Here is a 43,249-nt window from a genome sequence, read left to right on the forward strand (position 1 = left end):
ACCCCCTTGTAGTAATAATTTTCCTACAAAGGAGATTTTTTCTAAAATTATATGCTTAGATCTATTGACTAAGTTGTTTTTCAACACTCTGAAAAATAAGATGATCTCTGTAGAGGTCATCTTATTTTTATTCTATTTATACCTTAGTACTTAGTTTTTTTATTTTATTATTTCAATGAATCTGCTGTTTTTTCAAACATTACACTTTGATCAATTAAACCACAAGTTCCACATTGAACTAAATATTCTGGACCTTTATATGGAACAAAAAATGGATCTAGCCCACTTGAAACGTATTCTTCTGATTCAACATCTCCGCTTTGAGCATTTAATTTAACTGCTTTTGGGTTTTGTTCGATTAAATAAAATCTACTTTTGTTTGTTTTACAGCGTGGACATGCTAATTTATGCATATTTTCACCTCATTTTATTCATATAAGGTTACTATTCCATTAAATTATTATATTTATTCATATTAATTCGTATTTAATTTGCCTTCAAATACTATCTTTCTTCCAGTCGGTTCAATTTCTACCTTTCCATTTATCATTTGTTCTGAAAATATTGGTACTTCCATTCTTTTAACTGGTGTATAGCCTTCTCTTTCCATTCTCTCTAAGCAATCATTAATTGTTTCATTTTCAAAGACTTCAAATTTTTTCTTACTCATCTATTTCCCTACTTTCCACTAATGTAATTCTATCTAATCATAATTGAATTCAAATCAAACTATAGTAAAAAACCTTACTTTCATTTGAGAGTAAGGTCTGACTGACTAAAATTATTTAATCGCGAAGCCTCGATAGGAATCGAAGTGCTTCAATATAAACCCAAATGACTGTTACTAATAAACCAAAAGCACAATACCACTCGAACTCTTTTGGTGCACCTTGTCTAACACTTGTCGTAATTAGATCAAAATCCAAGAATAGATTTAATGAAGCAATAACAAGTATCGCTAAACTAACAAATATTCCAATTGGACCAGATTGATGGATATATGGAATTGGAACATGGAATAATTGAAGGACCATCGTTAGTAAATAAAAGATAAACACTCCGATTGTTAATCCAAAAACAATTGATCTAAAACGGTGCGTTACTTTAACTAGTCCAGTAGCATAACAAATTAATGTTCCTGCTATAATTGCAATTGTTAATAGAACCGCTTGTAGGACAATCATTCCATATGTTGCTTCGTAAACAGCTGAAATATTACCAATTAGAATCCCTTCAACTGCTGCATAAATAGGTGTAGTAATTGGCGCAATTCTAGGAGAAAAAGATGTTACTAACCCAATTATGAATGCAACGATTAAACATCCAATAAACACTTTAGAATTCAGGGTTCCAGTAGCCGTTAGATAAAATGAGTATCCTGCTGTTGCGATTAGTAAGATTAATGCGATAATTGTTTTACCAATTGTTCCACCGATCGTCATCGCTTTAGCAGCATGTCTTGATTTCGTTAATCGTTCAGAATTTAAGATAGGATTTGAACTCCTCATTTAAACTCCTCCTTTATTTTATACCTTTATTTTACCATTTTTAGTAAATTTCTTAAACTTTAAACAAGCTTTAGTAAAATATATGAAAAAAGATGTCCAAAAGGACACCTTATTTCTAAAAACTAAATTAAAATTTAATTTTATTTGCTAAAAATGATTGTAATTCACTTATTGCAACACGAGTTTGCTCCATAGTGTCACGGTCACGAACTGTTACTTTTCCGTCTTCAATTGATTCGAAGTCGTAAGTAATACAGAAAGGAGTACCGATTTCATCTTGACGTCTGTAACGTTTTCCAATTGAACCAGTTTCATCAAAATCAACATTGAAATCTTCTGCTAAAGAAGCAAATACTTCTTGTGCATTTTCTGATAATTTTTTAGATAATGGTAAAATCGCTGCCTTATATGGTGCTAATGCAGGATGTAGACGCATTACTGTACGAGATGTACCATCTTCTAATGCCTCTTCTTCATAAGCATCAATTAAAAATGCTAATGTCACACGATCTGCACCTAATGATGGCTCGATACAATATGGAACGTATTTTTCATTTGTAATTGGATCATGATATGTGAAATCTTCTGTTGAATATTCCATATGTTGTTTTAAATCATAATCTGTACGAGACGCAATGCCCCATAATTCGCCCCAACCAAATGGGAATTTATATTCAAAGTCAGTTGTCGCGTTACTATAGTGTGATAATTCATCCGCACTATGTTCACGTAAACGAAGATTTTCTTCATTCATACCTAAAGCTAATAGCCATTTATTAGCAGTTTCTTTCCAATAAGAATACCACTCTAATTCTTCACCTGGTTTACAGAAGAATTCCAGCTCCATTTGTTCAAATTCACGAGTACGGAACGTGAAATTTCCTGGTGTAATTTCGTTACGGAAGCTTTTACCTATTTGAGCAATACCAAATGGTACTTTCTTTCTCATTGTACGTTGAACATTTTTGAAGTTTACGAAAATACCTTGAGCTGTTTCTGGACGTAAGAAAATTTCATTCGTACTTGACTCAGTAACACCTTGGAATGTTTTAAACATTAGGTTAAATTGACGAATATCTGTAAAATCATGGCTACCACAATCAGGACAAGCAATTTTATGTTCCTCAATCAATTTAGCCATTTCTGAAAAGGGAAGACCATCAACGATTATTTCCATTCCTTTTTCTTCAAGTGCATTTTCGATTAATTTATCAGCACGATGACGAGCTTTACAATTTTTGCAATCGATCATTGGATCATTAAAGTTACCAATATGACCTGAAGCTTCCCAAGTACGTGGATTCATTAAGATTGCAGCATCTAATCCAACATTATATGGACTTTGTTGAACAAACTTTTTCCACCAAGCTTTTTTCACATTATTTTTTAATTCAACACCTAGTGGACCATAATCCCACGTATTTGCTAAACCACCGTAAATTTCAGATCCTGGAAATACAAATCCTCTGTGTTTAGCATGACTTACTATGACATCCATTGTTTTTTCTGACATTTCATCTACCTCCAATTTTCAATTGTTTTTTGAAAATGCAAGAATGAAATAAAAAAGCTCTCATCCTTAGGCATTTTCTGCCTAGGGACGAGAGCTGTATGTGCACCCGCGGTTCCACCCTAGTTGACAATTAAAAAAATTGTCCACTTTAAGAATTAACTCAGGAATGCCTTTCGCTAAAGGTTTTGATTGAGCTCACACTATCCTCAATTCGCTATACAAAATTATCTTTAGGTACTTCTTTCCGTCAACGTTATATGTAATAAATAATATGTTGTTATTTTAACAAAGTGACAATGATTAAGTCAAATATTATTATGAACAATTTTGATAAAAAAATACCGTGAATTTTTTGAATATTCCAGGGCATATTTCATGTAAAGATAAAACCTTTACAGTATGAGCATTAATTGGTATGATAGAAAAGTTGTTTTATTTATATACCAATACTATCAGAAGGGAGTGCTAGTTTTGAGTAGCAGCATTTTTTTAAAGAAAAAGAAACGTTCAGCAGTATTGCTTGATAAACATCATTCCATTCGTTTATTAAAGACAAACAAAAAGCGAATCGTGAACAAAAGAAACAATAAAATAAAAGGGTTCGAACAATTACTTGTTAGAGAATTAAACGAGGAAATGATTTCATCTTCAAACAGTACGGTAAATGAAATTTCTGAAAATGTAAATTCAGTAGTGATCGAAGGACTTCCAGTAACATTTCTTCTAAAGCTTGGAAAAGAGTTTTTCTCAGATTTAGAAGCAGTGAAGTACTATTATAATAGTAAACATGAAGATTTTTACAAGAATCGTAGTTTACTAGAGGAATCACTTCAATCTTCAATTAACAATGCGTCAAGTGAAGAACAATTAAAAATTTCGGAATTTATTTCTAATAAATAATCATTATTAATGAGGGAATCCTTAAGGGGTTCCCTCTTTTATATTATTGGGAAAATCTTAGTAAGGTACCGACCGATTCAACTGCAAATAAACCTTAAAGTACAGCAAATAAGAAACTTAATAGTACAAATGAACGTTGAAAACTTGCAAATGAATGGCGGACTGCCAATAAAATCAGTGTATCTGCAATTAAAATCACCGAAGCTACAATTAAAATCAGCAAATCTGCAAATAAAATTACCGATTCTGCAATTAAAATTCACCAAATCTGCCATTTATCTTTATATAAGTCTGGAAATAGACTTAAAATGATCATTGCCTCCTAGATATCTACTCTTTATATTAATTTTCACACTCATTCACATCAAAAAAGAGATGTTCATATGTCAGTTGACCCGACTCATGATACATCCCTTTTCCTTTATCTATTTTTGATTTGCAGATTCATTAAGCTAAATAGGCTTTTTTCACTTCTTCATTATTCATTAATGTCTTTCCTTCACCAACCATTTGGATCTCACCAGTTTGAATTACATACCCGCGGTGAGCAATTTGTAATGCTTGGTAAGCGTTTTGTTCGACTAATAAGATTGTCATTCCTTGTTTATTTAGTTGCTCAATGATTTCAAATATTTGTTCAACGATAATTGGAGCAAGGCCCATAGATGGTTCATCTAGCATTAGCAAGGATGGTCCCATCATCAGTCCTCTACCAATCGCTAGCATTTGTTGTTCTCCTCCACTCATCGTACCACCTTTTTGGCTTAAACGCTCTTTCAGTCTTGGAAAATAATCAAATACCATTTCCATGCGGGCAGCGATTAGTTTTTTATCTTTAACTGAGAAAGCACCCATCTCTAAATTTTCTTTTACACTTAATTTAGAAAAGATTCTTCTTCCTTCTGGTACATGGGCGATTCCTTTTAAGGCAATTTCATGAGATTGTAGCTTTATTATTTCTTCACCTTTATAAATCAGCGTTCCAGATTTTGGTTTAACTTGGCCACAAATCGTTTTTAGAGTAGTAGATTTTCCAGCACCGTTACTTCCAATTAACGTTACAATTTCACCTTCATTTACTTCAATGTTAATATTTTTCAGTGCTTGAATACCACCGTAAAAAGAGTTAATATCTTTTAATTGTAATAGCGTCATTTTTTCGTACTCCTTTCACTATGCAGTAGTCACTGCACTTTTTCCTAAATATGCTTCAATTACTTTTTGATTATTTCGAATTTCAAGTGGTTTTCCTTCTGCAATTTTTTCGCCATGATCAAGTACAAATAGATACTCGGATATTTCCATAACAAGCTTCATATCATGCTCGATTAAGACGATTGTTAAGTTAAGGTCATCTCTCATTTGATAGATTAAATCTGTCAATTCTTTCGTTTCTTTCGGATTCATCCCCGCAGCTGGTTCATCTAAAAGTAAGATTCTTGGTTGAGTTGCTAATGCACGAGCGATTTCAAGTCGTCTTTGTGCACCGTATGATAGACTCGATGCTTCCTCATTATAAAATTCAGCCAATCCGACGTATTCTAACCATTTATATGCTTCTTTCAATGCCGTTTTTTCTGCTTTTTTAAATTTAGGCAAATGGAATATTGTTGAAAAAACACCATACTTTAAATGCTGATGCATTCCTACCATGACATTTTCTAAAGCAGTCATACTATTAAATAGACGAATATTTTGGAATGTACGCGCGATCCCTTTTTTATTAACAGTATGTGGTTTTAAGCCTACTAAACTCTCATTCCCTAACAAAATTTCTCCACTACTAGGAGTGTACACACCTGTAATCATATTAAAGAATGTTGTTTTTCCAGCTCCATTTGGTCCAATTACCGCTGTAATTGAGCCTTCTTTAATATCAATATTTACATTATTAACAGCTGTTAAACCGCCAAAGCTTTTCGTTAAATTCGTTGTTTTTAACATTTGATAACCTCCTCTCTTAAAATGAAACTGTGCGTGTTTTTTCTTCGACTACAGTTTGATCTACGACGTCTTCTTTTGGAACAACCTTATTTTTGGCAGGCAATAATCCTTTTGGCCTAAAAATTGCTGCAAGTACTAAAATAAGTCCGAAAATCATACGTTGCATTTTAGAAGGCGATAGAGCTGGTGGTAAGTTAATAACTCCATCTAATGTTAATTGGTTTAAATAGTTTGTTACCTCTGTTAATACTTGTAGATTTAAGATTGTTACAAGTGCTGCTCCAAGGATAACACCTGGAACACTACCCATTCCGCCTAAAATAACCATTACTAAGATCGTAATCGATTCAAGTAATGTAAAGCTTGTTGGGTCAATAAACATTTGCTTTGCAGAGAAAACTACTCCCATCATTCCTGAGAAAGATGCACCGATTGCAAATGCAATTAATTTCGTACGTACTAAATGAATACCTGATGCTTGTGCAGCGATTTCATTCTCACGTACCGCCTTCCAAGAACGTCCAAGCTTAGAATCTTGTAATCTAGTAACAGCTAAAATGACGATTGATAAAACAACTAACACGACATAATAAAATTGCCCAGAATTATCAATCTCTAATCCAAAAATAGTAGGAGCTGGAATCGAAGAAATACCTTGTGCTCCTCCAGTAATATTTATTGGTTTATCTAAGTTATTAAATACAATTCGAATAATTTCTCCAAAGCCTAATGTTACAATTGCTAAATAATCACCTTTTACACGCAATACTGGAATACCTAATAATACACCTGCAATTGCAGCGATAATTCCACCGATTATAATAAATACCCAAAATGAGTTTCCTGAAAACGGAAGGAAATCAAAATGTAAGAAATTCGTAACTTGTTTAGTCGAAAAAATTGCATAAGTATATGAACCGATTGCAAAGAAGGCAACGAATCCTAAATCTAATAGGCCCGCTAAACCAACTACTACGTTTAATCCAAGTGCCATTGCAACATAGATTCCAACTAAAGTCGCTACACCCATATATGATTCAAATGCTGTACCTTGTGATGCAACATAAGGCATAATCACGGTTAAAACTAAGATTCCAATGCTCCATTTTAATTTGACTGGAAAATTAGTTTTATATAATAAGTAAAGTGAGAACAAGATTAATAGAAATGCGGTAACCGATTCTTGCAAAAAGTATAATCCTAATGATGTAACAACGATATAAGCTCCTAAGAACATACCTTGTAGTTTATTTGATTGTTTTAACCCATTTAATAAGCTCTTCATCTAATTCACCTACACTTTCTCAGCTACAGGTTTACCTAATAAACCTTCTGGCTTGAATATTAGAACTAGAATTAAAATTCCAAATGCAACAACATCTTTATATTCTGATGGGAAAATACCATGTGTTAAAGTTGATAAATTTGTTGCTGCAAACACTTCGATTACACCGATTAATAAACCGCCAAACATTGCTCCACGGATATTTCCGATTCCACCTAATACTGCTGCTGTAAATGCTTTTAGGCCTAAAATAAAACCGATATACGGATCAATAGTGCTGTACTGTAATGCAAATAGTACGCCAGTTGCACCACCTAATCCAGAACCTAAAAAGAATGTTAAAGAGATGACTTTGTTAACGTTTACAGACATTAATGATGCAGTTTCACGATCCTGTGCAACTGCACGCATTGCTGTACCCCATTTTGTTTTATTGATGAAGTAATCTAATGAAATCATCATTACAACTGCAACGACTAAAATAATGATTGATGCTGATTTAATTTGTGCATTTCCAAATGAAGAAAGAATTGAGCTAGTTTTAATTTGGTGTTGTCCAGAAAATAGTGATGGGCCAGTAATAATGTAATTTCCTTCTTTTAATTCAGCAATAAAACGTACGATATCTTGTAGTAAAAATGAAATACCGATTGCTGTAATTAATGTAATTAACTTTGGTGCTTTTCGTAATGGACGATATGCAACTCTTTCGATCCCCATTCCTAGGAAACCAGTTGCTAATGAAGCTACTATTAAAACAATTGCTAACACGATAATTGCAGGTAAACTACTTAATAAACCTAAACCAGTAAATGTAATTAATACTGCAGTACCAATAAACGCACCCACCATAAATATTTCACCATGTGCAAAATTGATTAGTTCCAATATCCCATAAACCATCGTGTAACCGAGTGCTACGATTGCATATACTGCTCCTAAAACAAGACCGTCTATTAGAACTTGAGGTAGTGTTTGGATTACTTCATTCATGTATAAGACCTCCTATAAATAATGTAGTTTACTTCCTATTAATTTCCAAAATTTTACAATTTTCTCATCTTATTGAGAGAAAAAGAGTATCACATTTTACAGGATACTCTTTTCTTTAAGACTGGTAGGGTTTGTTTCTAATTATGGTTTAGTAACTTCGCCTTCTTGAGTACCAGGGTATTTAGCTTCTTTAAACGTATAAATAAATACTTTCGCGTATTTGTTGTCCCCTTTATCGTCGAAGCCCACCTTCGTTACTACACCATCATAATCTTGGATTGCACGTACTGCTTTTTCAACTTGTTCACGAGTTGGCGTTTTTCCTTTATTATCATTGATTGCATTTTTTAATCCTTCTAATAAAACACCAGCAGAATCATATCCGTAAGATGAGAACGATTCAATGTTTTTATTAAATTTAGATTTATAAGCGTCAGCAAAAGCTTTACCTTTATCAGTTTTTAACGTATCACCAGCTACTGAAGTATAATAGAAGTTTTTAACAGCATCTCCAGCAATATCAACTAAACCTGAAGAGTCCATTCCATCTCCACCCATGAATGGGATGTTTAATCCTTTTTCACGAGCTTGTTTTAATAAAATTCCACCTTCAGCATAAAGTCCACCGAAGAATACTAAATCAGGCTTTTTCGCAATTGCATTGTTTAGTACTCCGTTAAAGTCTTTATCTCCAATTGAGATCCCTTCTTCACCTAAAATTTTAGCGCCTAATTTCTCAGCAGCACCTTTGAATTCATTTGCTAAACCAGTTCCGTAAGGTGTTTTATCTTGAATGATAAAAATCTTTTTAGCTTTTAAAGTATTAACAGCAAAATTTGCACCTGCAGGACCTTGGAAGTCATCACGAGCACAAATTCGGTTAACTACTCCTAATCCACGATCAGTTACTTCATTTGCAGTATTTGAAGGAGATACCATTACGATATGGTCTTTCTCATACTTTACTGAAGAAGGAATTGCTACACCAGAGTTTAAGTGTCCTACAACACCAAGGATTTTATTGTCTGCAGCTAACTGCTCAGCATTTGCTACACCTTTTTTTGGATCCCCTTGGTCATCATAAGGTACAATTTTTAAATCAAAGCCTAATTTTTTGAAAGCTGCTTTTTGATCCTCTAATGCAAGCTGTGCTCCAAGTTTAATGGATTCACCTAAAATTGCATTATTACCAGATAACGGTGTATTTGTAGCAATTTTAATGACCTGACTTCCATCCTTTGAACTACTATTACCACAGCCTGCTAAAATACCCGCAGTTAACGATACTGATGCTAAAATTGCAAATCCCTTCTTAAAAACCATATGTACGCCCCCTTGATAACCTATTTTTTTGAAAATTTAAAATTCTTAAGAAAATAGTAAGCTATATTTTTTCGTTAGACAAGTTCTTTTGGTTCAAAATATTTCGACAATTCTGTCGATTCTCTGTTATTATAGGCAATTATTACCAATAAAAAATCATTAAAAACCTTTTTTCCTTATTTCCGAAATATAAAATTAAAAGATTTTAATGTGTTTCCTTTGGTTAATTCCTCAAAAAACATTTTCCTAGTATCATTTTACGTTTTTCGACAAATTCGACAAAAAAACCTATTCCAAAAAGTTTGGAATAGGTCTTTTATTAATTATTTTCTTCTTTTTTATATCGAATGATCGTCTTAATTTCACCAGAATCATCTGTATCCATAACAAATGATCCATTACTATATTGATCACTATTTCTTAAATCAGTTGGGTCAACTGTCTCAAATTGACCAGATTTACTTAATAAAGCAAACATATCTTTTTCATTTATTGCGTATACCCCAATTAACATATGAGGGTTATTTTTTAAATCTCGAAGTACTTTAACACCTCGTGTACCTCTAGAACTTTGAGGGATCGTATCGAGTTTCATTTTTTTAATTGCCCCTCGATGTGTTGCACAGAATATTTCTTTCACTTTATTACTGATGGTGTCTGCAGAAACAACAAAATCATGATCCTTTAAGTTAATACCTTTAACTCCACCAGCTCTTAAACCTTGAATACTAATCTCTTCAACATTAAATAACAATGTGTATCCTGAATTTGTAGCCAACAAGACTTGATCAGTTTCTGAAATGACACCAGCAAATATTAAGGAATCATCTGACTTAATTGACATACCGACAAGTGGTTTAGAATATCGTTGTACTTTTAATTGCTGTATACTTGTACGCTTTACAACACCATTTTTAGTGACAAATAAAATATAATCTTTATTTTCTTCAAAATTATTTACGACCGTAGCAGAAAGAATTGCTTCATCTCGTTCAATAGGAATAATATTAGCAACATGTTGCCCCATATCTTTCCATCTGATATCCTGCATTTCATGAATTGGTAAATATAAATAGTTACCTTTTGACGTAAATAAAATTAGAGTATCCGTCGTTGTACTTTCTATTTGATAAATTAAACGGTCTCCTTCTTTCATACCGTAATCTTTACCATTCGATGCTGAATATGATCTTGGACTAGTTCGTTTAACGTATCCTTCACTTGTAACGGTGACAACGACGTCTTCTTGAGCAATTATATCTTCTCTAGAAATTTTAATTTCTTCAATTTCTTCTTGAATGGTTGAACGTCTGTCGTCTGCATATTTTAACTTAATTTTCTTTAAGTCTGTTTTGATCACTGACAATAATTTTGCTTCACTGTTTAAAATTGCTTCTAGCTGTTTAATCTTTTTATCTAACTCATCTGCTTCTTCTTGTAATGCAGTAATATCAGTATTTGTTAAACGATATAACTGTAACATAACAATCGCTTCAGCTTGTAGTTCAGTAAACTCAAATTGAGCGATTAACTTATCTTTTGCATCGCGTTTATCATTTGCAGAACGGATTGTTGTAATCACTTCATCTAAAATCGATAAAGCCTTCATTAAACCTTCTACAACATGTTGGCGAGCTTTCGCTTTTCTTAAATCAAAATTTGAACGATTTGTAATGACTTCTTTTTGATGTTCAATATAAGCATCAAGAATTGCCGGTAATGACATCTGTTTTGGTGTACGATTATAAATCGCAACCATATTGAAGTTATAAGGTATTTGAAGCTCAGTATTTTTATATAAATAATTTAAAATCGCTTCGTTATTTGCATCTTTTTTCAGTTCAATGACAATACGTAGTCCTGTACGATCTGTTTCATCGCGTACTTCCGTAATGCCATCTACTTTTCGATCAAGACGAACCTCGTCCATTTTCTTTACTAAATTCGCTTTATTCACTTCTGAAGGAATTTCTGTAATAATTAATGCCTGTTTTCCACCACGTAAATCCTCGGTATGAACTCGGCTTCGAATAATGATTTTTCCTTTTCCTGTTTCATAAGCTTTTTTAATACCATCTACACCTTGAATAATCCCTCCAGTAGCAAAATCAGGACCGTGGATTACGGTCATTAATTCATCTACTGAACAGTTTTTATTTTCAATGCGCATAATCGTCGCATCGATTACTTCTCCAAGGTGGTGCGAAGGTATTTCAGTTGCATATCCAGCAGAGATTCCAGTACTACCGTTGACTAATAAATTTGGAAACATTGATGGTAAAACAACTGGCTCCATACTCGTATCGTCAAAGTTGGGCACAAAATCAACTGTTTCTTTATCAATATCTCTCAATAGTTCACTTGCTATTGCTGATAACCTAGCTTCCGTATAACGCATAGCTGCTGGCGGGTCTCCATCAATACTACCGTTATTTCCATGCATTTGAACTAATACATTTCTTAATTTCCAATCTTGACTTAGTCGTACCATTGCATCATAAACAGAAGTATCACCATGAGGATGGTAATTACCGATTACATTTCCGACTGTTTTAGCAGATTTACGGTAAGGCTTGTCTTGCGTGTTTCCTTCAACGTGCATTGAATATAAAATACGGCGTTGAACTGGCTTTAATCCGTCACGAGCATCAGGTAATGCTCGTTCTTGAATAATATACTTACTATATCGACCAAAGCGGTCACCTATTATATCTTCTAAAGGGATATTATATAATTTTTCCGATGATTGCATCAGACTTTGCTCCCTTCTGAATCTACTTCAACTTGCTCATTGTTTAAAATTTTATCCTCTTCATCTAAATCAAATACTACATTCGATTCAATCCACTTACGTCTAGGTTCAACTTTATCACCCATTAATGTAGTTACACGACGATCTGCTCTTGCGGCATCATCAATTTTCACACGAATAAGCGTTCTCGTTTCTGGATCCATCGTTGTATCCCAAAGTTGGTCAGCATTCATCTCACCAAGTCCTTTATAACGCTGAATCATATACCCTTTACCAACTTTTTTGATTGCATCTTGTAGGTCTACCTCTGACCAAGCGTATTCGATTACTTCTTTTTTTCCAGTACCCTTACTTACTTTGAATAAAGGAGGTAAGGCAATATAAACTTTACCAGCTTCTACTAGTGGCTTCATATAGCGGTAAAAGAATGTTAATAAAAGTACTTGAATATGCGCTCCATCTGTATCAGCATCGGTCATAATAACGATTTTGTCATAGTTAACATCATCAATATCAAAATCACTACCTACTCCTGCACCAATCGCATGAATAATCGTATTAATCTCTTCATTTTTCATTATGTCAGCTAGTTTTGCCTTCTCGGTATTGATAACTTTACCACGTAAAGGCAAGATTGCTTGGAAACGTCGATCACGGCCTTGTTTCGCACTTCCACCAGCTGAATCACCCTCAACTAGGTATAATTCATTTTTCTGTGGGTTACGTGACTGTGCAGGTGTGAGCTTACCGCTTAATGAAGTTTCTGAACGCTTTCTCTTTTTACCACTTCTTGCTTCCTCACGTGCTTTTCTTGCAGCTTCTCTAGCTTGATAAGCTTTTATAGATTTCTTTACTAAAGAAGTTGCAATGTCTGGATTTTCTTCCAGAAAATAAGCTAATGAATCCGAAACTACTGAGTCAACAGCTGATCTTGCTTCACTAGTACCTAATTTACCTTTTGTTTGTCCTTCAAATTGAAGCAGTTCTTCAGGAATTCGTACAGAAACAATTGCAGCTAATCCCTCACGAATATCCGCTCCATCTAGATTTTTATCTTTTTCTTTTAAAAGACTCACTTTTCTTGCATATTCATTAAATGCTCTTGTTAAAGCAGTTTTTGCACCAACTTCGTGCGTACCACCATCTTTTGTTCGAACATTATTTACGAAAGAAAGCATCGTTTCCGAATATCCATCATTAAATTGGAACGAAAATTCAACCTCAATTTTATTTTGTAATCCGTCAAAGAATACAACAGGATGTAATGCTTCTTTTTCTTCGTTCAAATACGATACGAATGCTTCGATACCGTTTTCATAATAAAACTCTTCAAACGCATCATGTCGTTCATCTTTAATTGTAATTTTTAAACCTTTTAATAAAAATGCTGACTCTCTAAGTCTTTCACATAAAGTATCAAAGTTAAAATTTGTCGTGCTAAAAATAGTTGGATCTGGTTTAAAATGGATCGTCGTACCAGTTCGTCTTGTCTTACCAATGATTTCTAATGAAGTTACTGCTTTACCTCCATCTTCAAAACGTTGCTTGTAAATTGTTCCTTCACGGTGTATTTCAACTGTTAACCATTCTGATAAAGCATTTACTACTGATGCACCAACACCATGTAGACCACCACTTGTTTTGTAGCCGCCTTGTCCAAATTTACCACCTGCGTGTAATACAGTTAAAATAATTTCTGGAGTTGGTTTTCCCATTTTGTGCATTCCAGTAGGCATCCCACGACCATGGTCTTTTACGCTTAAGCTATTATCCTTATGAATAACCACATCTATTTGAGTCCCGTGACCAGCTAATGCTTCATCTACAGAGTTATCTACAATTTCATAAACTAAATGGTGCAGACCTCTACTATCTGTGCTGCCAATATACATTCCAGGTCGTTTACGTACAGCTTCTAAACCTTCTAGTACCTGTATCGCATCTTCGTTATATGTTGTTTCATTCTTTGCCAACACCATTTCTCCTTTCTAACTAAACACTTACATAGGAACATCTGTTCCATTATATCATATTATATAAAATGTTTCTTCTAATCGTTCATGTTAATGGTTTTTTTCCTAACTTACAAGTCGAACATGAAAAAAAAAATCGGACAAGTTCATAAAAAGCTGGATTTTTGTATCAAGAAAATGCAGGTTTAAAGTTGAAAATTGATAAATTAACTTACAAATTCAATTTTAAAGTTAGTGCAAACTGGCATTTTAATTGCTAATCTATTTTGATGTACATCAGTACAATTTCTCGATTACCCTAATGGTCTTATTCCCTACTCGATCTTCCGTTAAAAAAACTCACTGATTAACAGTGAGCCAGATTTAAAAAAATTTAAAAATTTAATTTACAGACTGATTGAAAGCGCTTGACTTTTGAAGCACGAAGGCAATTTTTGACGCAAGTTACCGCTAAGCGGTAATGAGCACCGTAGCCAGACAACGCAACGAAGAAAACGAGCGTCTGGATGGCCAGTCTGAAACAGTGAGCTTTTTTAACGGCCTATCTTGTCATTGCATGCTCAACTTTAATACAACGATCCATAATGACTGTTTTACCATTTTCCTTTAACAATTGATATGCTTCTTCGTTTTCAATTCCAAGCTGTGCAAAGAAAACATCGCAATCAATTTTAAGAAACTCTTGTGCTACAGGTAATAGGTGTTCAGGTCTTCTAAATACATTTACAATATCAACTTTTTCATTTATTTCGGTTAAACTCGCTACTGCTTTTTCTCCTAATACCGTATCAACTGTTGGGTTTACTGGAATAATTTTATATCCAGCATCTTGCATTGCCTTGCTTACCATATAAGACGTTTTAGACGGGTCTTTTGATAATCCAACAACTGCAATTACTTTACTTGATTTTAAAATCTTGCCAATTTCTTCTCTTGATGGGTATTTACTCATTGCTAATCACCCTTTCTTTCTGTATAAATAAGCGCTTCAAACAGTTAAAAACGCTCGCTTTCTTCGTTGCTTCGTCTTACTGCGGTGCTCATTACCTGTCTAGGTAACTCCGCTCCTCATCAGCCTTCGCGCCTCGAAAGACAAGCGTTTTCAATCAGTTTAAAAAATCAAATATATGTTACATACTAAACTTTTCGCTTATTTTTTATTCTTTTATCATATTTCCTAAGTCAATGGCCTGTCAAATCATTGACTAGAAGCTAATGTTAAAGTTGAATTAGTTAATTTACCATCACGGTAATAAGTAATCTTTAATTTATCTCCAACTTTTTTGTGTGAATATAGGTATTCCCTTACAGTAATTACGTCACTTACTGGTTTGTCGTCAAGTGCAACGATCACGTCTAATTGTTTCATTCCAACTTTAGCCGCAGGAGTATTTGGATCAACATGTGTAACAACTGCACCTTTTGTCACTGAACCAGGTAATTTTAATGTTTCTTCGATATTAAATTGCGGTATTTCATCAAGTGATTTTAAGCCTACACCCATTACAGGTCGAGTTACTTCACCAAATTTTTCGATCTGATCTAAAGCTGGTTTTGCAATATTCATTGGGATCGCAAATCCAATTCCTTCAACAGCTTGTTCAGCAATTTTACTTGAATTAATCCCGATTACTTCACCTTTTGCGTTGATTAAAGCACCACCACTATTACCTGGATTAATCGCTGCATCTGTTTGGATTACTTGAGTTTGGTAATCTGCAACGCCATCTCCATCGATATCTTGTGGTATTTCACGTGCTTTACTACTTACAATACCTTCAGTTACAGTACTTTCTAAAAATCCAAGTGGATTTCCAATTGCAATAGCAGTTTCACCTACATTAATTTTTTCAGAATCACCTAATTTAGCGATATTCGTAACATATTTTGCATCAATTGCGACAACAGCTAAATCTAATAATTCATCTGTTCCAACAAGTTTAGCATCAATTAATTGACCATCTGCCATTTTTACTTTTAATTGCTTTGCACCAGCAACAACATGGTTATTTGTCGCTACTAAAGCTTTATTTCCTACTCTTTTATAAACTACACCTGAACCAGATCCAGCTTCTTGCGTTTCCATTGAAAATGGATTGGATGATTGATAGTTATTAACTCCTACTACAAATTTGCGAGCATTTTGGATCGTAGTTGTTAAATCTTCGCGTGATACATTAATAACTTGTGTTGGTACAGTATTCGTATCATTTGATAAGTTTGCATTTTTATTTGTTAAGTTAAAAATATCCGGGGATACGATTGAGATCGTTACAGCTCCAATGATCGCTCCAATAAAGCCTGTAACAAGTGGATACCCTCCACGTCTACTTCTCTTTTGTCTTTTATGATTATTTTCATCGTATAAATCTGTTTCATCATAATATCCCATAATTCATTCCTCCAATATGTAGGTATCTTTGATTGATATTAATTTAACCCACTCATGTGTATTTGCTGTGAACTTTTTGATTTAATTCAAATATTTTTTCAAATTAAAAATAAATTCAACTCCATCTTCCTTATTATGAACTTTTATAGTTGAATGATGTAAGTCAAGGATTGTTTTTACGATTGCTAACCCTAATCCTGTTCCACCATTTTGTCTATTTCTAGATTCATCAATTCGATAGAAGCGATCCCAAATTTTATCAATTTTATCAGCAGGGATTGGATTACCTTCATTAAAAATAGAGATATTTACATAATCCCCTTCATCTAATAAATTCATTTTTATGACACTACCTGGGTTTCCATAATGGATAGCATTTGAAAGGATATTAATGATCACTTGTTCTATTTTTCTTTTTTCACCTAATACGAGCGTATCCTCATCTAGATTAAAATTGAAATGACAATGAATACTACTATTTTCAAACATGCGAATAATCACATTTTCTATGCAATCAACAATTAAGAAAGGTTCACTTCTAAGTGTGTATGTTCCTGATTGAAGTTTGGAAAGTTCAAGCATATCGACAACTAACCCGTTCATCCGATCAACTTCTTCAAGGATTACATCTGCATAATAACCATTTTTTTCAATATTTAATCCATCTTTTAAACCTTCTGCATAACTTTGCACGATACTTAGTGGCGTTTTTAACTCATGGGATACACCACTAATAAACTCTTTTCTTGTTTGTTCTAACTGCTTTTCTTTTTCAATATCCTTCATTAATTTAACATTTGCCTGCTGTAAATTTTCAATCGTACTAGCTAAATTCTCGGATAATGAATTAATTGATTTGGATAATTGTCCAATTTCATCATCGGATTGAATATCGATTTTCTCGTTAAAGTTTAACTTTGCTAATTGATCTGTTACCGAATTCATTTTCAATAATGGCTTCGTAATCAATTTCGAATAGTAAAAAGAAACAATCACAATCAACAATAAAGCAATAATAAAAGCGTAAATATAAAAATCTTTTAAAACGTACATTGCTTCATTTACTGGTTGTAGTGATGTAATCGCAAAAATAACTTCTTTTGAACCTTTATTAGTATTAATTGGGTAAATAAAAACTTTATTTTCTAATCCATTTGCTCGATCTAAGTAACGATAAATTAATGGAAAATCCTCCTCAGTATAGTTAGAAAAATCTTCATTAGTCTTTGTCCAATCAGTTATCGCACCCATTAAGGAGTTCATTTGAGCTGAATATGTATATTGATTTGCAATTGGTAAATGTAAATTAACAACTTTCCCTTTAATTTCAATATTCACCATTTCCTGAAGATTATCTTTAGTTGACAATTGAACCGTGTTAGACGGTTGATTTTCCTCTTGCCATACACCCATATTCGTTTTTATATAGAGTGGAATAAAATAATCATCTTGAACATAACCTCGGATTGTAATCCTTGAATTTTCTTTAATATTAAGACCTAAAATACTTTCTATTTGATCTGAATATAATAGATTATTTAAAGGTACATAAACCTTTTTCCCTTCATTTGTAAGAACGGTTAAATCAAAATTATTCTCAGCTTTAAGTACCCCTCTTTTATCTAAAACTGCCAAAGTTGTATTGTATTTGGAATATAGTTTGGTTAGTTCTTGTTGAAACTGATTGTTGTTAAATTTACCCGCTTTATACCCTTTAGCAAATTGTGTTAGTTCTTCTGTTACAATATTTACTTTCTTATTCGTATAAAAAGATTGCATAAAGATTGATTGACCAACAAATACAATTAATAAAAATATAACTAATAATAACGTTATGGATAAAAAAAGTTTACGGACTATACTATTTTTCATCTTCTACTCCTCAAACTTATAGCCTACTCTTATAACTGTTGCTATATGCTTTGCTTTGTCTCCCAATTTATGTCTAAGTTTTTTTATATGTGTATCAACTGTTCTACCATCTCCAAAATAATCAAAGCCCCAAATATTATTTAATAATTGATCTCTTGTTAATACGATGCCTTTATTATCAATTAAATAACATAATAATTCGAACTCTTTGTTCGTAAGTTGTAATAATTCATTATTTATTGAAGCTGTCCTTGACGAGGTATTGATTGTAATTCCACAAATCGTTTTCGATTCTTTATCGTCTTCTTTTAAATCAGCCGTTCTTCTAAGTACACTTTTTGCTTTTGCTACTAGAATTTTAGGACTAAATGGCTTTGTCACATATTCATCTGTTCCAATATCAAAACCAAGTAATTGATCTTCTTCTTCTGAACGAGCAGTAGTCATAATGATTGGTATACTCGATTGCTCTCTAATTAGCTTACAAACTTCCCATCCATCTAATTTCGGTAGCATTAAATCTAGAATAATTAAATCTACTTGATTTTCGTTAAATTTCTTTATGCCTTGTTCTCCGTCTTCTGCTTCGATTACTGTAAATTGATCGTTTTCAAAATACTCTTTTACGATTTCTCTTAATCTTTTTTCATCTTCAATAATTAAAACTGTCGGGTTCATATTTTTTCCTTTCATTAAAATTGATAGATATAAGAACTTTTACCTAAAATAAAATGTCCTTTGTTTCCTCATTTGAATTAATATTCTAAAGCAACTATCTATATATTCGCTTAAAATTGTGATAAAATTATATGATACTGCACTAATTTATTATTGTTTGAAAAGGAGCTAGAAAATGAGTTTGGTCATTATTGTACTAGCCTATTTAATCGGATCTGTACCATTCGGTTTAGTAGTTGGAAAAATATTTTACGGAGTAGATATCCGTCAACACGGTAGTGGAAATCTTGGTGCGACAAATACATTCCGCACATTAGGTAAAAAAGCAGGTATTATAGTAACACTTGGAGATATTTTAAAAGGAACACTAGCAGCTTCATTACCTGTATTATTCCATTATCATGGGATTCACCCTTTAATTATCGGTCTAGTTGCTGTTATTGGTCATATGTATCCAATATTTGCTGGTTTTAGAGGTGGTAAAGCGGTAGCAACCTCTGCAGGGATCTTATTATATGCATCGCCACTACTTTTTGTCTGCTTAATTATTATCTTCGCAATTAGTTTAAAAACAACAAAATACGTTTCACTTTCGTCAATGTTAACAGCTTTTTTAGGTACAATTTTAGCTTTTATAATGGAATACACTGGACTAATTAAAGACAATGGGTACATAATAACTTATATTTTGATCGTACTTACAATCTTTGTCGTATATAAACATCGTCCAAATATAAAAAGAATTAAAGACAAAACAGAACCAAAAGTAAAATTTTAAAAGTAAGATTAGCTAAAGATTAGAGATTGAAGATTAATGTCTTCCCTCTCTAATCTTTTATTTATTCATGCTTTTTTTGCTTCTTCGATCCCTTTAATCTTGCCCCATCGCCTTCTCATATGCTTCATACCAGTCAGGGAACATTTTCTTAAATTTAATCGGTCTAAATGTATCTTTATGAACAAGGACATGTGTTGAATTTCCTATGCAACAAATATCGCCTTCTTCATTCATTATTTCATATTCATAAATCACTTTTAGTGGTGTAAGTGTTTTTATTTTTGTTTTTACTTTAGCTGTTTGTCCATATCGTAGACTTTTCTTGTATGAAACATTCAAATCGATCACTGGAGAAATGACACCTTGTGATTCCATTTCTGCATAATTAAAGCCCAAATCTTTTATTAATTGAGTACGTCCAATTTCAAACCACACTAAATAATTTGCATGGTACACAACACCCATTGCATCTGTTTCTGCATATCTTACTTCAACTAATTTTTCTGAAATAAACATAAAGTCACCTCTTATTCTTCTACAGAATACTTTACCAAAAAATTAATAATTGTTCTATTTTTTAACTTATCCTAAATGTTATAATTTTCTTATAATAATCTAATGATTTTCTAACATTAGAAATTAGGAGGTCGATCTTCTTGAAGGTTCTAGTGGGCTCAATCTTAATCATCCTTCTTTTTTTATTCGGAGTATGGCTTCTTCTTTCTCCAACATTTGAAAAAATTGGTGAGAAATCAGCTAAAGTAAAAAATATTTTAAAGGATAAGGAGGACAAAAATAATGCTAATTCGTCCAAATGAAAAAAAGAATTCGTTTTTTAATCGTAAACTAATTGGCGGGATTATCGCGGGTATTGCACTAATCTTAATCGCAACAATTCCAGTATTATTTATTGAAAAAATAACACCTGGTTATGTAGGAGTTGTCTATTCACCAAATGGAGGTATACAGAAAAATACATTATCACAAGGTTGGAATTTTGTTGGATTATTCGATAAAGTTACCGAATATCCTGTCCGTCTTCGTACTGTAGAATATAAAGACGTTGCATTAGCTACTTCAGACGGTAAAAGAATTGAAATGGATATATCATATACATATAAAATTGATCCTTCTAAAGTAGTATCCATGTTTAACGAGTTTGGACCTGTGTCGATTGAAGAAATTGAGGAAACCTATTTAAAGAAACGTTTACAAGATGCAGCTCGAATTGCCGTATCAAAATACACAGTTTTACAATTATACGGTGAGAAATCAAGTAATGCCTCAGCTGACATTGAAACATTATATAAAGACGATGTAAAAGTACTTGGTTTCTTTGTTGAAAATTTAACACTAGGAACGCCAAAACCAGATGCAAAAACGCAGGATGCAATTGATGCACGTGTTCAAGCTGCCCAAGAAAATGACCGTAAAAAAATTGAACTAGAAACAGCTAAAATTGAAGCAGAAAAGAAAAAAGTAGAAGCCAAGGCTGATGCTGATTCACAACTAATCCGAGCACAAGGCCAAGCAAAAGCGAACCAAGTAATTCAACAAACGTTAACCAATAAATTAATTGAATACAAAAAAGCAGAGAAATGGGATGGAAAACTCCCAACAGTATCAGGCAGTAACTCAAACATCATTCAATTCCCGCTTGATCCAAATAGCGATAAAGAATCAAAAAAATAAATTGTTCTCCTAAAAAACCTAGCTTTTAGCTAGGTTTAATTGCGTATACGAAAATCCTTAAAACATGATTTTCAGACTGATTGCAAGCGCTTGTCTTCAGAGGCGCGAAGCCTGATGAGGAGCGGAGTTACCTTCGACGGTATTGAGCACCGCTCAGCAGGCGAAGCACCGAAGAATGCGAGCGTTTGGCGAGCAGTCAAAACCTAGCTTTTGGCTAGGTTTTTTATGTTCAAAATCAATTTCAATTTGCTTTTCCACCTATTCTCTTCTAATCCAAACTCTTTGGCATATATTTAATAGAGACGAATATCTACGTTTAATGGAAGGAGATAAACTTGATGCAAATTCATGTTGTAAAAAGTGGAGAAACAGTAATGAGTATTGCAGATTTTTATGGAGTTGAACGCCAAGCACTCATTAATTCAAATGCTCTTGTAGCTCCTTATAAAATAATAAAAGGTCAATCGCTTGTTGTACCAACTACAGGAAACGAATATTTTGTTCAACCCGGTGATAACTTATATGATTTAGCTTTAACGTATGGTGTAACATCAAGTCAAATCGCAACTTTAAGTGGAATTAGTCCATATTCTTCATTAAATGTCGGCCAAAAGCTACATCTTCCACCACGGAAAAAAAGAAATATCGAATCAATTGGCTATTTACAACCTACTTCAAACCCAATTAGGCCAGCACTTGAAGAATCGGCTCGAACAGAAAGTAAGTTTTTAACTTATTTAGCTCATTTTAGCTTTGATGCAAAAAGAGACGGTACACTATCAGAACCGCCGCTTGGAAACATTCCTCAAATCGCAAAGGATAATCGCTGTATTTATATGATGGTTGTCTCTAATCTAGAAAATGGACAGTTTTCAACATCTCTAGCAACCGATATATTACAAAGTCCAGCAGTTCAAGATAAACTGATAAATACCATTATTAGTACTGCTAATAAATACGGATTTAGAGAAGTAAATATAGACTTTGAAGACGTTGCTTCAACTGCTCGTGTAGCTTATATTAATTTTTTAAATAAAGTAAAATCAAGGCTGCCTCAAGGATTCATTTTGAGTGCTACTTTAATCCCAAAAACAAGTTCACACCAAAAAGGTAGATTTTACGAAGCTCATGACTATGCTAACATAGGTAAAGTTGTCGACTTCGTTGTAATCATGACATATGATTGGGGCTGGCAAGGCGGTCCTCCTATGGCCGTATCACCGATTGATCAAGTTCGTAAAGTAATCAACTATGCAAAGACCGTCATTCCTGTACCAAAAATTGTAATGGGTCAAAATTTATATGGATTTGACTGGAAAGTTCCATTTAAACAAGGTACGATGGCTAAAGCATTAAGTGCAGAAGCTGCTACAAATTTAGCAATTCAAATGACAAACGAAATCCTTTTTGATAACAAAGCAAAAGCACCTCATTTCCGATATACAGAATCAAATGGTCAAAAACATGAAGTTTGGTTCGAAGATGCAAGATCAATTCAAGCCAAGTTTAACTTAATAAAAGAAGAGAATATACGAGGGATATCGTATTGGAAATTAGGATTACCTTTTATTCAAAATTGGGAACTTCTTGAAGCTAATTTTAATGTAGTTAAAAGAGCATAAAGAAAAGCTAGGTATTTATGAGGCTAACTCAAAATACCTAGCTTATTTTTTAATTAGTCATTCGTATTATTAAATGCTTGTTCGTCTTTTAGTTCACTTTCTAATGCTGCTATAGCTTCCTCGCGACGTTGATTTTTAGCTAATGCATTTTGACGATCTTGTTCATTTCCGAATTTCATTGAAGCTTCTGCTTCGTTAATATTTTCCCTCGTATTGTTTATATTATCTTGAATTTTTCTTGCATTATCACTACGATCATCTGGCTTCGGTGTATTTGTATATTCCATCAAAATCACTCCATTTTAAAATTTGTTTTTTTGTTGTGGATTTTACCCGTTATCTACAATTGGTTGTTTGCCAGTAGGATCTTTATACTGCATTTGTTTACCTTTATTCCCACCAGCTGCTTTGTTTTGAGTACCTATATGATTTGGTACAAAATCTTTAGGATGTTTTTTTGGATTTCCCATTTTATCGCCCCCTAGCGATAGTATGAGTATTGTTGCTGTAAATATGTAAAAGGAAATTAAAAAATGACCAATTTTGACAACAAAAAAAGAAGGAAATAATTCCTTCTCTCAGCGTGTAGACAAAGTTCTAAAAACTTGATTTTCAGACTGATTGCAAGCGTTTGTCTTTCGAGGCGCGAAGCCTGGTGAGGAGCGGAGTTACCCTAGTCGGTAATGAGCACCGCAGACAGGCGAAGCAACGAAGAAAGCGAGCGTTTGGCGGGCAGTCTGAAAGAAGGAAATAACTCCTTCTCTTGTATAAACAAATTCAATTTTCGAAACTGACTAATTTACTCCGCTTTAGCTTTTCTTTCTAAACGTTCTTCTAGTCGATCATATATTTTATTCAAAGCTTCTTCATCATTTAATAGAGAATTTTTATTTTCAAGAATTAATTCTTGAAACGATTTATGTCTTTTCTTTCTCAAAACAATCACCTCTTCTTTTTATGATAGTATTGCCAAAAAAAAGAGTTTTCTTACATTTTAGTAAATTTTTTCTTATTTTAAAAATGCATTTAATTGTTTTTCAGTTAATGGTCCAATTTGCTTAAAAACTACTTCTCCATTCGGATTAATAAAGTATGTAGTTGGTATTGAAATCACACCATATTTACGAAAATTATCACCGTTTTCATCAATTAAAATTCGATAATTCATACTATTTTTATTAACAAAGTTCTTGATAAAATTTAAATCCTTTTTCTCGCCAATATAATCCGCAACACCGATCATTTCAATATCCTTATGCTCTTGATGGAATTTCTCTAATGCTGGTATCTCGTCTTGACATGGAGGACACCAAGTAGCCCAAAAGTTTAAGATTACTTTTTTACCTTTAAACGAAGACAAATTAACCTTCTTTTCATCTAAAGTCATCAATTGTATATCAGGTGCCTGCTGTCCAACTTGAACACCTAATTTTTGAATTGAAGCAATATAAGCATCATTATTGTTACTGACTTTTTTCTCTTCTTCTTTTTTCTCATATAATTGAAAAATTGAATATCCTAGCGCTACTAATAGAATCAGCAAAGGAATTACTTTTTTCATACAAATCACCCTTTTAATGAACTATCTCTATTTAACCATAATAAATACAAAAGTGGAACAAGCTCGCATTGTTCTTAAACAATATCTTTTTGGAATATCTTTTACATACTATTTTCCATTCAAATTATCTTAATGTAGATCCACTTTTTTAATATTTTTTACAAGAATGCCTCATTAATTCGTAAATTTTTTATCCATTTAGTACATTTGGGTGTATGGCTGATCGTTTCTGTCCGATTAATTACTGTAATTCGGGTATTAATTGTGATTCCTGGTTTTTATTTGCGATTCCTGATTTTTAATTGCGATTCAACAGTTTTAATCGCAATGTCACCTACCCAAAATCAAAAAAAAACACGGTCCAATAAAGACCGTGCTTTCCATATAAATTAATGAGTTACTTTAGAGTTATTTAATTTGTCACGTAATACCATTTGTAAGATACCACCATGACGGTAGTAGTCGATTTCAACTTCACTGTCGAAACGAGCAACTACTTCAAATTCAGCAGTTGTGCCGTCTTCTTTTGTTGCAGTAACTTTTACAAGATCACGTGGTTTAACATTCTCATCTACATTAACAGCAAATATTTCTTTACCTGTTAATCCAAATGTTTCAGCATTTTCGCCATCTTTAAATTGAAGTGGTAAAACACCCATTAATACTAGGTTACTTCTGTGAATACGCTCGAAGCTTTCAGCAAGAACTGTTTTGATCCCTAAAAGATTTGTTCCTTTAGCAGCCCAGTCACGAGAACTTCCCATACCGTAGTCATTTCCAGCTAAGATCATTAATCCAGTACCATCTTCTTTATAACGCATTGCTGCATCATAAATTGACATTACTTCGCCAGTTGGCCAGTAAGTAGTATATCCACCTTCTGTACCTGGAGCGATTTGGTTACGGATACGGATATTAGCAAATGTACCACGCATCATTACATCGTGGTTACCACGACGAGAGCCGTATGAGTTAAAGTCTACAGGTTTAACACCTTTACTTTGTAAGTAAAGTCCTGCAGGAGTTGTTTTACCAATTGAACCAGCTGGTGAGATGTGGTCAGTTGTTACTGAATCACCGAATTTACCAACGATTTTTAAACCAGCTAATGGTTTAACTATGCCTGGCTCTTTTGATAATCCTTCAAAGAATGGAGGATTTGCGATATAAGTTGATTCGCTATCCCATTTGTATAAAGAATCATCAGTTGTTTGAATTTCGTTCCAACGTTTGTTATCTTCAAATACTCTTTCGTATTCTTTTTTGAATAATTCAGGAGTAACTGTAGATGCAACTACTTCTTGAACTTCTGCAGATGTTGGCCAAATATCTTTTAAGAAAACATCGTTTCCATCTTTATCTTGACCGATTGGTTCAACAGAGAAGTCGATATTTACATTACCTGCTAACGCGTAAGCAACTACTAATGGTGGTGATGCTAAGTAGTTACCTTTAACTTGAGGATGAATACGTCCTTCAAAGTTACGGTTACCAGAAAGTACAGATGTTACTAACATATCATTATCAGCAATAGCTGCTTCCATTTCAGGAGCTAATGGACCTGAGTTACCGATACATGTAGTACATCCATAACCAACGATGTTAAATCCTAATTGATTTAAGAAAGGAATTAAGCCAGCTTCTTGTAAATATCCACTAACTACTTTAGATCCCGGAGCTAATGAAGTTTTTACATAAGCAGGTACTGTTAAACCTTTTTCAACAGCTTTTTTAGCTACTAAACCAGCACCTAACATAACGTATGGGTTTGAAGTATTTGTACAACTTGTGATTGCTGCGATTGCTACTGCACCAGTTTTAAAAATTGTTTCAGTACCGTTTTCAAATTTAACGTTTACCTCTTTATTTAATGCTTCATCAGTTAAACCGAATCCTGCATTACCCATTGGAGCAGAAACTGCTGCTTGGAATGCTTTTTTCATTTCAGATAATGGAATTAAATCTTGTGGACGTTTTGGACCAGAAAGATTTGATTCAATTTCTGAAAGATTGATTTCTACTAAATCAGTAAATGTAGGATCTTCTAAGTCAGTTGTATAGAATAAATCATTAGCTCTGCAGTATGCTTCAACTAATTGAATTTGCTCTTCAGAACGACCTGTTAAACGTAAGTAGTTAAGTGCCTCAGCATCAACTGGGAAGAATCCACATGTTGCACCGTATTCAGGAGCCATGTTTGCAATTGTAGCACGGTCTGCTAAAGGCATGCTTTGTAAACCTGGTCCAAAGAACTCAACAAATTTATTTACTACACCTTTTTTACGTAAAACTTCAGTAACTTTTAACGCAACATCAGTTGCAGTTGTTCCACTTGGTAAAGCACCGACTAATTTAACACCGATAACTTCTGGAACTGGGAAATATGATGGTTGACCAAGCATTCCTGCTTCAGCTTCAATACCACCTACACCCCAACCTAATACACCAATACCATTAATCATAGTAGTATGTGAGTCAGTACCTACTAATGTATCAGGGAATGCAACAACTTCACCATCTTCATTTGCAATTGCATGTACTACATTTGCTAAGTATTCTAAGTTAACTTGGTGTACGATACCAGTTGCTGGTGGAACTGCACGATAGTTATTAAATGCTTTTTGAGCCCAGCTTAAGAATTGGTAACGCTCTTCGTTACGAGAAAATTCTAAATCCATATTGAAATCTAATGCATCCACTGAACCAGCTTTATCAACCATTACAGAGTGGTCAATTACTAGATCTACTGGAATTTCTGGATTAATTACTTCTGGGTCTCCACCCATATCTGCCATTGCCTTACGTAATGAAGCTAAGTCAACTACCGCTGGAACACCTGTGAAGTCTTGTAAAATAACACGAGAAGGTTTAAACGGAACATCTACATCTTGTAGCTCGCTTGTTCCCCATTTTGCTAAATTTTCAACATGATCTTTTGTAATTACTCTTCCATCTACTTGACGAAGAACTGATTCTAGTAACACTTTAATCGAATAAGGTAATTTACCGATTTTAGCTACTCCAGCTTCCTCAATTGCTTTTAAGCGATAATAATGATAAGTTTTATCGTTCGCAGTAAATGTCGAACGTGATTGGAAAACGTCATTTTTCCCCATGTTTTCTTCCCCCTATTAAGCAAAAAATGTCTGAATATATTTTATATCCAAACTTTTCAATACCTTACAATAATATATTATTACAATGTATATCATAAGTAAATAAGAAGTAACTTATCATTTGTAATAAGTATTACTTATGACCTTTTAAATCAAATAGGTCATTTAATAATACTTTACCCAATTATAATAACATTTAAATCAATATAATTCGTTTAAGTTTTTTGGAGTTCGTGAGCATTTTGTGAGCATTATGTGATTTTTCTAGGTGTGAGACTGTAAGAAATGTGAATCGAGTAGGAGGGAGTGACTAACTCCCCACCTCTCACACCACCGTACGTACGGCTCCGTATACGGCGGTTTTACAACCTCCTAAACCAGTTGTTAAAAAAGATGAATATTCATTCGATGTAACCTACACTTTTACAAATAAAAGTAAAATTGATTTTGATTATATTGAATTAGATTTAAATGTATATAAAAAAGGTACAAAACTAGACACCAATATGACTAATATTACGGATGTAAAAGCAGGTCAGACTTTTAAAATGACTGTACATTTATATCAAGATGGCACAGATCATTTTGATGTAAATACTTTAACTAATAGTGCTCTAGATTAACCTCCTATTCCTTTAGGGGTTATTTCTTATGTGTAATTCCTATGAGGTGTTGGCCATGTTCCCTCTTCACAAAAGAAAAAGATGTTATAATATTTTCAGGTGATTATATGATTAAAAAAGGGATATGTTTATTTTGCCTAAAAGAAACAGATGTTGCTCCGATATATAGTTGGGATGTAAAAGGTAGAACAAAATACTACTGTCAAGATCATTATTTTGAGGTTAAAACCTTTCACAACAAACAAAAAAGAGAATTTATCAAAGCTTTTGAGGATGAGAACGACAGAAAGAATTTAAGTAAAGAGAATTTGGAATTATATAATCGATTAATGAAAAAATAACCCTGAGCCATAAAGGTACAAGGTTTTCTTTTTATTGAACTGTTGTCCTTTTTTGTTGCTTTCGTTTACTTGCTTGGAATGATTGCATTTGACGGTTAGGCACGTGCGCATTGAGGATTGAAAATGGAATTGTGAAGGATTCGGCATTTTCGGTTCCAGATTAATAAATTATACATATAATATACTAGACTATTCTTGGATTCTCTTGGTAAAAAGACATCTACCCGTTCACTAAAGATGTCTTTTTTATTCCCACAAAAAATAATAACGAATTCATTATTGACTAAATATTTAAATAGTGAATTAGCATTAATATGGGTTAGTATGATAAGATTAGTTGAGTTCAGTTTTTATATTAGAAAGGAGAGCTAACTTTGAGGGCTCTAACCTTTAATATTTCAGAGGTTGATAATCCAAAATTTAAGAAAAGCCATCAGGCTAGGAGGAATTAAATTTGACTAAAATTGACCTACTGAAAGAATTTATTATCAATAAAAACTTAGAAATCGTAATATCTAAACCTACTAAAACCTATACAAATTTTTCATACAATGGATTTGATGCTGGAGCAGTTTACACCAACGACATATATAGAATATCAGCAGTTCGTGGATCAATGGTCGAAAGGATTTTCCGTAAACGCAAATACAAATTGAAAATGGCTAAAGATAACAACAACAACATAGTTGCCTTCTTTGATTTAGAACAAGCTGAAGATTTTATTCAGGTTAAAACACTTCTTTTAAATATAGCCAAATTAGTTAACAATGGACTTCGGGAAAGAATTAAACCTTCAATTAGCTAGATAGAAATCACGAAGGCTGCTTAAGCAGTCTTTTTTTATTTTGTTAATTAAAGGAATCTGCTATTAGTGTTAAAAACACACGAAATGTGAACTAATTGTGATTATACATTTAAGAAATGCTTGCATTACAAGCTTTTTTCCCTCATTTTTCATAAGTATTACTTATGACCTTTTAAATCAAAGTTACTATAATAATCTTTTACCCAATTATAACAAAGTTTATATCAATATAATTAACTTAAGTTTTTAAAAATTTGTGAACTTTAAGTTTTTTTTAAAAGGAATAAGACTGTAAAACGTGTGAATCAAATGCATTGAAAGGGATGCAAAGTATATAACTGACTAAAAAATAATTGCCCTGTATCTGAAAAGGACACAGGGTTTTATTTGAATTGAAATTGTTTTTGACCATTTTTCTTTTAATTCGAAATTATTTTTTTAGCGCTTTCACTTTTATCATGAGGCCTTTAGTTGACTGATTGAATTTTCTGTAACGACTGGCTTTCCTTTCCCATTTAGTAATATGTTTAAAATTGGGATCTTTTTAATGAAAAACGATAGTGAAATAGGGATTATTAATCCAATTGCAAAGTATATGGACCAATGTATCGTTCCTACAACATAAAGTTTATCTATAAATTTCAATGTTGCGATAGCAAATCCAACATGGAAAATTAAAATTATTATTCATTCTCTCCTAAAAAAGTAAAAAACTTTGTCGGTAATTTCATTATTTTTTATACTCCATTCGTTAAAGACTGCCTTTTTCGTATATAAGCTATATGTAACGTAATTCCAATTTGAATTGATTAGTCGCATATTAAAACAAACCCTGTACAATACTTATACAGGGTTTGAACTAAGTTTTATTTTTACAATTTAAATTTTCAAATGTTACTTTACTAAATTTAATAATAAGATTTTACCTTTTCTTAGACAAATAATTTTGTCCAAGTTTTTGGGCCAACTTTTCCATCTACGATCAGGTCTTTTTTCTTTTGAAAATTCCTTACTGCCCGATCCGTAATTGGACCGAAAATACCGTCTTCGGTAATTCCTAATTCTTTTTGAACTAATTTAATACTATTTCCTTTTGAACCTGATTTTAAGATCGTTCCTGGATATGAAGGAGGTTTAGACTCCCATACTTTATCAGTACCATATCCTTTGTATTCAAATTGTAAATGGGGCTCATCTACAAAGCTACTCCAGTCCCCACCCCATGTGAAGCCAATGGATTTAGCATAATTAATAGCCGATTTAAATGGTTCAGAATCGTATGAGTTCCACGCTTCTTTACCATTTACTATTGGAACAAAGTCTAATGCTTGACCTACAAGATGATATGACTTTCTAGTTTGGGACTTGCCATTATCAACTAGTACTTCTTGACGTTCCCTTGTTCGAGTCGTTTCGTAAATTAAAACATTGATATTATTTTTTATACAATAATTGTACCATTTTAAAGCAGCTTGCTTTGTATTTGGAGCTAGCTTATTTATATTTGATAAATTTCTTTCGTGATAAGTTGGATTTGTCATTTCTGATTTCTCCTTTTAAATAAATTTAAAAAGCCAACCTACTTAGGAAGACTTATCCCAGTAAATAACGCTTGCTTTCATACACTTCTAAATAAACATTAAATCGTACATATAAGCCAATATATTCACAAAGTTGAAATACCGTTTGAATAAATAGTCCAGTTTTTGAAACCATGTTAAATCCTGGACAATTCCCTCAACTATAAACATAAAAAATACCTAAGGTGCAGAGATTAAACAACTTAATAATGACACTCACATTATTTACCATTGAATTTTTAGGGTACTAAAAAAAAGATAGGAAAGAATATCGATTATAAAAGGCCGTTTTCAAACCAATTCATTAAAAGTGTTGGCGAAAATGCCCTTATATAAGGAGGAATAATCATGTCTAGACGTAAAAATATTTCTGGTAGCGGAATGTCAGCTTCAATCGAGCAAGGGAAAGCTGCTGGTTTTAAGGAAGAAACTGCACAAGAGCCACTTTCAGCTGATTATAAGTTAAACAATAAAAAGACAAAAAAAAGACAATAAAAAAATAGCAAGCAATTTGTATGAATTGCTTGCTATTTTTATGTTTTTGAATTATTACTCAAAATCATCTTTTCGCTTTCTTAAAATACCTTTATTCAGCGTCGATTGAGGCATTAAATAAATAATATCTCCTGTTCTTTTCGTATCTCTATTAACATTACTTTTTCTTCGATTATAGTATAGGAAAAAATTAATCACATTTTTTTGTCTCTTATTATATTGAATTTTCTTGAACAAAAGATAGAGTACGATCACACCCGAATATATAAGACAAACTGTTAGTATTTGCATAATCAGTATCAGTCTCCTCTTTCATTTTGACTATTACTAGTATTGGTCAAATTACTTGTTTCATACATCAAAAGAGTCAGACAAACTAAAAAAATTAACTTTTACTCTATTAATTTCTTAGATTTAATTGTTGTTTGTCGTTTTTTATTATGAAAAATAATTTTCTCAACATTCAATTTTTACAATTAATATTAGATGAATTAGATCATAAGAATACCTCCCTTTCATTAATTTATTTATATATATGGAAAATGGTTATTGAAAATTATTAGAAAAAAATGATTAAAACGCTTTCAATTATAAATTAGTAAATATTTCATTTTGGCATATTTTTTCGCTTACAACTAAAGCTATTTGTAAAGGAAGGTGACAAGAATGACAAACAAATCGTCAAAAAGAAATAGCCCAATTGACCATGAAAGTGGACAACCAAAACCACTAAGCGGTTCTCATAAAGTAAAGAACCAAAATCATACAAGACAGAAAAAACATAGTCACCACGATATGTAATTTAAATTAATTAGTTAAAATGGAGGGGTTTAATTTGAAGAATAAGAAAAGTACTTACAATTCTAATTTTAATAAGAATGTAAAGCCTGACGGACTTGATGTCGAGTATTCAGCGGAATTAGCAGATCATGAAGATATAGAGGCACAAGAACGTTCAGCTCAAGCAGATGCACGTGTAAAGAAAAAAATGTAATTTGTATTATCTAAACAAATAAAGGTATGCGATTTTTTCGCGTACCTTTCAGACTGCCCGCCGAACGCACGCTTTCTTCGTTGCTTCGCCTGCCTGCGCGGTGCTCATTACCGTCGAGGGTAACTCCGCTCCTCACCAGGCTTCGCACCTCTAAAGACAAGCGCTTGCAATCAGTCTGAAAATCAAGTTAAAATTGTCCAACAAAAAAAGGTATACGGATACTTCCGCATACCTTTTTTAATTATTTGTTTATTTCAGCGTCAATTGCTGCTTTAATTGATTCTAAGCTAGGGTTGTCCACTGCTTTACCATTTACAAAAATTGTAGGTGTTCCGTTAACACCATAATGGTTAGCAATTGCAACATCGTTAGCAACTTGTTTCATTGCATCATTTTTGTATAAATCTTTTTTAAATTGTTTTTCGTCTAAATTGGGAATAACAGATTTCGCAATGCTTGCTAATTTATCAGGTGTAGCCCAAGTTGTTGTTTCATCTTCTTGTTTTAAATAGATTTGCTCTTGAAACTTCCAAAATGAATTTTTATGAGTTTTATAAACTACTTCTGATGCAAGTGCAGCTAAATTTGAATCCTTCGAAATAAACGGATAGTTAATAAATGAAAAATTGATTAAACCATTATCAATATAATCCGCTTTTAGTTCTGGAAAAACTACTTTATTCCATTGAGAACAAATTGGACATTTATAATCACCAAATTCCACAACTTCCACTTTTGCATCTTTATTGTTAAATGTTGGTTGATCCTTTGTGTCAAACCCATCAACTTTTACTTGATTTACTCCAGCAATTGTTGGATATACTTCTTCAGTTTTTTTATCTTGCAATTTAGAAACTAAAAATAATGCTCCAACTAAAACAACTATTCCAACAAATACAGAAATAGCAAATGTTTGATTACTATTAGATTTTTTCTTTTTACTCATTAGTGCTATATTCCCCCTACAATTATGTATTGTACATTATTGTAACATAAACTCTATAAGCCTAACTATTCATAACCCTCGTAATTGAAAATAATTCTTAATAAAAGATCATCCATATTCATAAAGTATCTTCTAAAGTATATAAGTATTTTTATTATTGAAATCTCTTTTTAATTTAAACAAAAATAAAGAGCATTTCTTATTACAAAGAAATGCTCTTATTTTAACATTTTAAAATTACCATTTGTTCAATTAAACTTTCATAACGTATGATTTAGTCGAACAACAAATAGTCAAACTCTTTTTTGCTATATGGCAGGATCGTGTTAAATGAGAATATCCGACACTTTTTTTAGCGTCTGATATTTTTTAACATAATCCCTTATCAATGACTATTGTCTCAAGGTTTTTAATGCACCACTCCAAGCAATAACTTGATCAAGCATTGCATTTACATTATTAAGATGTAAATCAGCTGGTTTGAAGGTAGTATAGTTTTCGAAATCGGTAAATAAGGACAGTGTAGGGTGAACACGAACATCTGCAATCATTAGCTCTCCCATTATTCCTCGTAAATGTTCAGCTGCACGGGCACCGCCAGTTGAACCATAACTTACGATACCTGCTGCTTTGTTATTCCAAGCTTCACGAGCGAGATCAAGTGCATTTTTTAAAGCTCCAGTTATACTGTGATTATATTCTTGAGCGATAAATACGAATCCATCCAAGCTGTTAAGTTTTTCGTTCCAAGCTGCAATTCCTGGTTCAGTTCCATCAGTAGTTCCTAAAAAAGGTAATTGATAATCAGCTATATCTACAATTTCATAGTTTGCATCTCCACGTTTGTCGGCAATTCCTTTAACCCATTCTCCCACTTGGGGGCTAACTCGTCCCTGTCTTGTACTACCTAAAATAATACCCACATTTAATTTTTCATTTGTCATTGTTTTTTCCTCCTATTTAGCTTATTTATTTTTCCAAATTTTTATGAACCAATTCCAATTCTCATATATAAATCAATTAGCTAATCTTTTTCTTCATTTGAGATAAATGATAAATTTTGAGAAATGGTTGGAACGTGTTTGGGAAAAATCTCGTCAAATAATGCTCTTCCTTCTTCATTCAGTACGACATACGATTTGGGTTAGGTTGTATTTCCACAAGACCTTTCATTTCTCGTGTAAGTAGATGTTCGCTTCATCGCTTGGCTTATATGTAGTTCGAACCAATTATGTATACACATTGTTTTTATAATCTTCGTTGGCTAATATTACCATAAATTAAAGATTTCTCTATCATAAGTAAATATTCCTTTTTATTCGAAATCTTAAATGAATTCTCTGCTTATTTTATAAATAAAAAAACCACATTTGCAGCTCTACATGAAGTAAATATTAAACTTCCATTCACTGTAGTGAAATGTTGGCTAAGGCATACACGTATGCCTCTTTTCGAGGTTTTTTTCCTAAGAATATGTTAAAAATTACTAGTCATGTGAAAGCTTGTTCCCCTTTATAATGAAAGATGATTTGGAAAATTGGAGGAGAATTATGTTTAAAATCATGCTATCAAGCTTTCAGCCGAGTAAGTACAATGAAGTGCTTCATTCGAAAAAACGAAGCATCATCGGTTACTATTTACTGGCAAGCTTCTTGTTAAGTGCGGGGTTATTTGAGCTCTTGATGAATTTCGATATAGCATCGGATACGACATCGTTATGGACGGTATTAGAAAATGGATTCGGAGATCATGCTGAGCTATTTCTACTGATTGTCATCCCGTTCATTGTACTAATCATTCCGTTGATGATGCCAGTCTTGTTTTCACTTGTTTATAAGTATGCTGCACGAAAAAAGGACATTCATTTATCGTATCGCCAGTGGTACAAATTATTTTTCGTTGGCGCGATCTCATTTACGTTTGTATCATTTATTGTAGAAATCATTGCCTTTTTGTTTGTGGACTTTTCATTGACATGGATTGAACGCGTTATGACCATTCTGTTTCTTACCTTTATGTACAAAGCCGGAAAAGCAGCGACAACAAAAAAAGAAACCGACAATTAAAAGAAAAATCTATATTGGAGTTTACTGAGGTACCCAAACAGCTAGTCTATTGATTCTTCCATTGAAATTTAGTCGGCAAATGGCTATCTGATGACGAATAATTTAAAAAAGTACTTCGAATAAAAAAACATAGGGAGATTTTAGTCTTCCTATGTTTTCATTCATATTATTTATCTGTTTGTTTTTGCTTATTTTTCAAATACTCCGCACGCATTTTTTCAAGTTGCTGCTTTTTATCAAATTTTGCAGGCGTCTGTTTTTCATGAAACTTTGACACAGCCATCTGACCTTTTGTATCCAATTGATATTTTCCCACTTTATTCACCTACTTTTCTATCCTTTAAAGAGAATCTATTCAACAAATATAATATACATTATTTTACTGAAGAAAACATTATTATAACGCTTAATCTTGCATATATCACTATAAACATTAAAAACTTAGTAAAATATTTCATCACCAATTGGTATTTATTTCATTGATCAATATTCTAAAAATGCAAAAAGCCAAGTCTACAATTAAATAAACTTGGCTTTCATTTATTAGTTATTTTTATTAACTAAAATAATCAATTCTTCATCAAATATAATGTCGGAATTTAAAATTAACAGTTCTCTTATAAAAGCTTTAGGATTTTCGAGGGTTAAAATAATTGGTTGCACTGACTCGTTAATATGAATTAATAAAGTTATTATTTCTTTATTTTTTCCATAAACTTCGACTAGTTGCTTTATTTCTGTAATATCATTGACCTTAAGTTTAACTGTTAGAATGCCTTTATGAATAATAATTTCATCCTTGATTAATACAATATCACTTCTTATTAGGCGGAAAACTGTAATGCTTAAAACAATTACGACTACAGCGATTTGTAGATAGGTCTTTAAATCATTTCCGTTTCCTACAAGCATTGATATTAACTTGTACAGGATGACCAGGAATATTGAACTGGCCGCCAAATAAAATAAAATACTTAGAAAAGTAAAGTGAGAAGAGAATTTAGTTTGTTTCACATTCTTTCGCCTCCTCTACGACTTTTTTCTTTATTTTTTCTACTATATGATTCAAATACTTAAAATGAAACTAGTACTTAAAAATAAATGGTCATTTTTTGACAAAAAACATATGTACTTGCTTGATACTTGTCATATTTTCTTACTATAATAGTGGTATGTTTACCTAATACAAGGAGGATACATATGTTTTCGTTCTTTTCTCAAATTATGATTGTCTTATGGACAATTTTCTTGTTAGGAATGATGTCAATCGGCGGATACTTTATGTTCAGAAAGTTTTTAAAAAGATTACCTAAAGAGGATGGGAAATCGATTTTAGATTGGCAGGAAGAATATTTACAACAAACAAGACATTTATGGTCAACTGAACAGAAAGAATTACTTGAAGAATTAGTAAAACCTGTTCCATCATTATTTAGAGATATAGCTCGAGATAAAATAGCAGGAAAAATTGGTGAGTTAGCTCTAATAGCTAACGCTCCGCAAATTACACAAGGTTTAATTATTGAAGGTTATATTAAAGCAACCCCTAAACGTGATCATGCATTTTTAGTTAAAACATTAAAGAAAAAGGAAATTGATTTTACTGATTATAAGCATTTACTTGCAAAATAAAAACGTGTACCGATTAGGTACACGTTTTTTCATGTAATAATTGTATTTGATGGAAGCTGTCTTCTCATTTTTTGATATGATTTGTACATTGCTAATCGCCAAGGAACAATCATTGAAAATGCTAATAAGAAGAACATACCACTTAATTGGCCTACATCGATTGAAGAACTTAAATATAACTTCATCACGATTCGAACTACTAATAATCCAAGTAGGATAAAGACAAATGCTTTTGATCTTTTTAAATAAATTTCATTATCTACAATCTCAAATTTAGATGTTTTAATTAAAAATAACGAAAAAAATACTCCCATACAAACAGCTTCTAATATTTCAGAACCTGTCAATCTAAACTCTGGTACTAAGTACATTAAAGCTCCACTACTCATAAAAAATGGAGGTAAAATTATTTTTTTAAGGTTTGTCGGCTTTTTAGCAGCTTTTAGTCTAACGAAAATTACTCCTAAAGCCATACAGGTTGCAAATACTGTGCTAAAAATTATACTCATATCTTTACTCATTTTTTTCACTACCTTTTTTCTCAATCTTAAAGAATAACAATTCTTATATGCATTGACTATTTTAAAAACTGATTACTACAGTTTTTGTGAATACAAAGCACTCTTTTTTTATCATATAAACTGATTATATAATACTGCTTCTACCACATCGATGCAAATCCAAAAACTTCAAATCCTGCATTTTTTTACAATGGAAATATAATGTTTAAAACCCAGTAAATCCACCAAAAAATCTAGTAAAATAAATTGTTATTTTAGTCAACCAATCAAAATATAACATGATTCCCATAATGATCATGATATATCCACCAAAAACGACGATTTTATGTGAATATTTTTTAATCCAACCTAGTGATCCTAAATAAAACGACAATACAAAAAATGGAATAGAAAATCCGAGTGTATATGCTAACATATAAAATAGACTTGAACCTGGGTTACTTACTGCAAGTGCAAATACTGAAGTTAAGATTGGTCCAGTACAAGGTGTCCAACCTGCAGCAAATGCTAATCCAATTAAAGTAGAACCTAGAAATCCTGAGGGACGTTTTGAAAATTGAAACCTTCGATCATTCATTAAAAACTTCGGTTGAAAAATACCCGTTACGACTAATCCTAGAAATACAATTAAAATCGCACCAACTTGACGAATAAAATCTTGATAACGCATAAAAAAAGAACCAACTATGGAAGTGCTAAAACCTAAAACAATAAAAATGATTGTAAAACCTAGTAAAAAGAACAAAGTATGTAGTAAAGTTTTACTTTTATGTATTCTTTTTTCATTTTGTAGATCACTTAAAGATACCCCTGTAATATACGATAAAAACGCTGGATAAATCGGTAGACAACATGGAGAAATAAAGGAGAGAAATCCCGCTCCAAATGCAATACCAATATTTAAATCCCCCATTAACTTACATCCCTTCTCATCTTTACATTCTAGATAATATTATAACAGAATTGCTTTTTATTTAGTATTAAAAGTAGTTAATAGACCGCATCATACACATATTTTAAGAATCTCTAATTATTCATTACCAAAAAATTGAAGAATAGTGATTAAATTGGAATATTTTCACTAAAATTTCGGCACACTTCTTAATAAACTAATTTATTATAAAGGTGGAAACATGTTTAAAAAAATATGGCCAAGTATTTTATTATTATTAATCCTTATCATTTATTACTGGAAAATATTACCGATAATTTATAAATATCATGAATAAGTCAAAATTTTTTATGATATTCCCAAAAACTCCTCCATTTAAATTTAACTACAAATGCTTTAATCTCATTAATGCTCCCAACTATTAAATAAATTAAATTTTTAGTATTATAAAAATTTTCTTAATTTTATAGTATAATCATATGACAATCTTTGATGGCCAATCGTTCTCCAAACAAATATGAATACGGAAATATATAGAGTGTCTGAAAACATTTTATATAACTGCCATCTCAACTTTAGAACACTTTATTGTTCTTTCTTACTAAAGGTTACTTTAATTGAAGGGAGTTTATAACTTAATATGTCTACTGTTTTGCAACAATCAAAAACTACAGATCCTAAAGAGAATCGTAGTAAGGAAATGAAGGAAGGATTTTTAGCGTCTGTTCCTTTAATTATTGGCTATTTGCCTGTTGCTTTTACGTTCGGATTAATTGCAAAGCAAGCTGACATTGATGTACTAAATACTCTTTCATTTAGTGTGCTAGTTTATGCAGGTGCTAGTCAGTTTATGGGTTTATCGATGTATTTGGCTGGTGTAAGTTTTTTTCAAATCTATATCGCTACATTTATTTTAAATTTTAGAAACTTTGTTATGAGTCTATCATTTAATCATCAATTTAAAACTCTACCATTTTGGCATAGAGTCTACTTATCGATCACACTAACTGATGAAAATTTTGCTGTAACTACTTTAGGTAAAAAAGGCAGCTCAGCGAGTTATTCGTCCATTTATTTGATTACATTACACACAATTGCTTATTGTACATGGATAAGTGGTACTATTTTAGGAGTAGTTTTTTCAAAACTTATTCCAAAGATAATTAGCGAAAGCATGGGAATTTCTTTATACGCTATGTTTATCGGGTTGTTAACCCCAGCCATACGTACAAATTGGAGAGCATGTTTAATCGTATTCGTGAGCATGCTTTTAAATTTCATCCTTTCAACTTTTTTAAGTCAAGGCTGGTCATTAATTTTGTCTTCCATCCTTGCTAGTTTACTTGCAATTGGTTTAATGAAAGGAGATCACAAAGAATGATTGTCTTTTTACTTGTTTTAGGTATGTGCTTAGTGACAATGATTCCCCGAATAATTCCGGTATTTATTGTTGATCGGATTCAATTTCCAAACTGGGTATCCTCCTGGTTAAAAGGTGTTCCATATGCAGCATTGGGTGCATTAATTTTCCCAGGAATATTGAGTGTTCAAAAAGGAAATATGAGCGTCGGCCTGATTGGTGGATTAGTTGCAATTATCTTATCATTACTTAGATTACATATCATTTTCGTTGTTTTTGGAGCAATCGGAACAGTTTTATTGATGAAGTTTTATTTAATTTAGTTATTTTTCTATATTCATAGGTTAGTTTCAACAATCAAATAACTACAAAAAAGTCGCAATAATATGCGACTTTTTCTTATTGAAATTTATTTTTCTGGAGTACTGAAATTATCGGCTAATTTTGCAACATCCGGGATTCCAAGTCCTGTAGCTTGGTTATAAAGCGTACCTGGTGTACCAGAATAGAATAGATTATCGTTTTGCGCGCCTGTTTTATTTAATGGTGTGAAAGGCGAAGAACTTTGTTGTGCAAAACGGTAAATTTGTGGATTCCAGAAACCAACTTGAGTGTTATCTGCGCTATTAATTAACGCCGATAATCCATTCAGTTGAGGTGATACGAAACTAGTTCCACCAAATACAGCATACCCGGAATTTGTTCCTGGTTTACCTGGTTCACTTAAATAAACGTAATAGCCAGTGTATGGATCTGCAGCCATTGATAAATCTGGAAGGTTACGGCCTGTACCTTGTCCTGAAATAACAGTAGGTTGTTTGTATGTGACATTTGATAAATCTGGTGAAATAGTAAACTCATCGACTGCAGTAAAACTGTTAACCCCACTTACACCTTTTTGATAATCTGGAGTTTCAAAATAAGTACTGAAACCACCACCACCACCATTAACTAATTTAGCATCTGGTAGTTTTCTAGCTTTGTAATAATCATGTAGATAATCCCAACCCCAAGCACGTTCTTCACCAACTTTGACATCGACACCTGTTGAATTAGAGTGGAATTGGAAAGGTAATGTTGTTCCACCTGCTACTGTGATGTACGGACTTGCTGCTGGGAAATCAGCTGTAAGTTTAAATACTTTATCTGAACCTCTAGTTTCATCATAAGCACCTGCATCACCAGCTGCTGCAAACATCGATATACCTTGTGCTGCTGCTTGCATAAACAATTGATTAAATGTGTCTTCATATTCTGGTGCTTCCATTTGTTGCTGTACGTATGAATCAATACTTAGTTCACTTGATCCCCAACTTACTGAAATTTGTTTTGCTACATTCTCATTAATTGCATTCGAAAACGCATCCACAAATCCAGTATCTGAGTTAGGACCTACATACACATTAATATTTGCATCAGGAGCAATTGCACCCGCTTGTTGAATATCTAATGTAGTTTCTTCATAACCATCCCAACCAGAACCGCCATCTACATCTTTTACTGAAATACGATTAGGCTTAGTTGTAATCCCCATATTATCCCAGAATTTATATGCATCATCAGTATTAAATTCCGCTAGAGTTACTATACCGATTGTTTGACCAGCACCAGTTGCTCCCTTTTTATAAAGCGGATCAACATTGTAATGACTTTGTAAATCTTGCGGTTTTAAACTAAGTGGACCAGTTGGTACATCCTTTTTATCTATTATTGCTGGTTGTTTAACAGCTCTTGATTCTAAATTCGAATAATTATTTAAACCTAAAATACATAAAATATTATCTGAAATTACTTTTGGTAAAGTTGGGTTCTTTTTAGTAGCATGAATGCTTTTACCTTTAAAACTAGCATATTTTAAATCGACACTTAAGGCTTTATTTAATTGAGCAACAGTTCCTGTTGCTGTAATCGTTAAATTATTTGCATGAACATCAGTTTTAATACCATAAGATTGCAAATAAGACTTAACAGAATGAATATAAGCTGGATTTGGTGCATATTTAGCTTTGAATTCATCAACACTTAAATATTTTCGATAATGAGGAGAGTATGGTGTAACAGTTTCCTTTATATATCTTTCTAAATCATCTTTGTTTTGAAGTTTCAAAACAAAATCGATTGATAATGTAGTATTCGGATCCATGTCTCCAAAATAATTTGTTCCATCTAAAACAGCAGCCCCAGTACCTTGAGCTACTTCCTTATTTACTTGTGCGGCTACTTTAAATGTTGGTGCATTAACTAATAATAAAGAACTTGCCGCTGCTACAGTCATTAATGGTTTTTTCCAGTTTTTCAAAGCATATTCCTCCTTGTTGTGTACGTAAAACTCCTAAATTATAAGACTAATATTTCAGAATAATAAATTTAATACCCCTTCATTTTCATATTAAATTTCAAAAATACTAAATTTATTCTCTGATATCGATTATAATTCTCGAAATAGTCTAAAAAAAGAAATATTATTCGATATAAAACGCTAAAAACCTCCAATTACCGAACAATTACAACAAATTCCGTAAAATTTTTAGTAATATTTTCCTTTTTCAAATAATACATAAAGAACCTTAATTAGAAAAAATTAATTAAGTTTTTACTTACAATTATTCTGTTTAACAAATTTTTAATTATTATAAAATAATAAACAATGAGTATAGTAAGCGAATTCCAGTAAAAATCGGTACTTTAACACTAAAATATCTTATTTCGCCCTACCTTCCTAATCTTCGAGACATACTATATTTGAACTATTATTAGAATTTCCCCCTATTCGTTTTCGTTACCATTCTACTATTTTTAAATAAACTAGTTTTATTATCAAATTAATAACTTATATAATGTAGAATTTACTAGTATAATTTAACACTTAAAACTGTAAACTTCAGATTCGTTTAATTTACCCTCCACTTTATAAATAGATTAATAATGAATTAATTTTTACTAATATCCTTCTGAATATAGTTCTATATAAAAAAAGCAGCTAGAAAATCTAGCTGCTTTTTCAGAGTGTTGAAAAATAACTTAGTCAATAGATCTAAGCATATAATTTTAGAAAAAATCCCCTTTGTAGGAAAATTATTACTACAAGGGGG

The 43,249-nt window shown here is 32.4% G+C and carries 43 protein-coding genes, 2 pseudogenes and 1 other annotated feature; of the genes and pseudogenes, 15 read left to right on the forward strand and 30 right to left on the reverse strand.

Going from position 1 to position 43,249, the window contains the following annotated elements; translation table 11 throughout:
* Window positions 1-167: 167 nt before the first annotated feature.
* The 4 genes from ACFVRR_RS23120 to ACFVRR_RS23135 form a co-directional block, all read right to left on the reverse strand.
* Entirely contained in the window at window positions 168-413 is a 246-nt protein-coding gene (locus ACFVRR_RS23120) for a DNA alkylation repair protein (RefSeq protein ID WP_387333039.1), read from the reverse strand.
* 62 nt (window positions 414-475) lie between these two features.
* Window positions 476-670 (reverse strand): NETI motif-containing protein, encoded by a 195-nt coding sequence (locus ACFVRR_RS23125; RefSeq protein ID WP_097977798.1) that lies wholly within the window; start codon window positions 668-670, stop codon window positions 476-478.
* Between the two features lie 115 nt (window positions 671-785).
* Window positions 786-1,508 (reverse strand): Bax inhibitor-1/YccA family protein, encoded by a 723-nt coding sequence (locus ACFVRR_RS23130; protein WP_069032390.1) that lies wholly within the window; start codon window positions 1,506-1,508, stop codon window positions 786-788.
* Window positions 1,509-1,635: 127 nt separating this feature from the next.
* Window positions 1,636-3,021 (reverse strand): glycine--tRNA ligase, encoded by a 1,386-nt coding sequence (locus ACFVRR_RS23135; protein WP_387333041.1) that lies wholly within the window; start codon window positions 3,019-3,021, stop codon window positions 1,636-1,638.
* 80 nt (window positions 3,022-3,101) lie between these two features.
* Window positions 3,102-3,281, reverse strand: a binding site (T-box leader).
* Window positions 3,282-3,492: 211 nt separating this feature from the next.
* Between ACFVRR_RS23135 and ACFVRR_RS23140 the strand changes: the two genes are divergently transcribed.
* Complete coding sequence (locus ACFVRR_RS23140; protein ID WP_387333043.1) at window positions 3,493-3,921, forward strand: hypothetical protein; 429 nt, start codon at window positions 3,493-3,495, stop codon at window positions 3,919-3,921.
* Window positions 3,922-4,368: 447 nt separating this feature from the next.
* Here the strand turns inward: ACFVRR_RS23140 and ACFVRR_RS23145 are convergent, their stop codons facing one another.
* The 11 genes from ACFVRR_RS23145 to ACFVRR_RS23195 all read right to left on the reverse strand — a co-directional run bounded on the left by ACFVRR_RS23145 (window position 4,369) and on the right by ACFVRR_RS23195 (window position 19,133).
* Window positions 4,369-5,076 (reverse strand): ABC transporter ATP-binding protein, encoded by a 708-nt coding sequence (locus tag ACFVRR_RS23145; protein WP_069032386.1) that lies wholly within the window; start codon window positions 5,074-5,076, stop codon window positions 4,369-4,371.
* An 18-nt stretch (window positions 5,077-5,094) separates the two neighbouring features.
* Window positions 5,095-5,865, reverse strand: a complete 771-nt coding sequence (locus tag ACFVRR_RS23150) for an ABC transporter ATP-binding protein (RefSeq protein WP_387333045.1) — start codon at window positions 5,863-5,865, stop codon at window positions 5,095-5,097.
* Between the two features lie 16 nt (window positions 5,866-5,881).
* The gene (locus ACFVRR_RS23155; protein WP_097977804.1) at window positions 5,882-7,150 is read right to left on the reverse strand and encodes an ABC transporter permease subunit; all 1,269 of its coding nucleotides are present in this window, start codon (window positions 7,148-7,150) and stop codon (window positions 5,882-5,884) included.
* 9 nt (window positions 7,151-7,159) lie between these two features.
* Window positions 7,160-8,143: a branched-chain amino acid ABC transporter permease gene (locus ACFVRR_RS23160; protein WP_248266096.1), complete on the reverse strand. Its 984-nt coding sequence runs from the start codon at window positions 8,141-8,143 to the stop codon at window positions 7,160-7,162.
* Window positions 8,144-8,284: 141 nt separating this feature from the next.
* The gene (locus tag ACFVRR_RS23165) at window positions 8,285-9,466 is read right to left on the reverse strand and encodes a branched-chain amino acid ABC transporter substrate-binding protein (protein ID WP_387333048.1); all 1,182 of its coding nucleotides are present in this window, start codon (window positions 9,464-9,466) and stop codon (window positions 8,285-8,287) included.
* 319 nt (window positions 9,467-9,785) lie between these two features.
* On the reverse strand, window positions 9,786-12,218 hold the full coding sequence (gene parC / locus ACFVRR_RS23170) for a DNA topoisomerase IV subunit A (RefSeq protein ID WP_387333050.1): 2,433 nt from the start codon (window positions 12,216-12,218) through the stop codon (window positions 9,786-9,788).
* Window positions 12,218-14,191, reverse strand: a complete 1,974-nt coding sequence (gene parE / locus ACFVRR_RS23175) for a DNA topoisomerase IV subunit B (RefSeq protein WP_387333052.1) — start codon at window positions 14,189-14,191, stop codon at window positions 12,218-12,220. The genes parC and parE overlap by 1 nt, the downstream gene beginning before the upstream one ends.
* Before the next feature lie 541 nt (window positions 14,192-14,732).
* The gene (locus tag ACFVRR_RS23180) at window positions 14,733-15,143 is read right to left on the reverse strand and encodes a CoA-binding protein (protein ID WP_097977812.1); all 411 of its coding nucleotides are present in this window, start codon (window positions 15,141-15,143) and stop codon (window positions 14,733-14,735) included.
* Window positions 15,144-15,389: 246 nt separating this feature from the next.
* Complete coding sequence (locus tag ACFVRR_RS23185) at window positions 15,390-16,583, reverse strand: S1C family serine protease (RefSeq protein WP_387333054.1); 1,194 nt, start codon at window positions 16,581-16,583, stop codon at window positions 15,390-15,392.
* An 81-nt stretch (window positions 16,584-16,664) separates the two neighbouring features.
* Window positions 16,665-18,455, reverse strand: a complete 1,791-nt coding sequence (locus ACFVRR_RS23190) for a sensor histidine kinase (RefSeq protein ID WP_387333056.1) — start codon at window positions 18,453-18,455, stop codon at window positions 16,665-16,667.
* Window positions 18,456-18,458: 3 nt separating this feature from the next.
* The gene (locus tag ACFVRR_RS23195) at window positions 18,459-19,133 is read right to left on the reverse strand and encodes a response regulator transcription factor (protein WP_069032377.1); all 675 of its coding nucleotides are present in this window, start codon (window positions 19,131-19,133) and stop codon (window positions 18,459-18,461) included.
* Between the two features lie 175 nt (window positions 19,134-19,308).
* Between ACFVRR_RS23195 and plsY the strand changes: the two genes are divergently transcribed.
* Window positions 19,309-19,911, forward strand: coding sequence for a glycerol-3-phosphate 1-O-acyltransferase PlsY (gene plsY / locus ACFVRR_RS23200; protein WP_069032376.1), 603 nt, complete (start codon window positions 19,309-19,311; stop codon window positions 19,909-19,911).
* A gap of 93 nt (window positions 19,912-20,004) precedes the next feature.
* Here plsY and ACFVRR_RS23205 read toward each other — a convergent pair whose 3' ends face one another.
* Window positions 20,005-20,427, reverse strand: coding sequence for an acyl-CoA thioesterase (locus tag ACFVRR_RS23205; protein WP_097977818.1), 423 nt, complete (start codon window positions 20,425-20,427; stop codon window positions 20,005-20,007).
* Between the two features lie 140 nt (window positions 20,428-20,567).
* Here ACFVRR_RS23205 and ACFVRR_RS23210 point away from each other — a divergent pair, with 140 nt between their 5' ends.
* The 3 genes from ACFVRR_RS23210 to ACFVRR_RS23220 all read left to right on the forward strand — a co-directional run bounded on the left by ACFVRR_RS23210 (window position 20,568) and on the right by ACFVRR_RS23220 (window position 23,225).
* Window positions 20,568-20,729: a hypothetical protein gene (locus ACFVRR_RS23210; protein WP_387333058.1), complete on the forward strand. Its 162-nt coding sequence runs from the start codon at window positions 20,568-20,570 to the stop codon at window positions 20,727-20,729.
* Window positions 20,710-21,603: a prohibitin family protein gene (locus tag ACFVRR_RS23215; protein WP_387333059.1), complete on the forward strand. Its 894-nt coding sequence runs from the start codon at window positions 20,710-20,712 to the stop codon at window positions 21,601-21,603. The genes ACFVRR_RS23210 and ACFVRR_RS23215 overlap by 20 nt, the downstream gene beginning before the upstream one ends.
* A 335-nt stretch (window positions 21,604-21,938) precedes the next feature.
* Window positions 21,939-23,225 carry a glycosyl hydrolase family 18 protein gene (locus tag ACFVRR_RS23220; protein ID WP_387333061.1) on the forward strand — a complete coding sequence of 429 codons (1,287 nt, stop codon included), beginning with the start codon at window positions 21,939-21,941 and terminating at the stop codon, window positions 23,223-23,225.
* Window positions 23,226-23,278: 53 nt separating this feature from the next.
* On the opposite strand, the gene tlp is transcribed toward ACFVRR_RS23220, so the two are convergent.
* The 5 genes from tlp to acnA form a co-directional block, all read right to left on the reverse strand.
* Window positions 23,279-23,512: a small acid-soluble spore protein Tlp gene (tlp, locus tag ACFVRR_RS23225; protein WP_069032372.1), complete on the reverse strand. Its 234-nt coding sequence runs from the start codon at window positions 23,510-23,512 to the stop codon at window positions 23,279-23,281.
* 42 nt (window positions 23,513-23,554) lie between these two features.
* A complete protein-coding gene (locus ACFVRR_RS23230; protein WP_056476763.1) occupies window positions 23,555-23,695 on the reverse strand; it encodes an acid-soluble spore protein N in 141 nt (46 codons plus the stop codon).
* Window positions 23,696-24,024: 329 nt separating this feature from the next.
* A complete protein-coding gene (locus tag ACFVRR_RS23235) occupies window positions 24,025-24,162 on the reverse strand; it encodes an FbpB family small basic protein (protein ID WP_082459651.1) in 138 nt (45 codons plus the stop codon).
* A 72-nt stretch (window positions 24,163-24,234) separates the two neighbouring features.
* A complete protein-coding gene (locus tag ACFVRR_RS23240) occupies window positions 24,235-24,786 on the reverse strand; it encodes a TlpA family protein disulfide reductase (protein WP_098427423.1) in 552 nt (183 codons plus the stop codon).
* 389 nt (window positions 24,787-25,175) lie between these two features.
* Entirely contained in the window at window positions 25,176-27,902 is a 2,727-nt protein-coding gene (gene acnA, locus ACFVRR_RS23245; protein ID WP_387333064.1) for an aconitate hydratase AcnA, read from the reverse strand.
* A 422-nt stretch (window positions 27,903-28,324) separates the two neighbouring features.
* On the opposite strand from acnA, the pseudogene ACFVRR_RS23250 reads away from it, so the two are divergent.
* From ACFVRR_RS23250 to ACFVRR_RS23260, 3 genes and pseudogenes are all read left to right on the forward strand, one after another.
* Window positions 28,325-28,525, forward strand: a pseudogene (locus ACFVRR_RS23250) (FxLYD domain-containing protein); the annotation flags it as partial.
* 107 nt (window positions 28,526-28,632) lie between these two features.
* A complete protein-coding gene (locus ACFVRR_RS23255) occupies window positions 28,633-28,866 on the forward strand; it encodes a hypothetical protein (protein WP_387333066.1) in 234 nt (77 codons plus the stop codon).
* Window positions 28,867-29,320: 454 nt separating this feature from the next.
* The gene (locus ACFVRR_RS23260) at window positions 29,321-29,671 is read left to right on the forward strand and encodes a hypothetical protein (protein WP_387333067.1); all 351 of its coding nucleotides are present in this window, start codon (window positions 29,321-29,323) and stop codon (window positions 29,669-29,671) included.
* 932 nt (window positions 29,672-30,603) lie between these two features.
* Here ACFVRR_RS23260 and ACFVRR_RS23265 read toward each other — a convergent pair.
* Complete coding sequence (locus tag ACFVRR_RS23265) at window positions 30,604-30,783, reverse strand: peptidoglycan-binding domain-containing protein (protein WP_387333084.1); 180 nt, start codon at window positions 30,781-30,783, stop codon at window positions 30,604-30,606.
* 39 nt (window positions 30,784-30,822) lie between these two features.
* Window positions 30,823-31,212: pseudogene (locus ACFVRR_RS23270) on the reverse strand (M15 family metallopeptidase); the annotation flags it as partial.
* Between the two features lie 387 nt (window positions 31,213-31,599).
* On the opposite strand from ACFVRR_RS23270, the gene sspO reads away from it, so the two are divergent.
* The 3 genes from sspO to ACFVRR_RS23285 all read left to right on the forward strand — a co-directional run bounded on the left by sspO (window position 31,600) and on the right by ACFVRR_RS23285 (window position 32,740).
* A complete protein-coding gene (sspO, locus tag ACFVRR_RS23275) occupies window positions 31,600-31,746 on the forward strand; it encodes a small acid-soluble spore protein O (RefSeq protein ID WP_248266113.1) in 147 nt (48 codons plus the stop codon).
* A gap of 666 nt (window positions 31,747-32,412) precedes the next feature.
* Window positions 32,413-32,547, forward strand: a complete 135-nt coding sequence (locus ACFVRR_RS23280) for a small acid-soluble spore protein P (RefSeq protein ID WP_084006741.1) — start codon at window positions 32,413-32,415, stop codon at window positions 32,545-32,547.
* Between the two features lie 34 nt (window positions 32,548-32,581).
* Window positions 32,582-32,740, forward strand: a complete 159-nt coding sequence (locus tag ACFVRR_RS23285) for a YfhD family protein (RefSeq protein ID WP_387333070.1) — start codon at window positions 32,582-32,584, stop codon at window positions 32,738-32,740.
* Between the two features lie 241 nt (window positions 32,741-32,981).
* Here the strand turns inward: ACFVRR_RS23285 and ACFVRR_RS23290 are convergent, their stop codons facing one another.
* Both ACFVRR_RS23290 and ACFVRR_RS23295 read right to left on the reverse strand, forming a co-directional pair.
* Window positions 32,982-33,686, reverse strand: coding sequence for a DsbA family protein (locus ACFVRR_RS23290; RefSeq protein ID WP_387333072.1), 705 nt, complete (start codon window positions 33,684-33,686; stop codon window positions 32,982-32,984).
* A 392-nt stretch (window positions 33,687-34,078) separates the two neighbouring features.
* On the reverse strand, window positions 34,079-34,630 hold the full coding sequence (locus ACFVRR_RS23295) for an NADPH-dependent FMN reductase (protein ID WP_098565705.1): 552 nt from the start codon (window positions 34,628-34,630) through the stop codon (window positions 34,079-34,081).
* Window positions 34,631-35,248: 618 nt separating this feature from the next.
* Between ACFVRR_RS23295 and ACFVRR_RS23300 the strand changes: the two genes are divergently transcribed.
* Window positions 35,249-35,752, forward strand: coding sequence for a hypothetical protein (locus ACFVRR_RS23300; RefSeq protein WP_387333074.1), 504 nt, complete (start codon window positions 35,249-35,251; stop codon window positions 35,750-35,752).
* A gap of 166 nt (window positions 35,753-35,918) precedes the next feature.
* Here the strand turns inward: ACFVRR_RS23300 and ACFVRR_RS23305 are convergent, their stop codons facing one another.
* Window positions 35,919-36,068: a hypothetical protein gene (locus tag ACFVRR_RS23305; protein WP_091021567.1), complete on the reverse strand. Its 150-nt coding sequence runs from the start codon at window positions 36,066-36,068 to the stop codon at window positions 35,919-35,921.
* Window positions 36,069-36,295: 227 nt separating this feature from the next.
* Window positions 36,296-36,766, reverse strand: a complete 471-nt coding sequence (locus ACFVRR_RS23310) for a hypothetical protein (protein ID WP_387333076.1) — start codon at window positions 36,764-36,766, stop codon at window positions 36,296-36,298.
* Window positions 36,767-36,952: 186 nt separating this feature from the next.
* Between ACFVRR_RS23310 and ACFVRR_RS23315 the strand changes: the two genes are divergently transcribed.
* Complete coding sequence (locus ACFVRR_RS23315; RefSeq protein ID WP_097977842.1) at window positions 36,953-37,384, forward strand: DUF2621 family protein; 432 nt, start codon at window positions 36,953-36,955, stop codon at window positions 37,382-37,384.
* Between the two features lie 29 nt (window positions 37,385-37,413).
* Here the strand turns inward: ACFVRR_RS23315 and ACFVRR_RS23320 are convergent, their stop codons facing one another.
* Window positions 37,414-37,893 (reverse strand): CcdC family protein, encoded by a 480-nt coding sequence (locus ACFVRR_RS23320; protein WP_387333086.1) that lies wholly within the window; start codon window positions 37,891-37,893, stop codon window positions 37,414-37,416.
* Window positions 37,894-38,110: 217 nt separating this feature from the next.
* Entirely contained in the window at window positions 38,111-38,818 is a 708-nt protein-coding gene (locus ACFVRR_RS23325) for a cytochrome c biogenesis CcdA family protein (protein ID WP_097977844.1), read from the reverse strand.
* A gap of 619 nt (window positions 38,819-39,437) precedes the next feature.
* Between ACFVRR_RS23325 and ACFVRR_RS23330 the strand changes: the two genes are divergently transcribed.
* Both ACFVRR_RS23330 and ACFVRR_RS23335 read left to right on the forward strand, forming a co-directional pair.
* Window positions 39,438-40,178, forward strand: a complete 741-nt coding sequence (locus tag ACFVRR_RS23330) for an AzlC family ABC transporter permease (protein ID WP_387333078.1) — start codon at window positions 39,438-39,440, stop codon at window positions 40,176-40,178.
* Window positions 40,175-40,480 (forward strand): AzlD domain-containing protein, encoded by a 306-nt coding sequence (locus ACFVRR_RS23335; protein WP_387333080.1) that lies wholly within the window; start codon window positions 40,175-40,177, stop codon window positions 40,478-40,480. Before ACFVRR_RS23330 ends, ACFVRR_RS23335 begins: the two co-directional genes overlap by 4 nt.
* Before the next feature lie 86 nt (window positions 40,481-40,566).
* Here ACFVRR_RS23335 and ACFVRR_RS23340 read toward each other — a convergent pair whose 3' ends face one another.
* Window positions 40,567-42,456, reverse strand: coding sequence for a S53 family peptidase (locus ACFVRR_RS23340; RefSeq protein ID WP_387333082.1), 1,890 nt, complete (start codon window positions 42,454-42,456; stop codon window positions 40,567-40,569).
* Window positions 42,457-43,249: the final 793 nt, after the last annotated feature.

This window comes from Gottfriedia sp. NPDC057948 (assembly GCF_042887255.1).
Classification (GTDB): Bacteria; Bacillota; Bacilli; order Bacillales; family Bacillaceae_G; genus Gottfriedia.

Excerpts from the sequence above, each read along its gene's own strand:
- ACFVRR_RS23120 (WP_387333039.1), bottom strand. The coding sequence starts at position 413 with ATGCATAAATTAGCATGTCCACGCTGTAAAACAAACAAAAGTAGATTT.
- ACFVRR_RS23125 (WP_097977798.1), bottom strand. The coding sequence starts at position 670 with ATGAGTAAGAAAAAATTTGAAGTCTTTGAAAATGAAACAATTAATGAT.
- ACFVRR_RS23130 (WP_069032390.1), bottom strand. The coding sequence starts at position 1,508 with ATGAGGAGTTCAAATCCTATCTTAAATTCTGAACGATTAACGAAATCA.
- ACFVRR_RS23135 (WP_387333041.1), bottom strand. The coding sequence starts at position 3,021 with ATGTCAGAAAAAACAATGGATGTCATAGTAAGTCATGCTAAACACAGA.
- ACFVRR_RS23145 (WP_069032386.1), bottom strand. The coding sequence starts at position 5,076 with ATGACGCTATTACAATTAAAAGATATTAACTCTTTTTACGGTGGTATT.
- ACFVRR_RS23150 (WP_387333045.1), bottom strand. The coding sequence starts at position 5,865 with ATGTTAAAAACAACGAATTTAACGAAAAGCTTTGGCGGTTTAACAGCT.
- ACFVRR_RS23155 (WP_097977804.1), bottom strand. The coding sequence starts at position 7,150 with ATGAAGAGCTTATTAAATGGGTTAAAACAATCAAATAAACTACAAGGT.
- ACFVRR_RS23160 (WP_248266096.1), bottom strand. The coding sequence starts at position 8,143 with ATGAATGAAGTAATCCAAACACTACCTCAAGTTCTAATAGACGGTCTT.
- ACFVRR_RS23165 (WP_387333048.1), bottom strand. The coding sequence starts at position 9,466 with ATGGTTTTTAAGAAGGGATTTGCAATTTTAGCATCAGTATCGTTAACT.
- parC (WP_387333050.1), bottom strand. The coding sequence starts at position 12,218 with ATGCAATCATCGGAAAAATTATATAATATCCCTTTAGAAGATATAATA.
- ACFVRR_RS23180 (WP_097977812.1), bottom strand. The coding sequence starts at position 15,143 with ATGAGTAAATACCCATCAAGAGAAGAAATTGGCAAGATTTTAAAATCA.
- ACFVRR_RS23185 (WP_387333054.1), bottom strand. The coding sequence starts at position 16,583 with ATGGGATATTATGATGAAACAGATTTATACGATGAAAATAATCATAAA.
- ACFVRR_RS23190 (WP_387333056.1), bottom strand. The coding sequence starts at position 18,455 with ATGAAAAATAGTATAGTCCGTAAACTTTTTTTATCCATAACGTTATTA.
- ACFVRR_RS23195 (WP_069032377.1), bottom strand. The coding sequence starts at position 19,133 with ATGAACCCGACAGTTTTAATTATTGAAGATGAAAAAAGATTAAGAGAA.
- plsY (WP_069032376.1), top strand. The coding sequence starts at position 19,309 with ATGAGTTTGGTCATTATTGTACTAGCCTATTTAATCGGATCTGTACCA.
- ACFVRR_RS23205 (WP_097977818.1), bottom strand. The coding sequence starts at position 20,427 with ATGTTTATTTCAGAAAAATTAGTTGAAGTAAGATATGCAGAAACAGAT.
- ACFVRR_RS23215 (WP_387333059.1), top strand. The coding sequence starts at position 20,710 with ATGCTAATTCGTCCAAATGAAAAAAAGAATTCGTTTTTTAATCGTAAA.
- tlp (WP_069032372.1), bottom strand. The coding sequence starts at position 23,512 with ATGGAATATACAAATACACCGAAGCCAGATGATCGTAGTGATAATGCA.
- ACFVRR_RS23230 (WP_056476763.1), bottom strand. The coding sequence starts at position 23,695 with ATGGGAAATCCAAAAAAACATCCTAAAGATTTTGTACCAAATCATATA.
- ACFVRR_RS23240 (WP_098427423.1), bottom strand. The coding sequence starts at position 24,786 with ATGAAAAAAGTAATTCCTTTGCTGATTCTATTAGTAGCGCTAGGATAT.
- acnA (WP_387333064.1), bottom strand. The coding sequence starts at position 27,902 with ATGGGGAAAAATGACGTTTTCCAATCACGTTCGACATTTACTGCGAAC.
- ACFVRR_RS23255 (WP_387333066.1), top strand. The coding sequence starts at position 28,633 with ATGATTAAAAAAGGGATATGTTTATTTTGCCTAAAAGAAACAGATGTT.
- sspO (WP_248266113.1), top strand. The coding sequence starts at position 31,600 with ATGTCTAGACGTAAAAATATTTCTGGTAGCGGAATGTCAGCTTCAATC.
- ACFVRR_RS23280 (WP_084006741.1), top strand. The coding sequence starts at position 32,413 with ATGACAAACAAATCGTCAAAAAGAAATAGCCCAATTGACCATGAAAGT.
- ACFVRR_RS23290 (WP_387333072.1), bottom strand. The coding sequence starts at position 33,686 with ATGAGTAAAAAGAAAAAATCTAATAGTAATCAAACATTTGCTATTTCT.
- ACFVRR_RS23295 (WP_098565705.1), bottom strand. The coding sequence starts at position 34,630 with ATGACAAATGAAAAATTAAATGTGGGTATTATTTTAGGTAGTACAAGA.
- ACFVRR_RS23300 (WP_387333074.1), top strand. The coding sequence starts at position 35,249 with ATGCTATCAAGCTTTCAGCCGAGTAAGTACAATGAAGTGCTTCATTCG.
- ACFVRR_RS23315 (WP_097977842.1), top strand. The coding sequence starts at position 36,953 with ATGTTTTCGTTCTTTTCTCAAATTATGATTGTCTTATGGACAATTTTC.
- ACFVRR_RS23320 (WP_387333086.1), bottom strand. The coding sequence starts at position 37,893 with ATGAGTATAATTTTTAGCACAGTATTTGCAACCTGTATGGCTTTAGGA.
- ACFVRR_RS23325 (WP_097977844.1), bottom strand. The coding sequence starts at position 38,818 with ATGGGGGATTTAAATATTGGTATTGCATTTGGAGCGGGATTTCTCTCC.
- ACFVRR_RS23330 (WP_387333078.1), top strand. The coding sequence starts at position 39,438 with ATGTCTACTGTTTTGCAACAATCAAAAACTACAGATCCTAAAGAGAAT.
- ACFVRR_RS23335 (WP_387333080.1), top strand. The coding sequence starts at position 40,175 with ATGATTGTCTTTTTACTTGTTTTAGGTATGTGCTTAGTGACAATGATT.